Source organism: Methylobacterium sp. WL119, assembly GCF_008039875.1.
Lineage (GTDB): Bacteria > Pseudomonadota > Alphaproteobacteria > Rhizobiales > Beijerinckiaceae > Methylobacterium.
Genome location: NZ_VRUU01000037.1, coordinates 1 through 44,376 on the forward strand (window position 1 = coordinate 1; position 44,376 = coordinate 44,376).

43 protein-coding genes and 2 pseudogenes are annotated in these 44,376 nt (G+C 62.4%); 26 read left to right on the forward strand and 19 right to left on the reverse strand.

Annotated elements, in window-relative coordinates:
* Nucleotides 1–306: 306 nt before the first annotated feature.
* Nucleotides 307–1,773, forward strand: a complete 1,467-nt coding sequence (locus FV227_RS14625; protein ID WP_147859292.1) for a PLP-dependent aminotransferase family protein — start codon at nt 307–309, stop codon at nt 1,771–1,773.
* A gap of 557 nt (nt 1,774–2,330) precedes the next feature.
* Nucleotides 2,331–2,744 carry a hypothetical protein gene (locus tag FV227_RS14630; RefSeq protein WP_147859293.1) on the forward strand — a complete coding sequence of 138 codons (414 nt, stop codon included), beginning with the start codon at nt 2,331–2,333 and terminating at the stop codon, nt 2,742–2,744.
* 497 nt (nt 2,745–3,241) lie between these two features.
* Here the strand turns inward: FV227_RS14630 and FV227_RS14635 are convergent, their stop codons facing one another.
* The 6 genes and pseudogenes from FV227_RS14635 to FV227_RS14655 form a co-directional block, all read right to left on the reverse strand.
* Entirely contained in the window at nt 3,242–3,856 is a 615-nt protein-coding gene (locus FV227_RS14635) for a DUF892 family protein (RefSeq protein WP_147859294.1), read from the reverse strand.
* A gap of 57 nt (nt 3,857–3,913) precedes the next feature.
* Nucleotides 3,914–4,111: a hypothetical protein gene (locus FV227_RS14640; RefSeq protein WP_147859295.1), complete on the reverse strand. Its 198-nt coding sequence runs from the start codon at nt 4,109–4,111 to the stop codon at nt 3,914–3,916.
* Between the two features lie 89 nt (nt 4,112–4,200).
* Entirely contained in the window at nt 4,201–4,989 is a 789-nt protein-coding gene (locus tag FV227_RS14645; RefSeq protein WP_147859296.1) for an alpha/beta fold hydrolase, read from the reverse strand.
* Between the two features lie 526 nt (nt 4,990–5,515).
* Nucleotides 5,516–6,598, reverse strand: a complete 1,083-nt coding sequence (locus FV227_RS14650) for a catalase family protein (protein WP_210246720.1) — start codon at nt 6,596–6,598, stop codon at nt 5,516–5,518.
* A 24-nt stretch (nt 6,599–6,622) separates the two neighbouring features.
* Nucleotides 6,623–6,853: pseudogene (locus FV227_RS29515) on the reverse strand (cytochrome b/b6 domain-containing protein); the annotation flags it as partial.
* A 140-nt stretch (nt 6,854–6,993) separates the two neighbouring features.
* Nucleotides 6,994–7,272 (reverse strand): hypothetical protein, encoded by a 279-nt coding sequence (locus tag FV227_RS14655; protein WP_246686628.1) that lies wholly within the window; start codon nt 7,270–7,272, stop codon nt 6,994–6,996.
* A 795-nt stretch (nt 7,273–8,067) separates the two neighbouring features.
* Between FV227_RS14655 and FV227_RS14660 the strand changes: the two genes are divergently transcribed.
* From FV227_RS14660 to FV227_RS14685, 6 genes are all read left to right on the forward strand, one after another.
* A complete protein-coding gene (locus tag FV227_RS14660) occupies nt 8,068–8,832 on the forward strand; it encodes a bacteriorhodopsin (protein WP_147859298.1) in 765 nt (254 codons plus the stop codon).
* A 44-nt stretch (nt 8,833–8,876) separates the two neighbouring features.
* Entirely contained in the window at nt 8,877–9,779 is a 903-nt protein-coding gene (locus tag FV227_RS14665) for a Brp/Blh family beta-carotene 15,15'-dioxygenase (RefSeq protein WP_187274813.1), read from the forward strand.
* A gap of 39 nt (nt 9,780–9,818) precedes the next feature.
* Complete coding sequence (locus tag FV227_RS14670) at nt 9,819–10,922, forward strand: hypothetical protein (RefSeq protein WP_210246719.1); 1,104 nt, start codon at nt 9,819–9,821, stop codon at nt 10,920–10,922.
* Nucleotides 10,923–10,937: 15 nt separating this feature from the next.
* Nucleotides 10,938–11,336 carry a DUF1622 domain-containing protein gene (locus tag FV227_RS14675; RefSeq protein WP_147859300.1) on the forward strand — a complete coding sequence of 133 codons (399 nt, stop codon included), beginning with the start codon at nt 10,938–10,940 and terminating at the stop codon, nt 11,334–11,336.
* The gene (locus tag FV227_RS14680) at nt 11,333–11,689 is read left to right on the forward strand and encodes a DUF1622 domain-containing protein (protein WP_187274814.1); all 357 of its coding nucleotides are present in this window, start codon (nt 11,333–11,335) and stop codon (nt 11,687–11,689) included. Before FV227_RS14675 ends, FV227_RS14680 begins: the two co-directional genes overlap by 4 nt.
* A 388-nt stretch (nt 11,690–12,077) precedes the next feature.
* Nucleotides 12,078–12,554, forward strand: a complete 477-nt coding sequence (locus FV227_RS14685; protein ID WP_147859302.1) for a DUF892 family protein — start codon at nt 12,078–12,080, stop codon at nt 12,552–12,554.
* Nucleotides 12,555–13,033: 479 nt separating this feature from the next.
* On the opposite strand, the gene FV227_RS14690 is transcribed toward FV227_RS14685, so the two are convergent.
* Both FV227_RS14690 and FV227_RS14695 read right to left on the reverse strand, forming a co-directional pair.
* The gene (locus tag FV227_RS14690; protein WP_147859303.1) at nt 13,034–14,005 is read right to left on the reverse strand and encodes a BLUF domain-containing protein; all 972 of its coding nucleotides are present in this window, start codon (nt 14,003–14,005) and stop codon (nt 13,034–13,036) included.
* A gap of 28 nt (nt 14,006–14,033) precedes the next feature.
* A complete protein-coding gene (locus FV227_RS14695; protein ID WP_147859304.1) occupies nt 14,034–15,734 on the reverse strand; it encodes an EAL domain-containing protein in 1,701 nt (566 codons plus the stop codon).
* A 743-nt stretch (nt 15,735–16,477) separates the two neighbouring features.
* On the opposite strand from FV227_RS14695, the gene FV227_RS14700 reads away from it, so the two are divergent.
* Nucleotides 16,478–18,025 (forward strand): FAD-dependent oxidoreductase, encoded by a 1,548-nt coding sequence (locus tag FV227_RS14700; protein ID WP_147859305.1) that lies wholly within the window; start codon nt 16,478–16,480, stop codon nt 18,023–18,025.
* Nucleotides 18,026–18,327: 302 nt separating this feature from the next.
* On the opposite strand, the gene repC is transcribed toward FV227_RS14700, so the two are convergent.
* From repC to FV227_RS14720, 4 genes are all read right to left on the reverse strand, one after another.
* Complete coding sequence (repC, locus tag FV227_RS14705) at nt 18,328–19,542, reverse strand: plasmid replication protein RepC (RefSeq protein ID WP_147859306.1); 1,215 nt, start codon at nt 19,540–19,542, stop codon at nt 18,328–18,330.
* A gap of 187 nt (nt 19,543–19,729) precedes the next feature.
* On the reverse strand, nt 19,730–20,755 hold the full coding sequence (repB, locus tag FV227_RS14710) for a plasmid partitioning protein RepB (RefSeq protein ID WP_147859307.1): 1,026 nt from the start codon (nt 20,753–20,755) through the stop codon (nt 19,730–19,732).
* Nucleotides 20,752–21,972, reverse strand: coding sequence for a plasmid partitioning protein RepA (gene repA, locus FV227_RS14715; RefSeq protein ID WP_147859308.1), 1,221 nt, complete (start codon nt 21,970–21,972; stop codon nt 20,752–20,754). Before repA ends, repB begins: the two co-directional genes overlap by 4 nt.
* 891 nt (nt 21,973–22,863) lie before the next feature.
* Nucleotides 22,864–23,145 (reverse strand): zincin-like metallopeptidase domain-containing protein, encoded by a 282-nt coding sequence (locus FV227_RS14720; protein ID WP_147859309.1) that lies wholly within the window; start codon nt 23,143–23,145, stop codon nt 22,864–22,866.
* A 443-nt stretch (nt 23,146–23,588) separates the two neighbouring features.
* Here FV227_RS14720 and FV227_RS29035 point away from each other — a divergent pair, with 443 nt between their 5' ends.
* From FV227_RS29035 to FV227_RS14760, 10 genes are all read left to right on the forward strand, one after another.
* On the forward strand, nt 23,589–23,759 hold the full coding sequence (locus FV227_RS29035) for a hypothetical protein (protein ID WP_187274817.1): 171 nt from the start codon (nt 23,589–23,591) through the stop codon (nt 23,757–23,759).
* A gap of 205 nt (nt 23,760–23,964) precedes the next feature.
* Complete coding sequence (locus FV227_RS14725) at nt 23,965–24,171, forward strand: hypothetical protein (protein ID WP_246686617.1); 207 nt, start codon at nt 23,965–23,967, stop codon at nt 24,169–24,171.
* Between the two features lie 1,865 nt (nt 24,172–26,036).
* Nucleotides 26,037–26,174: a hypothetical protein gene (locus FV227_RS29040; RefSeq protein ID WP_187274815.1), complete on the forward strand. Its 138-nt coding sequence runs from the start codon at nt 26,037–26,039 to the stop codon at nt 26,172–26,174.
* A 145-nt stretch (nt 26,175–26,319) separates the two neighbouring features.
* On the forward strand, nt 26,320–27,300 hold the full coding sequence (locus FV227_RS14735) for a hypothetical protein (protein ID WP_147859311.1): 981 nt from the start codon (nt 26,320–26,322) through the stop codon (nt 27,298–27,300).
* Between the two features lie 119 nt (nt 27,301–27,419).
* Nucleotides 27,420–27,923, forward strand: coding sequence for a hypothetical protein (locus tag FV227_RS29045; protein WP_187274816.1), 504 nt, complete (start codon nt 27,420–27,422; stop codon nt 27,921–27,923).
* Nucleotides 27,924–27,936: 13 nt separating this feature from the next.
* Nucleotides 27,937–29,763, forward strand: a complete 1,827-nt coding sequence (locus FV227_RS29865; protein WP_246686616.1) for an AAA family ATPase — start codon at nt 27,937–27,939, stop codon at nt 29,761–29,763.
* Between the two features lie 33 nt (nt 29,764–29,796).
* Nucleotides 29,797–30,030, forward strand: coding sequence for a hypothetical protein (locus FV227_RS14750; RefSeq protein ID WP_147859313.1), 234 nt, complete (start codon nt 29,797–29,799; stop codon nt 30,028–30,030).
* Nucleotides 30,031–30,887: 857 nt separating this feature from the next.
* Nucleotides 30,888–31,244: a hypothetical protein gene (locus FV227_RS29050; RefSeq protein WP_147863046.1), complete on the forward strand. Its 357-nt coding sequence runs from the start codon at nt 30,888–30,890 to the stop codon at nt 31,242–31,244.
* Nucleotides 31,241–32,836 carry a hypothetical protein gene (locus FV227_RS14755; RefSeq protein WP_147859314.1) on the forward strand — a complete coding sequence of 532 codons (1,596 nt, stop codon included), beginning with the start codon at nt 31,241–31,243 and terminating at the stop codon, nt 32,834–32,836. The genes FV227_RS29050 and FV227_RS14755 overlap by 4 nt, the downstream gene beginning before the upstream one ends.
* Entirely contained in the window at nt 32,833–33,114 is a 282-nt protein-coding gene (locus FV227_RS14760) for a type II toxin-antitoxin system VapC family toxin (RefSeq protein ID WP_246686641.1), read from the forward strand. Before FV227_RS14755 ends, FV227_RS14760 begins: the two co-directional genes overlap by 4 nt.
* 56 nt (nt 33,115–33,170) lie before the next feature.
* Here the strand turns inward: FV227_RS14760 and FV227_RS14765 are convergent, their stop codons facing one another.
* Nucleotides 33,171–33,872: a response regulator transcription factor CtrA gene (locus FV227_RS14765; protein WP_147859316.1), complete on the reverse strand. Its 702-nt coding sequence runs from the start codon at nt 33,870–33,872 to the stop codon at nt 33,171–33,173.
* A 166-nt stretch (nt 33,873–34,038) separates the two neighbouring features.
* Between FV227_RS14765 and FV227_RS14770 the strand changes: the two genes are divergently transcribed.
* From FV227_RS14770 to FV227_RS14780, 3 genes are all read left to right on the forward strand, one after another.
* On the forward strand, nt 34,039–34,485 hold the full coding sequence (locus FV227_RS14770; protein ID WP_147859317.1) for a MucR family transcriptional regulator: 447 nt from the start codon (nt 34,039–34,041) through the stop codon (nt 34,483–34,485).
* A 178-nt stretch (nt 34,486–34,663) separates the two neighbouring features.
* On the forward strand, nt 34,664–35,122 hold the full coding sequence (locus FV227_RS14775; protein ID WP_147859318.1) for a hypothetical protein: 459 nt from the start codon (nt 34,664–34,666) through the stop codon (nt 35,120–35,122).
* 307 nt (nt 35,123–35,429) lie between these two features.
* Nucleotides 35,430–35,882: a hypothetical protein gene (locus FV227_RS14780; RefSeq protein WP_147859319.1), complete on the forward strand. Its 453-nt coding sequence runs from the start codon at nt 35,430–35,432 to the stop codon at nt 35,880–35,882.
* Here FV227_RS14780 and FV227_RS14785 read toward each other — a convergent pair.
* From FV227_RS14785 to FV227_RS14795, 3 genes are read right to left on the reverse strand one after another with little or no spacing between them, the layout of a single operon-like run.
* Nucleotides 35,855–36,298 (reverse strand): hypothetical protein, encoded by a 444-nt coding sequence (locus FV227_RS14785; protein ID WP_147725766.1) that lies wholly within the window; start codon nt 36,296–36,298, stop codon nt 35,855–35,857. The two genes, FV227_RS14780 and FV227_RS14785, sit on opposite strands and share 28 nt — an antisense overlap.
* Nucleotides 36,299–36,324: 26 nt before the next feature.
* On the reverse strand, nt 36,325–36,717 hold the full coding sequence (locus FV227_RS14790; protein WP_147725767.1) for a type II toxin-antitoxin system VapC family toxin: 393 nt from the start codon (nt 36,715–36,717) through the stop codon (nt 36,325–36,327).
* Nucleotides 36,710–36,970 carry an AbrB/MazE/SpoVT family DNA-binding domain-containing protein gene (locus FV227_RS14795; RefSeq protein WP_147843462.1) on the reverse strand — a complete coding sequence of 87 codons (261 nt, stop codon included), beginning with the start codon at nt 36,968–36,970 and terminating at the stop codon, nt 36,710–36,712. The genes FV227_RS14790 and FV227_RS14795 overlap by 8 nt, the downstream gene beginning before the upstream one ends.
* 419 nt (nt 36,971–37,389) lie before the next feature.
* Here FV227_RS14795 and FV227_RS14800 point away from each other — a divergent pair, with 419 nt between their 5' ends.
* A complete protein-coding gene (locus FV227_RS14800; RefSeq protein WP_147859320.1) occupies nt 37,390–38,010 on the forward strand; it encodes a recombinase family protein in 621 nt (206 codons plus the stop codon).
* Between the two features lie 231 nt (nt 38,011–38,241).
* Here the strand turns inward: FV227_RS14800 and FV227_RS14810 are convergent.
* Both FV227_RS14810 and FV227_RS14815 read right to left on the reverse strand, forming a co-directional pair.
* Nucleotides 38,242–38,594 (reverse strand): annotated as a pseudogene (locus FV227_RS14810) (DUF3140 domain-containing protein).
* Between the two features lie 406 nt (nt 38,595–39,000).
* The gene (locus tag FV227_RS14815; protein ID WP_147859322.1) at nt 39,001–40,092 is read right to left on the reverse strand and encodes a TadE/TadG family type IV pilus assembly protein; all 1,092 of its coding nucleotides are present in this window, start codon (nt 40,090–40,092) and stop codon (nt 39,001–39,003) included.
* A 376-nt stretch (nt 40,093–40,468) separates the two neighbouring features.
* On the opposite strand from FV227_RS14815, the gene FV227_RS14820 reads away from it, so the two are divergent.
* From FV227_RS14820 to FV227_RS14830, 3 genes are all read left to right on the forward strand, one after another.
* Nucleotides 40,469–41,851, forward strand: coding sequence for a pilus assembly protein TadG-related protein (locus FV227_RS14820; RefSeq protein WP_147859328.1), 1,383 nt, complete (start codon nt 40,469–40,471; stop codon nt 41,849–41,851).
* Nucleotides 41,852–42,298: 447 nt separating this feature from the next.
* Nucleotides 42,299–42,580, forward strand: a complete 282-nt coding sequence (locus tag FV227_RS14825) for a DUF1963 domain-containing protein (protein ID WP_147859323.1) — start codon at nt 42,299–42,301, stop codon at nt 42,578–42,580.
* Complete coding sequence (locus FV227_RS14830; protein ID WP_147859324.1) at nt 42,581–43,321, forward strand: DUF1963 domain-containing protein; 741 nt, start codon at nt 42,581–42,583, stop codon at nt 43,319–43,321.
* A gap of 316 nt (nt 43,322–43,637) precedes the next feature.
* Here FV227_RS14830 and FV227_RS14835 read toward each other — a convergent pair whose 3' ends face one another.
* On the reverse strand, nt 43,638–44,243 hold the full coding sequence (locus FV227_RS14835) for a chemotaxis protein CheB (protein ID WP_147859325.1): 606 nt from the start codon (nt 44,241–44,243) through the stop codon (nt 43,638–43,640).
* Nucleotides 44,244–44,376: the final 133 nt, after the last annotated feature.

Genomic DNA, 44,376 nt, shown 5'->3' on the forward strand with positions numbered 1-44,376 from the left:
GGCAGCCGCCGAAGAAGGTCTCGGTCAGGCTCTCGGCCTCCGCGACGATCAGGGAGTCCGGCTTGACGATTTCGTTCATGTTTCCTCCACCGTCGGGCGTCCGGCCTTCTTGGCGTTCCGGATGGCGAGCCCGACCCGTTCCTTAGGGGCACTAAAACGCAAACAATTCCAAATTTTGGTCAGGCGAAAGTGCCAAAGCAGGCACGGTCCATGGTACCAACCGTTTTGTCGCGCCTTGGCGGCCCGATGGCAGTCCGGGCCGGGTCGACCTCCCGGCTCCCGGAGCCGCAACGTGCGGAGTGACGTGTGGAACTGACACTCACCCTCGACCCTATCTCCGGCAAGCCGCTCCAGGTTCAGGTGTTCGATCAGGTCCGGGAGATCATCCTAGAAGGAAAGTTGAAGGCCGGCATGGCGCTACCGGCGAGCCGACTGCTGGCCGAGCGCCTCGGCATCTCTCGCAACACGGTGAACACGGCCTACGAGCGGCTCGCGGCCGAGGGCTACATCAAGGCGCGTGGCACGGCGGGCGTGTTCGTGGAACCCATCCCGCCTGACAGCCTTCTGTTGATCCAGCGTGGCGTCCAGCCCCTTACCAACGGGCCGGTCCCGGATAAGGGGAGCGAGCCCCTTCTCTGCTTCGCCGGCTCGCCCGGGGGCGGCGGTGACCGCCCCGCCCTAGACTTCTGGGTCGGGCGCTCGGACCCCGCTGGGTTCCCCCTCCGCATCTGGCGGCGGATCGTCAACCGGCTCCTTTCACATGAGACCGCCTATCTAACCGACTACTGCGATCCGGCCGGTCTCCCGGAACTTCGCGCGGCCATCGCCACGCACCTGAGGCGGGCACGCGCCGTCGCCGTGACGGAGGACCAGGTCGTCGTGACCACGGGCGGGCAGGACGCGCTCAACCTCGTGTTCAACCTGCTCAAGGGGCACACCCAGCAGCTCTGCATCGAGAACCCCTGCTACCTCGGGGCATCCCTGATCTTCAGGAGCGCCGGCATGGCCATCCATCCGGTCCCGGTCGACGGCGACGGCCTGCGCACGGACCTTCTGCCCAGGGACCGGGGCAGCCTGCTGTACGTCACACCCTCGCACCAGTTCCCGACCGGAGCGATGATGCCGGTGACCCGGCGACTAGAACTCCTTCGCTGGGCCGAGGAGACCGACAGCTACATCGTCGAGGACGACTACGACAGCGACTTCCGCTACGACGGCCCGCCGCTGACCGCCCTGGCCGGCCTCGATGGGGGACGGCGCGTCTTCTACGTCGGCACCTTCTCCAAGTCGGTGGGGGCGGGCCTGCGCATCGGCTACGCTACGGTCCCGCGCATGTCATGGAACGACGCGCGGATGCTGAAGGCCCGGATGAGCAACGGACAGGCTTGGCTTGAGCAGGCCGCGCTAGCTGCCTTCATCGACGAGGGGCATTTCGACCGACACCTGCGCCGCCTGAGGCAGGTCTACAAGTCGCGCCGCGACTGCCTCGTCCGGGCGCTTCGAGAGACGTTCGAGGAGCCCGTCATCCTCGGCGCCGAGAGCGGCCTGCACTTGGTCTGGCGACTTCCAGAAGGCTTCCCGCCGGCTAGGAGGATCCAGGTTGCGGCGCGGGAGCAAGGTATCGGCGTCTATGCGCTGTCCAGCGGGGCCGCTTATCACTTCGACCCCGAAGCGCGGGACGACATGCTTGTGTTTGGCTACTCATCGCTGACCGAAGCTCAGATCGAAAGTGCGGTACGTGAGCTGAGAGCGATTTCGGAGAATACCAGCTGAGGACAACGCTTCGCGCAGCGCAAGTCCGCTTTCAGGATTTCGCGATGCGGCTGCAAGCGACCGGGTTGGGTCGAAAGCGGACCCCAAGCCGCTCCATACTGGAGCTTATGCGAATGGATCTGTGTCATAGGAACGGAGGTTTGCGTGACGCCTATCACCACCCCCTTTTTAAAGGCGGTTTGGCGATTTATACAACCATTGATAATCTGCCTCCAATTGGTGAAGCAGCTTATTATTAAGCTCGAAATATAAGGTTGAATATGCCCCTTCCAGACGGGACAATGACAGACGAAGAATTTGCCAGGGCTGTTTCTAAACTATTTGATCTCTGGAATAAAAACGGAGGTCGGAAACTATGTAGCTCTTGTGGAAGCAGCGGATTTTTGGTTCATCCCGCCCTGTTAGAAAACAAATCAGATAGAGCAAATCCTGCAGCCCCCTTTACTCGATTTCCATCTGTTGCTGTATATTGCAGTAATTGCGGTTTAACCGAGCACTATGTTGCGCGGCTCCTGGGGATAGAGGCTCTTTCTATTTCCTCTTTGGGGGAAAAATAGATGGATCAACCCCAAAAAGGTCCCAACTCTTTAGTTGGCGTTCCAGCCCCCAAAGGCCGCATCTCTGTAGCTGAATTTGTTGATTACCACATGATACTAGACAACGAGCTGTCTCAATTAAGTAGACCTGAGACCGGTATTGTTGGCTCGTTTGGGTTCGCTGGATTTGGGGGCGCACTAGGTTTGGCCCCGGCATTCTATGAGGCTTGGTCTAAGCTACCCAAAGACGGGCAGCCGGTCATGTTCAAGCAAGGAGAAATAATAACCGTTTCTTTATTTGTTGGATCATTTGTGATTTGTATAGTTTGCTTGATTATATTTGGAATAAACGTATTCAGAAATCGTGGACTAGCAAAATTAATAAGAAATAGGCAGCGGAACTCAATGGCCGATACTCAAACGCCGCATGAGTGAGGTCTTAAAAGCGAGCGTCATATAGTGGTGCTATTCGGTTTCTAGGGGGTTATTTAGTGTCAGCTAAATGACCGTTTTTCCGACGCGTACGACTACATGCAGCAAAGTCCGCTATGGGTGGGGAGCAGACCCAGACCCTTCGTCCGGAAGCGGACGTTCCGTCTCCGACCCAACCCAGCCGCCCGGACCGCCATCGGCATTTCTCCAAAGCAGCCGTTCGTCAGGCCTCCGGCAACTTCGGCTCGGGGTGGCGAACGGAAGTTGATCGGCGGCCATAAAGCGGACGTTCGACCTTGCGCGGCTAGGGGTGAACCCGGTCGGCAGCAGGTGCGTGTCACCGATCAAGTCGACGGCCAGGGCCGCGAGGGTGGCCGCGACGCTTAGGCCCACCGTCACGGTCGAGGCCAGGCACTGGAGGGGACGGCGACGCGCACGCTGGGGCGGACCTTGGTTGCCGGCAGGCCCGCCGTGGGAGCCGCGCCTCGTCCACCCGTCCTTCAGCGTCGCTTGGATCGCCCCGCTTTCACGAGCGCGGCCGCGGCCAAGACACCGCCAAGCGCCAACCCGACCGTGAGGCCGGGGTGCATGGCCGCCGTGGTCGCGAGCGCAGTCTCGCCCGGGTAGCGTGACGAAGTGCGGCGTGACAACAGGTGATCGTAAAGCTGCGTGAAGGCGCAATCGATCGCGCGGGTCTCGACGAGCGTGCGATCCAAGAGCTTGACGGCTTTGGCATGTCCGAGCGCGTGTGCGGTCCTCCGCAGCGTGCCATACCTGGCGATGTAGAAATGCGCCGCGACTTGACCGTACTCGATGTTGATGAGGTCGCGGTCGGCGGCGTCCCCATGCTTGGCTATTTCCGCTTCGTTGAGATCGCAGATGCCCTGCATGGCGGGATCGTTTCTGGGGTCGGGCTTGACGCCGATCGAGTCGAAAACCTCGTCCAACCGCTCTAGCTGAACGATGTTCTGTTTCGATCCGGCCTCCAGCATCTGTTTCAGCTTCGGCAGCGTCGCCGTCTTGTTGTTGCGCGTCGCCTGCGCCGCCCCCTGCCGATGCGCTCCGTAGAGAAGGTCTAACCCTTCCTCGAAAAGTCGCCGGTTCCCTAACATCATTCCTCACCTCGTGTTCGCCGTCTTGAACTCAGAGTCTGTCTGGCAACTCTGGCCGCCCTAGTCGTTCGGTTGATGCGATCGACTGCGGTATCCAACGCAGTAAGCGCCCGGGTCGGCCTCAAGATCCGTCTCGGCCTTCTGCAGGCGGCAGGTATCTACGGGCGCCGACTGGAACTGGGGCGCCGACACAATGCCGCGCTCTAGGTTGGCTTTGAAGCGCTGCTTCATTTCCGCGGCGATGAAAGAGCGGACCATGGACCGGATCCCGAGCGGATGCGGCAAGCTCGGCCGATATGCTTGACGATCCGGGGATGACCGCAGGCTCTGGGGTGCAAGAAGCCCTTTCAAGGCGCATCCTCCCCGACCGTTTCAAGGATCACGCGCGCCGTCTCGGCAGGCTGATCCCAATGCGGGAAGTGGCTGCAGCGTTCGAACCAGTGCAGCCGGGCCGACGGGAAGGCTACCTGGGCGCGTGCAGCCTGGCGTGGCAGCAGCAGGTGGTCCTGGCGGCCCCAGCCTATGGTGATAAGGCCAGGGGTCTGCGCCGAGCCCTGCTGCAACGGCCCGCGTGCCAGCTCACGCAGCATCGCATCGAACACCGGTGTGGCCGCCAGGCTTTGCAGCTCCTCTTCGACAAGCTGCGGTGGTAGCACCCACGGACGGGCCGACAGTTGGGCCAGCAACACCGTACGGGTGACGGCATGGCGCGACAGGCCAGGATGGAAGGGCCGCAGCAGCCGCACCAGGCGTATCGATGCCGCGAGCGTCCAGTGTAACCAGCGCGTTTCCCACCCGCGCCAGAAACCGCCGGGATCGAGCGCCACGCAGTGCCGACCGATGCCCCGCCGCGCCAGCTCCAACACCAGCCGGCCCCCCACCGAACTGCCGACAAGGTCCGCCGTCGTCAGGCCATGGGACTGCACGAAGCCGGCTAGGGCATCCGCATAAGCCTCCACCGTCTGCCGGCCCGCGAGCGGGGCCGATCTGCCATGTCCCGGCAGGTCGACCAAGATCAGTTCGCGCGAGCCGCGCAATGCGCTCAAGAGCGGATCCCAGGTGCGGAGATTGGCCCCCAGCCCATGGACCATCAGGAGCGGCCGGCCCGTGCCGAGGCGTTCAAGATGTAGGAACATGACGGCATTGTCCTTCAATGTTCGCGCTGCAGTCCGAACATTGGTCCGTCGCAGATTTCGTCAGGCCGGGCGTGCCAGTCAGGTCCGCGGGTCGCTCATATCGGACGCATCGAGGTCGAGTGACCCGCCGCGGCATTCGGTGAACCCGCACAGGCGATCAGAACATGAACCCATGGCCGGGTTGGCGCTTGCCGAGCCAGCATCGTCGTGCGCGGTCCGTGCGATCACGCCGGCTCCAAACGGTCGATGGACGGAGACTTGACGGCACGGAGCCATCCAGCCCCCGGGAACGTCTCACCATCGTCTTCAGTTCTTTGCGATCGGCTCCTTGATCCGGAACCTGAGGGCTTCGATCACGACCGTCTACGTCAGGATGGCGCCGCCGCGGTCGATGTGCGTGTTGCACACCACCGCATCGTCGGTTCAATGGGAGACGGAGGGGCCCTCGAACTCAAAGGCGTGCGCCCGGGCGACATCAACCAGCCTGTCGGCCCCCCCTGGCTGTCCGATGTCGGTCATGTCGCGCCTAGGCCGGAACGTGATCAATGCTCGCGGTATCCTCGGACGCCACGCCATTCTTGCTGTGGCGGAAATCGCTCAGCGCCTGGTAAACCCGAAGCCGTGCGCGCATCACGGAACCAAGCGGCCGGTGAGCCGCGAGACTATGGGCAGGACGGAAGGTCATCACCTCGTCGAAGTAGCGCACACGGTCCGCGCCGTAGGCATCCTGCCGGGGCAGGCGCAGCGTCGCGACCGTACGGTAGGGGCTGATGGAGACCGGCCAGTCGACCGAGGCATCCTCGATGGGTTGGCTATCGGCGTCGGCCCAGATCTGGGCCCTCAACTCGAACACCACCTCGTGGTCGCGGAAGAAGGCGACCGTGGCATGGCGGAAGCCGTCCTCGTCCTGATGCGGATCGAGCCGCCACTCGGATAGGGCACGCTGGCTTTCCGTCGCCGGAACGACCCCGAGCTTGGCCACGTAATCGCCGTAGCGGACCGGCGCCTGGCTGAAGTAGCTGTCGGCGAGGGGGTGGCTGTAGGGATGGCCGAAGAAGTCGGCCAGCGCGCTCTCCGTCCCGAAGGCGTGCAGCGCGCGATTGAGGTTGCGCATCGTCGACGAGACCGCGCTCTTCACCCCTTCCGGCAACCCCGTGGACTTCCCGATGACGGTGCCGTCCCGCAGGAAGCCGGCCGCCGTCCCCGAGGGAAACGTGGTGCCCGTCGCGAGTACGAAGTCCTGGGTGTCGACGGCGTGGCCGGGCAGCTTCTCGCCCGGCACGTCGAACACCTTGATGGACATGCCGCGGTGGGTCGAGACCCGGTCGCCCAGGGTCTCGCCCGGGCCCTGTGCAAAACGAACCGCCACGGGGTGGGTGCCGGGCGTGGCGAACAGCCCTTGGGCCAGTTCGGGCGGCAGGCCGGCGGCGATCGTCAACTCGCCGGTGACGCACGCAGAGCTCTTCGCGTGGCTGGCACGCACGGCATGGTGCTCGCGTGCCTCGACGGTCTGCGATTGCTGCGTCATGCCGTTGATGATGCCGTCAATCGTCTTCTGCTCGTCCGGATCGGGCTTCTCGACGTCGGGTGCGTATCGAAGGTAGGTCATGTTCTTCCTCACGGGGATCGGGGAGCCGAGCCAGCCCGTCGTGTCGAAGCCGTGACCGAATACCGTCGTCACGCCCTTGGGCGGGTCGGCCTCGGTCGAGGACATCGCCATCAGCGGCGTGTCGAAGGTCGAGACGCTGCCCCAGTAAAGGGCCGGGTGGGCGTTGAAGATTTGCAGGCCACTCATCACCAGGACCAGGAGGCAGACCGCGTTCACCCAGTGCGTGATGCGGATGACGACGGGATGCCGGAACATCCATCGGCGACGCTCGACCTAATCAGTCTCTGGCGCTGATCGGGTGAGATAGGTTCGGGCCAAGCGGTCTTCCTTGAAATCGTGGCCTGCAGGGCGGAGATCCCTTCATCGGGAGCTCCGGGACTGTCAGGCGCTTGAAATCACATACCGCGGTTCATCATCCGCTTCTTCATCATGCGGCGCTTCATCATTTGCTTCCGCATCATGCGCTTCTTCATCATCATCCGGTCGCTCTGCATCATGCGGACCTGGGTGACGCCGCTCTCGGACTGGAGGCCGTTGACGGACATCGGGGCGGCGCTGGCCGAACCGGTCACGAATGCGATGCCGCCAAGGGCGGTCAATGCGGTGAGGGCGAGTGTGAACTTCTTCATGCAAGATCTCCTGTAGTGCTGAATGCCATATTCAACCTTCGTCACAACAGAAATTTTCCGGCATTGTTCCGATATATAAAATCTCGTCAATTGATGGTTATTTGCCTTTCGGCCAAGCGGTAGCGTGTACCTAAGCAGAGCCTTCGGCACGAACGTTCTTGGGTCGTCTGTAAGCGGTACGACATCCGCTGATTTTGAGTTTCAGATTTTCACACCGGCGGTCAGGATGCCGCGCATTCTCACCCGCCCCGGCCATCGGGGAATGCCATACCAAGTAGCTGCAAGCGGACCTTCCGACCTTCCGCATTGGGTCGGGAGCACGCGGCGCGAGGACTTCCGCTTCTTACGACCGCCGTCCAGAAGCGGACCGGCGGGAAACCACCCGACCCGGTCGTTGAGCGGACTGGCGGGACCCGACCCGACTCTGTCGTTCCAGATCCCCAACGCGATGCCTGAGAGCGGACGTTGAGCCAAACAGTGTTGTTCGACCAAAAATGACCAGAGAGCGACCCCACCGCGCGGGAGGGCGCGCGCGAGGCGGAGCCCAGCGTGAGATTGCTCGCAGCGGTCGGCGCCTCATCAGGTGATGAAGCTGGGCAGGCATTCGAGCTTCAGCGCCCGGTCAGATACAGGAACAACAAACAATTGTTATGAGATCACAAATAATTATGGCCGTATTATCTTTTGATCGGTTTTACGAAAATATCTCGATCTTTTATGCCAATTGATCAAGGTCCGCGTCCGATCGTTTTTATTTATTAGAGCCCGGCTATCTTTATCTTCGTCGTAGGATAAATCCCGGCGCATGGTGCGGCACACGCCGCACGCTGCGAGGGCGATATGAGTTCAAATCCCATTCTATGGGCCACCGCCTTGGTTATGCTGGCTGGTGGTCTGCTCATCCTTGCGACCGGCAAGCGCCGTACCTCGTCCGAGGGGCTCCACACCGTTCTTCACGGCATCGTCCCGATCATTGCAGCCTGCTCCTACCTCGCTATGGCAACTGGCCAAGGCTTGGTGATGCTGCCTACTAATGAAGCCGTCGCTGTGGGTGCGGCCACTCCGACACGGGTGTTCTACTTCGCCCGCTACATCGATTGGGCCTTCACGACGCCCCTATTGCTCGTCTCGCTGGGCTTCACCGCCATGCGGCATCTGCCTAAGCGCCATGGCGCGATTGTCGGCGCGGTGCTGGCCGACGTGATGATGATCGTCACGGCCTTCGCCTTCGGTGCCTCGGAGCTGGGCTGGACCAAGTGGACGTGGTTCATCGTCTCCTGCGTCGCCTTCCTCGGCGTGTACTACGCGATCTGGAAGCCGCAGATGGAGGCCAACACCCTTGAGCGCGATGACGTGCAGGCAACCTACAAGCGCAACGCCACGATCTTGTCCGTCGTTTGGTTGGTCTACCCAGTCATCCTCGCAGTCGCGCCTGACGGCCTCAACATCGTCAGCGATGCCGTCAGCGTGCTGGTTATCGCGATCCTCGATGTCATCGCCAAAGTGATCTACGGCTACATGTCGGTGATGTCGGACACCAAGGCCACGGAGCGGGATCTGGCAGAGGATCGCCCAGACGCCGTCGCCATGCGTAGAACCGCTTGATGCCGTCGACGGGCGGGACGACGCCTCTCCTCCCGCCCGTCGCGGTGGCACCGCTGCTGTTTGCCCTACCCGTTCTCGCCATGAGCCTTACGTTCCCGTGGCAGGGGCAATGGGTCTGCGCGGTCGCCCTGATCATCGTGTTCGGCGTGCCGCACGGTGCGCTCGACGTCGAGATCGGCCGCACCTTGCTGCGGCATCGCGTGGGTTGGGCGTGGTTCCCGCTGTTTGCCGTTCCCTATCTCGCCCTGGTTGCCGTCGTGCTCGTGGCGTGGCGGCTCGCCCCTGAGGCCACCCTGGGCGGATTCCTGCTGCTGTCCGTATGGCACTTCGGAGCCGAGGAAACCGGCAGCGGCGGCCTACCGGCTCTAGCCTTGGGCGGATTGCCGGTGGCCCTGCCGGTCCTCTTGCAACCCGCCGCTACGGCTGAGGTGCTGACGGCCATCTCCGGCGTGCTGTTCAAGACCCCACCGCACTGGTTGGTTTGGGCGGGCCTGCTATGGCTGCCAATTGTGATCGCTTGGGCGGCTCGTACTGTGTTCCTCGGGCAGGTGCGCTCCCTGATCGTCCCTTTCGCCGCGGGCATCGGCTTCGCCATGCTGCCGCCCCTCGTAGCTTTCGCTCTCTACTTTGTCGTGGTGCATGCCCCAGCGCACACATCTGCGCTAATTGATCATCCCACGCGCGCGCCCCGGGTGCGAGGCCCAGCTTCCGCATGGTGGAGGGCGCTGCCGACTACGATCCTCACGGTGTTGATTGGGGCAGCACTCTGGTTCGTTACGCCCGGTGAGCCAACGGTACGTCTGGTCTGCGTCACGCTCCAGCTTCTCGCGGCCTTGACCCTGCCGCACATGCTGTTTGATGCGTGGCTCACCCGGCATGAGCGGGCCAAAGCCACCGGACAGCATTGGGCAATTTTGGACGCAGCGCCGAACCCGTCCGGGTCGTGACGACACGAGGCACACGAGCGGCCTGAAGGGCGACTCGGAGTGACCCACACCAAGGACGCCACGATGCTTTCTTCCTGGTCGCTGCCGATGCTGGTTGCGTTCTTTGCGGGTGCGGCGAGCATCATCTGGTATGCCGGCATCAAGCTCTCCGACACCACAGACGTGCTCGCCACTCGCCTCGGGCTCGGAGAGGCGCTTGGCGGACTGATCCTGCTCGCCATCGCCACCAACCTGCCCGAGATCGCCATTACGATAAGTGCTGCCTGGCGCGGCAATCTAAGCATCGCTATCGGCAACCTACTCGGCGGCATCGGCGTGCAAACGTTGGTGCTCGTGGCCCTCGACGCGTTCAGCGGGCGAGGCCGACGACCCCTGACCTACCGAGCCGCAAGCCTCTCGCTGGCACTCGAAGGCACCCTGGTCGTGGCAGTGCTGATCCTGGCCATCATGGCCAGCCGCCTACCCGAGAGCCTGATCGTGGCGCATGTGGCGCCGGGCGGTCTCGCGATTGCACTCGTTTGGATGCTCGGCAGCTGGTTGATCGGGCGGTCGCGCAGCGACCTGCCCTGGCACGTTGGCAGTTCGGCAGCGGAAGCGCAGAGCCGACCGCAGGGCCACAGCCGGACACGTAAGTCGCAGGAGACTGGGGTTAAGGGCGTCACGACGGTGCGCACGGCAACCCTCTTCATGCTCGCAGCCCTGGCCACTCTGGTCTGTGGCGTGGCCCTCGAAGTAAGTGGGGATGCCATCGCCGACCGGATCGGGATGAGCGGCGTCTTGTTCGGCGCGACCGTGCTGGCGGCAGCAACCTCGCTGCCGGAACTCTCGACCGGCCTCGCATCAGTACGGCTCGGCGACGATAAACTCGCGATCAGCGACATCTTTGGCGGCAACGCCTTCCTGCCGGTACTCTTCCTCGTAGCGACGGTGATCTCCGGTCGCCCCGCGTTGCCGCAGGCGCAAGATACCGATGTCTACCTCGCTGGCCTCGGTGTTCTCCTCACCTGTGCCTACATCGCCGGGCTGATCTTTCGCCCGCAGCGACGCGTGCTGGGCATGGGCATCGACTCGCTCGCCGTCCTCATCCTCTACGCGATTGGCATTGCAGGCCTCTTCGCCATCGCGTTGGCACCCAAACCTTGATCAGGAGCGGAGCGTGTGGAAGCGTATATCAAAGCACTGACGCTCTGGCTCGCTACCGGCACGGAAGCCGCGGCCGCACTGATCATCGGTCTCGCTACCGTTGAGGCGACCATAGGCGCCCTGCTCCTGTTCCTGCCAGGCACGGGGCGGCATTCTGATCCGCAGGCTGCCAAGGAAGAGGTACGCCTGAGGCTCGGACGCTGGCTCGCCGTAGCGTTGGAGTTCGAACTTGGCGCCGACATCCTGCGCACGGCCGTGGCGCCGACCTGGTCGGAGATCGGCCAGCTTGCGGCCATAGCGGCGATCCGCACGCTACTGAACTACTTTCTGCAGAAGGAGATCGACAAAGCAGAAGCGCAAAGCGCTTTGGCTGGTGAGCCCAGAGCTACATCCGATCAAGGTACTGCGCCGTGAGCAGCCTTGATCCCTGGATCTTGAGCCTCGCGACTCTGATCGAGTTCGGCGGTGGTCTCCTCGTCGTTGCGGGCTGCACGCGCGGCCTTTGGCACCTCGCGCTCGGGCGCGGAGCCCGGCACAGTATCGTGAGCGCACGCCTGTTCGTGGCCGATGGCATCGTAGCAGGCCTCGGGTTCAAGACGGCCGCGACCTTGCTCAAAACGATTGAGTTGCGCAGTTGGGACGCGATCCTGATGTTTCTTGCGGTGTTCGCCCTGCGCGTTTTCATCAAGCAAGCACTGGCCTGGGAAGCGGCGCAGTTGCGACGCAATCACTCGATCAAATACAGATCTCAATGGGTAAATACCTAATCTAGTAGGCTGGTAGTTCTATCCCATTCGCATCTGAGTAGTAATAGATAATAATCGTGATTAGGCGTGATCGTAACGTCCGTTTGGGCGCATCCATCGCTTGAAAGCGGACAGGCTGAAAACCACCCGACCCGGTCGTTGCCACCTGTTTCAACAGCCGGCAAGCAGACCTTCCGACGGTCCGCAAAGGGTCGTGAACAGGCGCGGCAGCAACGTCTGCTCACGTTCGTAGCCGTCCGAAAGTAAACCAGCAGAGATCCACCCATAGCGGACCCCGCTCGCGCACGAACCAAACCGACCGTGCGCCGTCACCACCGTATCTTGGCCGTGGTTCGGCAGGTTGCTCCCACGATCACGCGTTTCGGTGATGGTTGATGGGAGAACGACGATGAACCAGGATACCCTCAAGCAGCTCGTCGCACAGGGTCTCGCCGCGATGAAGGCGGGCGGCAAGGTGGCGGCAGCGGCCACGGCCGAGATCCAGAACGACGCGCGTCACCCCGACCTCAAGGCAGCTCTGGAGACGGGCAATCAGGTCTCGCAGCAGTGGACGAAGCGCATCGATCAGGCGCTCCAGGAGGCTGGCGGCAGCGGTGAGCAGAAGAACCCCGTGATGGAGGGCCTCTACGAGGTCAGCCGGATGATCCGACAGCAGGCACCGGACGATACCTCCCGCGACCTCGGCATCATCGCCAACGGCCAGCTCGCGTTGCACTACTGGATCGCTGCCTTCGGAACGATGCACGCATACGCGGAGAAGGTCGGCATGACGGAAACAGCTCAGTCGATGAAGGCATCGCTCGACGAGGCCAAACAGGGCGACGAAGCTCACAACAAGATCGCTGGGCAGATCATGAACGCCTAGAGCGGTCTCGCTCCTAGACAGCGGTTCGGCCCCGCCCCGATCTGCTCACGGGACGGGGGAACCCCGGATCTCACCAGCCTGGGCCGATACGCAACATGGCCTGGGTTTCGGGTGGCGATGCAGCGCTAGGGGTACATCACCGCGATAGGCGCTGGCATGCTCCGGAACGGAGCGCTGAGTAGCCTCAAAACACCTTGGCGACCTTCTCGATCAGTCTCGGCCGTCTCCCGGCCCTTTGGCCTTCTGTGCCGCCTTCGAGGCTTCAGCGGCCGTAGCCTTGCCGCCGCGAGACTTTGGTGCCTTGAAGAAGCGAGCAGATGCCAAACATCATCGACCTCTACGCCTAATTACTGCAGGGCTCGATCCCGCTGCTGCCGCTCGCTACATCAGACTGGATCAGGACGCCTTCAGGAACCTCTTGGGTGCCGTGGCTGAACGACACGCCGACGCAGGCGCGGTCGCCGATGTCCGAGATACCCTCAGGCAACAACTCTTATCGAGGCACTTTGGCCGTGAGCCATGGAATCCCCAACTACTGTCGGATCCAAATTGCTCTCTAGTTCACCAGCTTCCCGGTCGATCGCTTTTGCCAGCAGTCGCGCACGCCAAGCCCAAAGATCTCTTTCGCGACGGATCTCGTCCGACTGCTTCTGCTCGAGGGCGAGGGCGATGTGCAAGTCATCGAGGTCATTGCGCAGGTCGGTCGTGCGCTGACGTTCTTGGGCGAGAGCATCCCGCAGGAGGGCTAGGACCGCATCGAGCTTGCTGGGATCCGCCTTCAAGGCTTCAGATCTGGCGAGTTCGGGTTTCGCCGGCGCGCGCTTGAGCGACGGGGCCGCTTCGTCCGGATAGCGCGAGTGGATGACCGGCTCCGCCTCAGTCGAAGCTTGGAAGGCGCGGCCAGGTTCCAGCAGCTCCGCGCGAACGCGCTCGACGTCCAATCCTATGCAGGGTGTTTCGGCCGTCTTGGAGATGTCGACTGTCTTAAGCGGCCCGGCAGGAACGGGCGCGGCGGCCGGGAGGCTTTCCTCATCCAGCACCAAGCCATGCAGCATGGCGAAAACTGCGTCGCCGTCGAGCCGGGTCAGATCGAAGCCGCTCGCGGCGGCGATCCCCTCCCAACGGGTGCGGCCGGTCGCTGACTGGCCCACGAAGGCCATCGACCAGTTCGTGAAGCTGCGGCTCTGGGCCGGGCCGCATTGCAGAACCGTCACGTCGCCGTGGCGCGGGTCGCACTGGATGCGCTCGAAGGTGCTCTCAACGCCCTGCTGCGGGCCTTCCAGCACCTGCGCGAACGCGCCTGCGTTGAACATCAGCGCACCGGTGACGTCGACCTTGGCGTTGTTGCGCTGAGACGCGGCCAGGATTTGCGAGACGGCTTCGGCAACCTCGGCGTCCGTTCCCTGCAAGTGGTTCTTGCTGGCATAGACGAGGCGGTAGAGATCACTCACGGCAAAAAACTCCAGGCGGAAAGATCGGTCAGTAAGTGGCGAGGTCAGATGAGAGGAACTTCAGAACCTCGGAGGCGGGAACCGGCTTGCTGATCAGGTAGCCCTGAACATCGGTGCAGCCCTCCGCGCGGATGCGCTCCATCTGGTCAGCCGTCTCGACGCCCTCGGCGACGGTGGTCATGCCGAGGCTCTTGCCGAGACCGGCAATGGCGCGAATGATCGCTTCGCCATCGCGCTTACCCGATAGATCCGCGATGAAAGAGCGGTCGATCTTGATTTTGTCGAAGGGGAAGCTGCGCAGGTAGCTCAGGGACGAGTACCCGGTTCCGAAGTCGTCCATCGACACACGTACGCCGAGTTCGCGCAGGCGGTGCAAGGTCTGTAGGGTTTTCTCGCTATGCTGCAGGAGGACGCCCTCGGTGATCTCCACCTCGAGGCGCGTGGCGGGCAGCCCGGAGGCGGCCAGCGCCGACATGATCATCTCGACGAGACGCTCGCTCTTGAACTGGGCCGGCGAGACGTTGACGGCGACCGAGAGTGGGGCGGGCCAGGTCACCGCATCGCGGCAGGCTTGGCGCATCACCCATTCGCCGATCGGCACGATCAGGCCGATTTCTTCGGCCAAGGGAATGAAGTCGAGGGGCGAGACCATCCCGCGCACCGGGTGCTGCCAGCGGATCAGCGCCTCGCAGCCCACCAGCCGGTTGCCTTCCAATTGAAGCTGCGGCTGGTAGTGCAGCTGGAACTCACGACGTGCCAGCGCTTGGCGCATGTCGAGTTCGAGCTGCCGGCGCGCCTGCATGCGCGCATCCATCTCCGGCTCGAAGAAGCGGTAGGTGGCTCGCCCGTCGAGCTTGGCCCGGTAGAGCGCAAGGTCGGCGTTCTTCAGGAGGGTGTCGGCATCGCTGCCGTCGCCCGGCGCGAGCGCAACGCCAACGCTGGCCCCGATGGTGAGCAGGTGGCCGTCGACCATGTAGGTCCGTCCGATCAGGTCCACGAGGCGGCGGGCCAGCGCCTGCGTGTTGGCGGCCTCCTGAATGTCGGTCTGCAGGATAACGAACTCATCGCCGCCGATCCGTGCTACGGTATCGGTCGGCCGCACGGTGGAGCGCAGTCGATCGGCGACCTTCTTCAGCAGGGCATCGCCCATCGGATGACCCAACGTGTCGTTGACGGGCTTGAACCGGTCTAGGTCGATCAGCAGGACGGCACACGCCTCGCCAGTGCGCTGCAGGCGCCCGATTGATTCCTTGAGGCGCTCACGCAGGAGAAGCCGGTTCGGCAGGCCTGTGAGCGGATCGTGCCGAGCCATTTCGTCGGCCTGAACTTCGGCAGCCCGACGCGCGGTGACGTCCTCGAACGTGATTGCCCATCCTTGATCGGCGACGGGGTATAGGCCGATGCCCAGGAGGTGTTCATGAAGCGTAATCTCGAAGGTAGAGCTTTCGGCTTGTGCAAAGGAACGACGCAGCTGCGCTCGCACCTGCTTCCAATGATCTCCCGCGCTGTTGCGAACGATACGAAGGATGTGTCGGACAGAAGAGCCTTCCGAAATCACTGCGTTGTGACTGCTGAGAAGGGTTAGCGACTGACCAGAGACGAGGATAACGCGCCCATGCTCGTCGATCAGCAGCAAGCCATGCCGAACAGAATTCAGGTAGGGCAGCAACAACGGCAATGCCGTGGCAACGCTCCGGAGGCTGGATTGCTCAGGAGCTTCGTCGTGCATAGATTTGGACACAACGCGTAAGGACGAAAGCATGGCAAGAGGCCTTCAGGTCGCACCCGACCTGCGCACAAGCGCGTACGAGCGATCAGGCCGATCTTAGCGATAGACAGCTAAGTCTTTCTTAAGTCGCTATTTCGACTTTTGAGAAAGATCGTTTCTGCACCTTACTGCGTCAATTAATCTCATCCATTGACTAGGCAATAATATCCCTCGTATCAAAGAAGAATCTCGAGATTTTTACAGAAACAAAAGAATTTTTTGAATGCTACAATAATCTACTGAATTTACTAACTTGTAATTGATTGAGACAGACCAAAAAAGTCCGCCTAAATAAGACAGCTATTACATCTTCTTTTTGTGTTGGTTATTCAACCGTTTTTTCGACGTATGTAGCTACATACGGCAGGGTCCGAGACGGGGGGCGGAATTTCGGCGTGCACACGACGAACGTCCTAATTAGAGGCTCAAGCCGACGCCCCCGCGAGCCAGGGAGCCTGTATTCTCAGCGTTGTACGCTCGCCCAACATGCGCTACCTTGGCCGTGTCGAAAAAGGTGGACCGGCGTGGTGAGCCCCGGTCAACTGCCCATCCAGGCAGTTCAGTTCCAGCCCCCTACGGGCCGCGGACCACGACGATGCGGACGCGTGTCCGCTCGTTGTGGGGCGCATCGATCAGCGGCATCACCGCCGTATCGCTCCCCTTCGGGTTTCTACACGCGTCCTTGATCCAACAAGGGCGAACCCATGCACGACACCCCTGTTCTCATCGTCGGCGGCAGCCTCGTCGGTCTGTCTGCTGCCCTGTTCCTTGCTTGGCGTGGCGTGCCGGTCACGTTGGTGGATAAGCACACCGGTAGCTCCCCACATCCTCGGGCAATGGGCTTCACCGAACGCACGCTTGAGTACTTCCGTGCGGTCGGCATCGACGGCCAAATCCCGCAGTGGGACCCGAAGGCCAAGCTGCGCCGCGCTCGCTTCGACAGCCTGAGCGGCGAACCCCTCTCGGAGGCGCCCTGGACGCCCGGCAAAGCCCCGGAGGAGAAGGCTCACCTCTCCCCCGTGACCGGCGCGGCGATCCCGCAGGACAAGCTCGAACCCATCCTGCGCGAGGCCGCCCGCGAACGCGGTGCCGACCTCCGGTTGGGCGTCGAGATGCTCTCCTTCCACCAGGATGCTGGCGGCATCACCGCCGAGGTGCGCGAGCGGACCACGGGCCGGACGGCCATGATCCGCGCGGACTACATGATCGCCGCCGATGGCGCGGACAGTCCGATCCGCGAACAGCTCGGCATCCCCCGCCACGGTGTCGGCCACCTGCGCACCCTACGCAGCGTGCTGTTTCGCTGCCCCGGGGCGGACGAGGCCCTGCGCCACGGCATCCAGCAGTTCGAGATCGAGCAGCCGGGGTTCAAGGCGTTCGTGACTACCTACGGCGACGGACGTTGGGTGCTGATGTTCGACGATGACCAGGTGCGTAGCAGCGAGGAGCTGCGAGCGGCTGTGCTGCGAGCCCTGGGTCGACACTTGCCGTTCGAGATCATCACCACCGGCCGATGGGAAATGGCCGGGCGCATCGCTGAGCGCTACCAGGACGGCCGGGTGTTCCTCGTGGGAGATGCCGCCCACCAACTGCCGCCGACACGCGGCGGGTTCGGAGCCAACACCGGCATCGACGACGCCTACAACCTCGCCTGGAAGCTGCAACGGGTGCTGAACGGCCGCTCCGATCCGATCCTGCTCGACAGCTACACCCCCGAGCGCCAGCCGGTCGGCTGGCTGCGCCACCAGCAGACCTTCGCCCGGCCGGACTTCACGCATTGGGTCGGTGACATCCTCAAGGACGAACACCTCTACGGCGACGCCGCGATGGAACTGGGTCAGCTGATCCGCTCGACCGTGATCGTCGGTGCAGGGTCGGAGCTGCCACCAGCGGTGCATCCGGACGTGTGGAAGGGCCAGCCCGGAAGTCGCGCTCCGCACATCTGGGTCGAGCTGGCCGGACGGCAGGTGTCGACGATCGACCTGTTCACGCACGGGTTCGTGCTTCTGTCGGCCGACCCACGCTGGTGTGCAGCAGCGGAGCACCTTGTTGACGTTCGGGCCTATCGTGTCGGCCGGGACGTCGTGTTCCCCGAGGCCGAACCGTTCACCGGAAGATTTGGTGTCTCACCCAAGGGGGCGACGTTAGTCCGTCCGGATGGTGTGGTGTGTTGGCGAGCGCAGGAAATGGCCGCCGATCCCACGGCCGTTCTCACCGCAGCGATGCACGAAGTGGCTGCCGTACCAGCCTGAGCTCGGGCCAAAGGATGGGTGGCTACCGCAGCGAATGCGCTGGCCACCCGCTCACATGCTGAGCCGATGGTCCGCTATCTGGCAGATCCGGACCTTGCAGGGCATCCCCGTGGGGTCCGAGTTGGGTCGATAGCAACCTGAACGATTTGTCGGGTATCCAACCGTTTCCCTAACAAGAACTGCTAAGTTAGGATCGAACAGAAGCAAGTGCACCTGTTTCTGTCGGGAAAATATGACCAGCTTTCTACTGTCCGATAAACCACTATGTTTACTATCCTGACATCCAGTGTAGACATTGGCGATCAAGACGGTCGGCATTGTGCGAGATGTGCACGGTTCAGGGCCATGAGGACTGGTCCCAAGCTGTAACGCCCTGCCCTTTTGCGTTCCACAAGCTTCCGCAGATAGCCTCTAGGGCTCTTGATGTGTTCGGCTCGCTGCAGGATTGCCGCGACCGTTGCGGCAGCAGTTTCTGCTCCCATCGTCGCCTGCGCCTCCCGCCATACTGCTGGGCTGATGCCGAGGATTGTACTTACTAGGTCGGAGGCTGCGACAAGATCGTGCCAGGAGCGGATCTCCGCGCCGGCGCGGGTGTAGTCCCGGATATCTGGGCAGGCATCGAGCACCATAGCGAGAGGGTAACTTTGTTTGGGCGAGCGTGCCTTTGCAGGACGTGGCTTATCAGCATCCTCAGCGCGACTCCCGGATGCCGGCTCAGCATCAAGAGTATTTATTTTAGAATTCTGTATGTGCCGCTCAGAATGGCTGTCACTGCCGTCCAAAATATAAGATTCTGATCGCGGAATGAGGACGTTGCCCACATCAGCAACAAGCATGGCTAGACTTCGCCGTATGGCTTTCAGATCGGTTGGGCTTGGTGTCCGGGGTATCGCCATCACGATGGACGCGTAGCGGGCTCGCAGCGCTGTCCAGTCCCCCTCGTGGCCGCCCTCTACGCCCGCGGTGATCATCTTGGCTGCGTCGCGACGCAGGATCGTGACCTGTTCACGCGCGAGCTGCAGTTCCCGGCGTTCGGCCTCGACGATCTCGGCCTGTTGCTTGAACTCGCACGCTCTGGAGACGATCGGCGTGAGATCAAATCCAAAGGCATACGTGATCTCACCGCCTTGTCCTTTCCGGGCGTAGCGCTTGCCGTTCGGGCTGTCTCGGCGGATTACGAGGCCAGCCTCGACCAATGCACCCAGATGGCGCCTGAGCGTTGTCTCGGCCATGCCGTGGGCGCGCAGACGAAGCTGCTCGTTTGATGGGAAGACGACAAGATCGCCCCCCTGCCCCGCGACCAGCGCCGTTTCAGGATGGAAACTGAGAAGCGCGTTAAGGACGGCAAGAGCCCTATCGGACACACCGATAGCGCCCTTGGCCTGGGCGATATGCCGGAACACTGCCCATTTGTTGACAGTGGTTTCAGGTGAGCACGCAGCGGCGGCCGCCTGCGCCTGTAGATGGGCAGCCGTTAGCGGCCGGCGCCCGAAGGGCGTCGTGATGTGAAGGTTCATATTCTCTGCCGGGCACTGGGCAAAGACAGGGCGTCCGCCGAATCGGCGCGAAATCGTTTGACGATGTGCCGGGAGATGTGCTTCTCTGCGCTTGCTTAGGGACTACAGAGAGGGCCTTCCGGACGCGGTTCGGGGGGCCTTGTCTTTTTCGAGTGCGTCGTCTCCCTGGTTTGTGTTGTGGATCGGGTTACGCCTCGCCAGCCCGAACAGCGGCGAGGATCTCGGGAAGCCGATCTAGGAGAGCGGTACCGAGTTTCGGCTCCAGCTTCTCATCGATCGACAGAATGAAGCGACCGCTGCTGCGCTCAATGCGCGCGACCTTGCGTCCCTGCTGGTCTTTCCACACTTCTGACTTCGCCTTCGGCGCAACCTTCGGACCGAACGCCTCCAGTGTAGCAGCAAAGCGCTCATCAGTTGGCTTAGCGATAAAGCCCGGATCACTGATCAGCTTGCCGATTTCAGAAGCGTCCGTCGACTTCAGTCGCTCCGCCAAAAGCAGCCAACGCGGACGACCAGCCGCCGGGGCGGGGCCGATCGCGCACAGGACCTCCTGGGGTACCGTTTTTGCGACCGCAATCAGGGTCGAGAGATCCCCCTTCCCCACTCCCATGGCGGACATAATTGTATCGCGGCGAAACCCGTGGGCTTCGAGTCGCAGCGCGAAGAAAGCTCGCTCGATGTAGCTGAGATCGCGTCGCTCCAGGTTCTCCTTACCCTGCGCAACGACGAGTTCTTCATCTGAGAGCGGTCGGACAACAGCTCGTATAGGGCGCCCCAGGATCAGTGCAGCGCGAGTCCGCCGTCGTCCATAGGCGATCTGAAAGCGTCCGGCTGTCTCCGGATGTGGTCTCACAAGCACGGGGACCTGCTGCCCACTTTCTCGGATGCTTTCTACCAGGCCAGGTAGGGTGGGATCATTGGCATCAGAGACACGATCGGCAATGAAGGAGTCATCGACAAGTCCGGGATCCAGATCCACTATGAGCGACCCAGCCTCGATCTCGGCCGCTACATCGGCTCTGGCTGCCAGATTGCGCAGGGTTGAACCCATCGTGCGCACGGCGCCGGTTCTACGGCTTTCAAGTACGGGGGAGGGAGAGTTTGCACCTGCAAACTCTGCTTCTCCAGGGACAAGGTTTGCAGGTGCAAACCCCTCTGGCTTTGCTCCCTGCTTCGAACCAAACAAGGCATCTAGGTTCGTCTTGCGGTTCATGCGCGTCCCCACGCCTTCCGTATAAGGCCCTCGATCTCGGCGTTTACTGCATCCAAGGCCTCAAGCGCCCTGTCGTAGGTCGAGCGTGTAATGGCGTCCCGGCCAATCTCGTAGAGGGTCTGTTTCGACAAGCCGGCATCCGAGACTGCAGATGACTTCAGCATCGGTGCTGTAAGAACGGCGTCATCGAACAGGGTCCGGAGCATCCCAACGATCCGCGTTTGTGGCGCGTCCTGCTGCTCGTAGCGCGTCACAAGATAGCGAAGCCAATCGTACTGGAGATTGCCGCCGGCCTCCGACACAACGCCGAGAAGATCCTCGGTCATCGCCAGGAACTGGCTCATGGACGCCACATCCAACATCTGGGGGTGAACGGTGATAAGCAGCGCAGTCGACGCACATAGAGCGGAGAGGGTCAGGTATCCGAGCTGCGGCGGACAATCGATCACGACAACGTCGTAGCTGGCTTCTACGGACTCTATCGCTTGTGCCACTCGGTCGAAAAACAGAGGCTCGCCTGCACGGCGCTTGTTCAGAGCACGCGGCGTCTCGTGCTCGAACTCCATCAACTCAAGGTTCGCAGGGACTAGGTCCAGACCTGTGAAGTAGGTGTGCCGAATGACGTCGCCCAACGGGCGGCGAGAATCATCGTACCGGATCGCCCCATATAGAGTTTCATCGGTATCGACATCCAATTCTGGCTGAACACCAAGGAGAGCCGATAAGCTCGCCTGCGGATCGAGGTCGATCGCCAGAACGCGATAGCCCCTTAGCGTCAGAGATTGGGCAAGATGGGCGGTTGTCGTTGTCTTGCCCGAGCCACCCTTAAAGTTAGCTACGGCGATGATCTGGAGGTGGTCACCTTCCTGACGATGCGGCTGGTAACGTCTTCCGCTGCGCGTATTCTCGTCGAGATAAGCGCGAATGCCATGGATGTCCGAGAGAGTGTAAGAACGTCGCCCGTTTGGCGAGACGTCAGGCTGCGGCCCTAAACCTTCCGCGGCGAGTTGCTGGAGCCGAGACACAGTGACACCAATAATTCGAGCAGCTTCTGAGGAGGAAAATCGGCGCAGGGTCTTGGCTGATGTAGGAGGAAACAGCCCAGACGAGATCGCCTGAAGCTGCTCGCGCAACACGGCTGCATGGTCACCGATCATCGCCGCCGGCGAAACCGTTGGCTGCTGCGGAGGCGATTTGATTACCGCGTGCTGGTTCATCCTTATGGGCCTTGCTTGCAGAAAATTCCCCAAATTGACGTAGCAGCTACAACTCGACCGAATCAAGGATGATTCGCAAGCCCGATAAATGCGGAAAGTGTAGCTTTTCACGAACCCGTCGCGGGTCGCCTGTTCACCAGCTCAGGCGGTCATCACCCCAACCGCGTACGTCAGCGGCGATTAGGTTGGTGACATCCCCGACCACGCTGCCGAGGCTGTGCCAGGGCTCCGGTACGTTACGCGTGTCGTCGAGCCCATAGACGGCGGGCAGGGCGATGAGCTTGAGACGAAGGGCATGTAAGCCTGGAGTCGGCTGCGCTACCAGCAGACCGCCGACGACTCGGATAGCGCGGGCTGTGCTGTCCTCGTGGCACTGAGAAGCGTCGAGACCGCACACTCCGGCCGCCCTTGCCAAGCCCGCTGTCGCCTTCAGACCTGGTGCTTGAGGGCACGTGTGCAGGGTCCAGGCCGCAGATGCCGACCGATTGTGTCGGTGTCCGTCGCGTAGAGCGGAGGTGAGTCGGGCGATGTCGGAAAACGCACTTGCGGAAATCCTTGCCGCACGACGAGCGTTGCTTCCAGCCTTTCGATACGCGCCTGCGCGCGCTTGCGAGCGGCCATGATCTGTTGGAATTGCGCGAACGGCCGTGGATCGGATCATAGCCAGCGTCCCCAGTGAGCAACTTCGGAGTGTTCGCCGATACCGAGAAAGGGGCCGTGGCAAGCATCACTAGCAGTCGATGGCGCGTCGGCTTCGCGATACCTGACCACCCGCGGTGCCCGGGCGTGCAGTGCCCTCAAGGGAAGGGTCATCGCTCACGCGGCACCTCCAACGATTGATGCGGGAACAGACAGGTGTCCGAGCTTTGGCACGTTCTGGGCGGAACCCGCCTAAGTCGAGGACGCAGGCGGCGCGAGGAACTGCGCGGCCTTAGAGGCAAGGGAGGCTGCGGTGACGAGTGCACGGGGATCGTCACGCACGAGCGGCAGCCAGCCGGCCATATAGGCGGCGTGGTTGGTGTGTGACTCAGGAGCTAGGCCGAAGCCAGCAAGGATGAAGGTTGCCTCAAATTCGGCAACGAGTTCTTCGGCGGCGTAGGCACGGTTGGCGAATGGGGTATTAAGCTGCCGGTCGAGGCAGTAAGGACGCTCGCGTCCAGTGTGCGAGTTCATGCACCAGCGTTGCGCAGAAGCCCTCCACTGAACGAAACAAGATACGACCCGGCGTCTGGATCTCGTCACGGGCAGGAAGTTAGCAGTTGGTCTTACCTGTCCGGATAACTGTGATCAATCTACCGACCACCGCCGACATTCGTCGATGGGCCAATCGCTGATCGGCCATCATCACAGCGACAAGTACTGTTGGCGACATTTTGTTCGGATCTAGAATATCTAATACCCTCGCTCATTGAACGTTATGGAACGCCCCTGATAATGGTATGCCGCAACCTGTAGTGCGGTTCGGAACGCATCGTCGAAGCCGTCACCGAGTTAACAGGCTCGCCTCATGGCAACCTGTAGCAGAATGGCCCGCGACCTAAGGCTGTTACGGACCTATGGGTGCACCATTTATGGCGGGATTCCATCTCGCCGCGCCTACCCCTCTGACGTCAGCGATGAAGCGTGAACGCTGGCTTTGGGCGGGCTGCTTCGGGGTCTTGGTGCACGACCTGCGCGTCGTGCTGCGCCTGGCCGCGGGCCGTGCGGAGGCGCCCACGGCCGCGGTGCTCGACAGCCGTACCCTGCAGCTCGCCCCTGAGAGCAGCGCCCGCTCGGCCAGGTGCTGAGGCTGCATGTCATACCCGCCAACGCCAACGACCGCGCGCTGGTGGACGCCGTGCAGGAGGCGACCGGCAACAGCGTGGATCTAGCCTATGTCGACAGGGCTACACGGGGGACCGGGCGGCGAAGGCGGCCGATCACGGCATCGCCCTGGAGGTAGTGCGGGTGCCCGAGGCCAAGCGCACCTTCGTCCTGTTGCCACGCAGATGGGTGGTCGAGCGCGCTTTAGCCTGGATGGCCCGCTTCCGTCGCCTCGCCCGCGATTACGAGCGCCTGCCCGCCACCCTGGCAGGCTTTCACCTCGTCGCCGTCAGCGTCCTACTCCTACGCAGAGCCGCCAACTTCGCAGCAGCCCGTAACAGCCTCTGGGCAGATCGAGGAGGCCGGGTGCGCTATGAACAACGCCGAGGTGTTTGAGGGCTTCAGGCGATGGCCCCGCACCGAGGCGGCATGCAATGGCGCCCAGAACCTCAACGCGAGCTGTTGAGGTGTTCGCCAGGTCGGGCGAAAACCTCCCCCAGTCGAAACTGTGGTGATCGTTCAGACTCACGGCGGAAGCGGGGTGGTTGGCCTCGACCATCGGCCGGTGCCCGATCGTGCAGGACGATAGCGACCATGAAGGTGTCGTCTGTGTCCCCAAAAATGGGGACTTTACACGTAGGGCCAGCGCAGCGTGAAATAGCGCAGCCGCATGGTGCGGAGAGTCGAGGTCCAGAAACACGAAACCCGCCACGAGGGCGGGTCACATGCCGGCGGAAAACCGGGGGAAGATCTGCTTTGTGGCGAAGCGATCCTCCCCCAATCCGCTTCGTCTGACAAGAGGAAAAACACTGTTTTTCCTCACCGGCGGAGCTTTGCCCGCATGCGTCCGCGTCTGCCGAGGCTGGTCTCGTGACCAGAGGTGCGGAGCTATGTTCGCTGAGGAAATACGGCGCGCCGTCGAGGCTGCGTCGCGGGAGGGGCTGCCTGTAGTGGCGGCGCTGATGTGGGGCGCGTTCGAACAAGGACAGGTGTCCGAGGCCGAGGCTGAGGCCTTATCGGGGTTGATCGAGGCGCGGCAGCTCTCTGGGACCATATGCTCCTCCGGACAGAACTCCGACGCTGCTGAGACCAACGACGAGGCCGCCAGACCTTCGGAGCGGAGGGCCAGGCCGAAGAGCCGCCGCGGCTCTCGTCCTCGCACGGACGCCTCGATGGGGCGGCGTCGCCGCTGGGCGGCGTCCGGGCGGCTCCCACCGGCCCTCGCGGCTCAGTTTACACTCGCGGAACAGGCTGTTCTCGCTCTCGTTGCGGCCGAAACCGTCCAGCACAAGGATTGCCGCCTCGCTATCGGTCATCTAGCGGCAATTGCCGGCGTCGCCGAGACAACGGTGCGCAATGCGATCCGAGAGGCTCGCAAGCTCGGGATGGTGACGGTGGAGGAACGGCGGGTAACGCACTTCCGCAACCAGACAAACGTGGTTCGCATCATCTCGACCGAGTGGACGAGTTGGCTGCGACTGGCACGCAAGAGCGCTTCGCCCTCTGCTGCACGGGATGCCGACCGCTCATCTGCCAGGGGAGGTGGGTGCAAATCCGCGAAGTGCACGAATACACATGTTTTACATCCTGTGAATTCTGCGCCTTTGAAGCCTCGAAAGGGCTGCCGAAAAAGGGCGAACGACCCTGTCGATACGACCTCTCGGGGAACCCCTCAGCTGGGTAGAACGGGTCGAGCGATGCGATAGGCACGCCTATGTCCGCTGCTCGGCCAAGCTCCTCCAGTAAGGCGCTCGCAATCCCGCCCTCGTCTCGACAGCAGGGCCACGTCCACGTTGGCTAGCGCTCTTGCATGCTGCGAGACCCTTGGCAGGCATCCACGGCTCCAGGGCTGGATCCCGTCGATCGGGTCGCTCGCTCGATGACCGCGACCCGGAGCTTACTTCCTGGGCTGTCCCGCGGCAGGCGTGCTAGCCTCGGATAGCGGGAGCGGGGGTCGTCGGCCAGGAAGAGGCCGACGTAGGTCCGGATGGTCCTGGGGCGGCCTCGTCATCGACCCTAACTCACTCGATGACTTCACGGTCGTTCGGGTTGTGCAGGACTGCCAGATCCGCCGTTAACGATGTCGGTGGATCAGCCCGACCGCGTGCACGAATTCGCTTTGCGAGAGCGCCGGACCAGGCCAGGTTCGACCCCGGCAGTCCCCGTACGTGCGCCGCCGCCTTTACCAGAGGCGGCCGGCGCCGGTGTTACCAGCACCAGCGCGCGGCCTGACCACAGTCGTATCGGATAAGGATGCAACCATGGCTGAGCGCCACCTTAGCGGCCCCGCGCCGCGCTTCAAACCGTTCCTGCACACCCATCTCCGCCCCTACGGCAGCGAGATCGTGCCCGTTCGCTCCCCGTCCGTGATCGCGTTGCGCCGCACTGACCTCGCCTGAGGTCCGTCGACGTCCTCAAACCCGATCCGAGCAACCCCGACGCGTCGCCCCGCCCGGCGGCCTGCTGCAGCTTGCGCGCAGGCCGCCCATCCCCGGACCCAGCTGTGGCCGGTGGCGGACACGCGTCACGGACAGGAGCCCTTCCGTGCAGTACTTCCTCACCAACCCCGCGGCCGTGCGCGCCGCGTGCCTCGTCGAGCATCTCGACGCCGATCCACTCGGCGTGCGGATGGCCACCCCCGCCGGCTCGCCGGTGGTGGTGCTTGCCGCCCCGTGGATCCGTCGCCGCGAGCTTGCCGCCGGCGTCCACGGTTTGACGGTCGCCGCCTACATTCTGGCCGGACCGGTCGATCTCGAGGGGGTGTCCTGGCAGGTCTACGCCGGCGAGAGCGGCGACTTCCCCGAGCGCCTGGCCCGCCACGCCCGTGATCCGGCCAAAGGGTTCGTGAACATGGTGTTTCTGATCACGAGCCGCGATCCGGAGTTCGGTAAGCAGACCGTTCAGGCGCTGCAGTTCCTGATCGATCGGACGATCGAACGCACCGGGCGGGCCAGCATCCTGCGCGGGGTACGTCCAAGCGAGCCGCGGCTCCATCCCGATGACTGGTGCCGCCTCGAGAGCTTGCTTGCAGCGGCCAACATCGGGCTGCTTGCCCTTGGCTGCCGCCTGCTCGAGCCCGCTCGCCCGGCCCATGGTCCGGTGCTCGAAGCCCCCGAAGCGGAGGAGAACACTCCCAGCGCGACGCCGCCGCGGGGTAAGGGAGCCGGCGCGACCGCCGCCGAGGCCGACCATGGCCGGAGCGGTCAGACCACGTTGGCGGGGCCGATCGAGCCCCGCCGTCTGGTGCTGCAGCACAACGACGTCTGGGCACATGCGCTGGCCCTCGACGGAAGCGTCACGATCCGGGCTGGCTCGGAGATCCGCAAGACGGCTTACGCGACCATGAGCCCGGGTATCGTGCAGGCCCGTCAGACCTGCTGCGACGAGCACGCGCTCGTCGACATGCCGGGCGATACGACCCGCTGGCGCCTGGTGCGCGACGTGGTGGTGCCGTCCGCGACCTTCGCGGTCCGCTTCGTCACGGGTTGTCACCTCGACGGACGCGCCTGGCAGCCGCTGGCCTGAACCGAACCCAGGCGGGCGCGCGTCGCCCGCCCAGGGGTTCCGATCCGTCGCTTCTTCCATCCCCTCATCCCGATCCCCAGCGTCGGCGTCGCGCCGATGCGATCGCCAGGCTTGTCCGCATGCCCCTCCCGCGTATCCGCGTTCCCGTCCCCCTTGCCGTCGACCCGGTCGATCCGGCCTTGTCTCACCTGCCGCCCGATCCGTTGACCTGGTGGCGGCAGGTGCCGCCGTCGACATTCGACCTCGCGGCCCAGCGCATCCTTCTCGAGGCACTGCGCGAGCGTGTATCCGCGACGCGCTCGATCGACATCGCTGCTTGCCTCAGCGACCCGGCCGCCGCCGTCCGCGCCGCACTGACGGCGTTGTCACCCCACCCCACCCGGGGTGATCGCGTGGCATCGCCCGACGATGCCAGCCGGGACCGCGTCCTCGACTTGGCGCTGTCGGCGGCGGCGCTCTGCGCCGCGCAGGGTGATCCCGCCTGTGCCGCCGTGCTCGTCCACGCCCTCGGTCGCCGCGCCCGTCGTCGCGCCGACCTCGCCGTCCTGTGCCTCGCCCACGCCTGGCGCCGCCCCGTGACCGATCCGGCCGGCATCCCCGTCGCGCCGACCGCACGCCGCTGAGGGAGCAAACATCGTGGGATTTTCCTCCATCATCAGCGCCCCTTCGATCGAACCTGCGCTCGCCCGAACTCTACTGCTGGCGCATGTCCCGCGGCGTCTACGCCTCTCCCTCATGCCGGCTTTGCGCCTCAACGTCGCCCAACTCGGGATCGCCGCGGAGGTGACGACGCTCGCCCCCGATGCAGCCGGCCTCGCCGCAGCCTGGGTCGAGGCGGCCGACGTCTCCGCCGGCGCGCTGTGGCTCGACCCCCGGTTCGCCAACGCAGCAGCGGCGCTGACTGGACACCTCGACGCCCTCGCGGTCGCCCGGGACCTGCCGGCGCTGGCTTCGCTCGCTGATGCCGTGGTGCTGCTGTCCCGCCCCGGTGAGGATCGTGCAGCTGCAGCGCGTCTTGCTCCTTCGGTATGGATGGAGAACCACCTCCTCGCCGAGCTTCATCTCCTGGTCGAGCCGACCGCCATGAGCCGCGCCCGGATGGCCGTGGGGTTGCCCGAGGATGAGGTGGGCGACCGGAACACGCCGGACACCGCGTCGGCGGCCGCGGCGATGGCGGAGGACGACGACGAGGACGGCGAGATCTCCGGTCGGCGCCGCGATGCTGAGGCGGCGCTGGAGCGTGCCTGGAGCACGTCCCTGGACACCGCGCTGCTCGACCTGCGCGCGGATGCGACGGCCGTCGTCGCCGGGCTGGCGACGCTGGCCGGCGGGGCCGGCGACGACCATCTGAACGGCGTCGCTCTGGTGCTGGCCGCGATCGAGGTCGGACGCCGCCTCGTCGTCCCGGTCGAGGAGCGGGTCCGCCGGGCGGAGAGCGCACGTCGCCAGACCCTGACCCGGCGGCTCGATCGGATGGAAACCGAACTGCGCCAGGCGCAGGCGGCTGCAGCTTCCGACCGGCCATCCAGCGCGGGACGGGCCACCGCCGACCACGAGCCGCACGTGACAGGGGCGAGCAAGCCCGCGGGCACGGCCGTCCAGGAGGGCTACCTGCTGGCCGTACCCCCGGTGGCGGAGAGCCCGGCGGACAAATCGCGCAACCTGGTCCGCGGCTACGAGGCGATCATAGGCAAGGCACTCCCCCTGGTCGCAACCCCCGACCTCACGGCACTGCGCGCCGAACTGATCGCCGAGTTTCCCTATGCCCATGCAGCGATCGAGGCGCTGCTGTCGGACCTCGGAGGGCGTTACGTGCACTTGCACCCCACGATACTCGTGGGTTTGCCCGGGTGCGGGAAATCCCGTCTGGCGCACCGGGTCGCCGAACGGCTCGGCCTGGGACCGTGGCGGGTCGACGGATCGCATGACGGCGCAAGTTTCCTGGGCGGAACGGACAGGCGGTGGACAAGTGCCGAACCCGCACACGCACTCATGGCGATGAACAGGTTCGGCATCGCAAACCCGATGATCTTGATCGACGAGATCGAAAAAGCCGCGACCCGGACCGATCACGGTAGGCTTTGGGATACTTTGCTGGTCATGCTCGAGCCTGAGACCGCGCGCCACTACATGGACCCGGCGTTCCAGGTCGAGGTCGACCTCAGTCAGGTATCCTGGATCGCCACCGCGAACACGACCAAAAACTTGCCCGGTCCACTGCTCGACCGCATGAGGGTGATCGGAGTCTCGTCGCCCGGACCGGCGGACTTGCCGGCACTGTTGCCGGGTGTGCTCGCTGGGATCGCGCAGGCCCGAGGGCACGATCCCCGGTTTCTTGAACCGCTGGATGGTGAGGAGCGTGGGGCGGTGGAAACCGCATGGCGGGGCGGATCCGTGCGCCGGCTGACGCGGGTGGTTGAGGCGATCGTCGCCGTACGCGGCAAGGTAGCCCCCCGGCACTGAGAGCGCCTCAGGCCACGGCCAAGATCGGAGTCTGTGCGCATCACCCAGGCTTGCGATCCACGGCAGGACCTCATCGAGCGAGCCGGCGTCGTCGAACGGACCGGCGACGATCTCGAACAACAGCGGGGAGGGCTTCTCGTCCGGCGTCGGATCGGCAGCGGAAGCAGGGCCAGGTGGATGGAAGGTGGGCAAGCTGCCGTTGGCGATGTTGCACGTCGCACCGGCCATTGCCGCCTCGACATCGACGATCGGATTGCGGTCGCTTGAACCCAGATCGTCCTCCCCGAGGGTGGTGATGGGGGCCGAAGTCGGATCCGGGCCGCTGGCCGCGCCGTCGAGCAGGGAAGGCGGTTCGGCGACGAGGGGGGGCGCGACGAGATCGACGACGACGAGGGTGGGCGCCTTCGGAGCGCTCGGCGCCCGCGGGGGCGAGCGGCTGGTTTTACCGGCGCGCGAAGTCGTTTTCTTGGTTGGACGCGAATTGGTCAGGAAGCTCCAACGCGCATGCATGCCCGCATCGGGTGGAACCAGCAGGACGTCGATGGTCAGACGACCGGCGATCCGGCGCACCGTCACGAGCCAGACTGCCGTCCCCCACCGCTGCCGTGCGCCTGCGGACGCCGCGCCCGCCCATGCTCCATCATCGACGCAGTCGAGGGGTGCCTCCGCCCTGGCCATCGCCACGACGTGATGGGTGGAAGCCAGTCTGCGTCCGTCCGGCAGTCCCTTGACGGTCAGACGGGCATCCTCGACCCGCTGGTCGAGACTGCCGAACACGGTGTCACGATCCCCGTACAGCGTCGCGTACGAGGAACTCTCCGTGTTCCAACTGACGATGTCCTCCAGCTTTGCCGGAAGTGCGGCTCGAGCGACGCTCGAGAGTGCGAAAACCGCCGTGCGCTTCGGTGAATGGGCCATAGGGAACCTCCGTTTTCGAAGATCCAGGCTTTGTTCGAAAATCACAACAAGAGTTCGCTAGAATATTTTTGTAGGCCTATAACGTTTATCCCCCTACAGAAAAAATTTGTAGACCACATCCGGAATGTGAAGCTATTAGTCAGGAGCTTAGCAGAGGCCAGCACTGGCGCGGTACTACCGCAAGCCGGATCTCACGGGAACTCACCATGGCTGGATCCGAAACGCGGCGGGCTATTCACTGTGCAAGCGTACGACTCACCCCCGGGGAACGTACGACGATTGCGAAGGCCGCGGCCCGTGCTGGCCTTGCGCCGAGCGGGTTTTTGCGACGCGCCGGGCTGGCGGCGGCGCGAGGCACACCCGGCAAAGGAAGTGCTGCGGCGCGGCCGGGACTGGATCTGGCCCGCTGGACCGCGGCAGTGGGAGAGGTCGCTGATGTCCTAGCCGATGTGATGGCGCGGTCTGAGGTGGATGGGCCGGTCACGGCAGAGATCGTTGCGCTTCGTCAGTCGATCCGCGACCTCGACGCGATGGTGGTTTGGGCGATCGAGCACGACGGGTGATCATCAACATCCACCCTCACGGCCGAACGCCGAGCGCACGGTCCGCACTTGCTGCGCATCTCACCGCAACGACCGGGGGGCAGGGTGTACGGCTTGTGCGGGTTCGGGGGACGATCGCGGACGCCGTCGAGGGAGCGATCGCCTGTTTTGCCCGCCTCCGCGCTCTGTCGGAACGCGCTCGCATCGCGTTCTGGCATTTGAACCTGAATCCGATCCGTTTCTGGAACGCGACTCAGCGTGACGAGGCGGTGAGGCGGATCCTGAAGGCGCTATCGGCCGAGCGCCATGCGTACGTATTGATCGAGCATACGGCCAAGCCGCGGGCGCGGGGGGAGGGGGCACCGACGCACTACCATCTGCTGATCGCGAATGTCGGCCGGGATGGGCGCGCACTCAACCCATCATTTGCCTACGTCCGCCTCGAGGCAGTGCGGGCGACGCTGGAGGTTGATTTTGGTGAGGCGGTCACCCCGAGCCGCCGGACGGACGCAGTGGTTCGCCGACTCCACCGTGACGGACGTCCTGATGTTGCAAGTGCCGTCGAGGCGGTCCGCCCCGCCTCCGACGCCCAACCGAAATCTGGCCTGAGCACTGCGACGCGGGCTCGATTGGCACGGGTTGGGCTCTCTGCCCCCGGACTGCGGGCGCAGGTCATCGATATCTATAGGCGCGGCGAGGAAGGAACCTCGCTGTGCCCGGCGCTCGCGGATATCGGCCTGACCCTGATGGAGGGTAAGCGGACCGGCATTTGGATCGTGAAAGCCGGCGATCACCTCGTGGGGTCCCTCGACCGGCTGGTTGCCCGGCCGCGTGCCGAGATTGCGACACGCATGACCGTGCCCCCTCGAGCCGTTAGCCCCGAGACCGGACCAAAGCGCGCGGATGCGACAATCGAGATCGGCTCGGTTGATGATGTGTCGCTTGCGACCCAGGAGCAGACAGGATCGCAGAAGATCAGTGTGGCTGCAGCCTCTTGGACCCGGCATATCCAGGGCCTGATCGATGCCAGCCAGACCGCACTCGAGGAGGCAGAACGTCGAACCGAAAGGCCTGAGCGAACCAGGCTGATCGCTATGGTCGAGCGTCGGGTCGTGGCGGCTAGGGCTGCGAGGGAGGCTGCCGAGCTTGTCCTTGTTGAACAGATGCGGAAAATGGCGCCGAGTGGGTGGTTCAACAGGATCCTTGGACGGACGGCGCTCCATGAATCGCTGATGAGGACCGTGCGAGCGGACGTTGCGCGGGCGATGCACTGCCTCGAGACTGTGAAGGAACGCAAAGCCCACATCGGAGGTCGGGTGGCAGCGGAGTTGCGCCACTGGCAGGAAACTGTCGCGCGTGAGGACCGGGAGCAGGCGCGTGAAGAGCATCGGCTCAAAGGGCAGATCGAGCTCTGGCGGGAAGCCTTGGCTGTTATTGAGGCAGACCCCCAAGTGGCGGTAGGTGGAAGCGCAGCGATTAAGGAAGCCGTATTGACCAAGCGTGCTGAGTTGAGAAAAATTCAGCCGTGGTCGCGTGGGTCGCGTCCCAGCCCCGCTCATGGCTCTACACCACCAATCTCGACCGTGCCGAGATCTTCTACGGCGTCACCATGATACCGCCAGGCCGCCGGCGGGACGGGTTCGCTCTGGTCGCCTCGGCGATCTTTGCCGAGGCGTTTACTGGGCGCGTCCTGCCATTCGACGGCTTGGCCGCTGATCACGATGCGCGGATCATACGGACGCGTCGCGACGCCGGGATGCCGATCGAAGGCTTTGACGCCTTGATAGCAGCCACGACCGCGGCTGCGGGCTACAGCATCGCCACCCGCGCTGTCGGCGGTTTCGAAGCGTGCGGTCTGACGGTCATCAATCCCTGGCAAGCAGCAGGGTGATAACGAAGTCGCTCCCAAAACACATAAGCTCGATCCTACCTGAGCATCTTGCCGCGTCAGCTTGCGATGGCTTGCATTTGACTGACGCCTTCGCGCAGCACGTAGCCACGACCCCAGACTGTCTCAATGTAGTTCTTGCCCTGGCTGGCGTTGGCGAGCTTCTTCCGCAGCTTGCAGATGAACACGTCGATGATCTTCAGCTCGGGCTCGTCCATGCCGCCGTAGAGATGGTTGAGGAACATCTCCTTGGTCAGCGTCGTGCCCTTCCGCAGGGCAAGGAGTTCCAGCATCTGGTACTCCTTGCCAGTGAGCGGAACCCGGTTCCCACCGATCGCGACAAGCTTCTGATCGAGGTTGACGACCATGTCGTCGATCGTCACGGCCGCCTCGGCATGCCCTTGCGAGCGGCGGACGATCGCCTGAATGCGGGCGACGAGCTCATCCCGGTGGAACGGCTTGGTGAGGTAGTCGTCGGCGCCAAAGCCGAGACCCTTCACCTTGTCCTCGATGCTGGCCATCCCTGAGAGGATCAGGATCGGGGTCTTCACCTTGGCCACGCGAAGGCTGCGCAGCACCTCGTAGCCGGATATGTCAGGGAGCGTCAGGTCGAGGAGGATGATGTCGTAGTCGTAGAGCTTGCCTAGATCGATCCCCTCCTCACCGAGATCGGTGACGAAGGGATTGAACCCGGCCGTCTTCAACATCAGCTCGATGCTCTGCGCCACCGCCGCATCGTCCTCGATCAGCAGAACCCGCATCGTCCGTCCCCGTAAGTGTTAAGATCCACTAATGCGTGATCCTTAACAAATCCCTGTTTTGCAGTAGGGTCCGTATCAGCGCCTTATCGGCCTATATTCGACTTGTTGTTCTGCCAGAAACTAATTAAGATAGGCCATATCAGTTGATTATAGGGCAGTATATTTCATGTTGGACGAAGCAGTGGCAGACACAAGCAGCAACGTTTTGGCGATGGCAGCCGATATCGTCTCAGCCTATGTCTCGAACAATCACGTTCAAGCTGGCGAGTTGCCGAACTTGATTGCCAGCGTCCATGCATCCTTGAGCCGCCTTGGCGGTGAGGAGCCGACGGCCGCGTCCGAACCTGAGAAGCTGACGCCCGCTCAGATCCGCAAGTCGATCACCCCAGATGCGATCATCAGCTTCGAGGACGGCAAGGGCTACAAGACGATGCGGCGTCATCTTACCCTACGCGGCCTGACACCGGAGGCCTACCGCGCCAAGTGGGGCCTGCCTGCCGACTACCCGATGGTGACCACGAGCTACTCGGCAAAGCGCTCCGCACTCGCCAAGAGCCTGGGTTTGGGTCAGCAGCGGCGCAAGTTGGCACCGGACGCGGCCGATGGATCGTGAGGGGACTGGGCCTGGAGCGCCTAGGCCACAGGGTTAATGAAGCGTTTCCGTTCATGCCTTGTTCCCGTTGTGGAAAACTCCCGAAGCGGTCAGTTTGGCCCTTGTAGCGGGGCATAGCATGCACATTCGAGCCGGGGAGCGGCTGCGCCTTACACTGTGGGGCGCGGGGAGCCGCGCTATGGTCAGTCTCAACACCTACGCGGTGACCCAGCCCGCGCTGGAGGGGTTTGATCCGACGGAGGATGGCTTCCACCACGACGTCACGTCGTGGCTGCATGACGGCTTCAACACCTTGACGGTCGTGCTGATCGGGCCGCCGGGCGAGGTGCCGTTCCGCATGATGGTCCGGCATGGCGATCATTCCGAGCACGTCCTCGACGAAGCCGACTTTCTGCCGCTGGCGACGCCATGGCGGCTCTGGACGCTTCGCATCGAACGGGCATCGGTGCTGAACCAGCATCTTTCCGGTCTTGGTCACGCCCAGCCGAGGCGGGTGGCCAGCGATCAGATCATGCCAGGTGCTGTCGGCGGCGGCATGTCTTTGCGCGTCGACCAGATCAGGGCGCCGGCCTCGTTGGTGAGCATGGCCACACCGGACCAGCCCTCGAGGATCGCTTCAGCGAGAAACCTCCCTTGAGCGATCGCCTGATCCCCCGAGCTCGCCTCGATGTGGATGTGCCGCGTCTCGATACGCCCACCACCATCACAAGGACGGCGCAGGATCCGAAGTTCGAACCCGGAGGTAAGCACGCCTGCAAGCTGTGGCATGGCATCAATTCGTAAAACGATTTGTTTCACAATGACATAGCCAAACAGGCGTGGTCAGACCTCTTTTTGGATGTTTAGGGCCTGCTTTTTCCAGAAAGGCGCCAAACCGGAATCGATCGTACCTTTGGCGTGGCTTGGGCCGATCTCAGTTCGTGACGATATGAGGATGTGATCGCGTGCCTATCCCCCAGCGCCAACTCGGCGCATCGATCCGGACCGCGCTGCATATCGCTGATCGCGATGCGATCGCTGCTTTCGTCCTGGACGAGAGCACAGTGTTTGCGCCCAATAATCCGTTCGCGCGAACCAGTGTCGGTGCACAGAGACAGGTTTGGACCGGCTATCAGCGCGAATTCTACTTCTCGAACATCGCTTCTCTTGGGCTGGCGTGTTTGATGAATGCCTTATGCGCACGTCCCGATGACGAGGCGATTGTTCAGGAGATCCTCCAGGCCGATGGCTGCCGTGCTTACGTGTATCACCCGGGCGACGGCTGCCAGATTGTCGGGGCCGTGCTGCATGCCAAGGGGACCGGAGCCCTGCCAGTGATCAAGCCACTTCCACGAGGCGGCCGGCGGGGCAGGGGGCAGAGATCGGCGCTTCAGCTCGATTTGTTTGCGGTCGGGTAGAGCCCCCGAAACAGGTCCCCCATCGCCCGACACTGAAACAGGGTGCGCCAGCGTCGACGCCGATGCTCGGGGCGATCGTGGTTGATGTGACAGCGTTGGCAGAAGGCTGCGAGGTTGCGGTCGAGATTGTTGGTGGTGTCGTGATCGCGGTGTGCGGCAGCCAGCACAACGCGGGTCGTACGGATGCGGCCGAGATCTTCGATCGTCGGCAGGCTGCGCAGCGTACGGCCCTGTCCATCGCGCCAGGCTCCGATGCTGGCATCCCACCAGCGCCCATCACCGAGATGATACACGGTCAGCCCATGGGGCCGACCGCAGCCCTCGCAGGCGCCACCCGCCCGCCCGAAGCGGATCGCCGCTGAGAGTTGCGGCCAGTCGATGGGATAGAAGAAGCGATGCTCGCGCCGGATCGGCATTGTTCAGGAGATCCTCCAGTGACGTCTCATGGGAGGATTTCGATGGTGATCCTGAGGCTTTTGGGGAGGTCGGCCCAGGCTTTCTGAGTGGTGAGCGCGACAGCATTTCGCTGTTGTGCGAGGGCCAGGCAGGCATGATCGCTGAGGGAGAGATCGAACGCCTTGAGAAGCGGTCTCAGCATGCCTGTGGCTTGAGCTTGAGCGTCGTCGAAGGGATCGACCCGTAGGTGAAGCCCCCCGACAGCTTGGGCGATGCGGTTTTGGGAGCCGCCGGCTTCAGCGAGGGCAGCATAAACTTCGGACAGAGCGACGGCGCTGATCCAAGCGCGTGGCAGGACCGTGATCACGCGTTGCGTCCCGGCTTCACCCTTGAGCAGGCAGAGCAGGGCTGAGGCATCGAGGACGAACGCCTCAGTCATGCTCGGTCTCCTGGTGCGGATCGTTTGCGCTATCCTGGCTCAACGCATTTTCACCTGGCGCATCGTCGGGTCGGAAGGTGCCGACAATCGTCTGAGCCAGGCGTACGGCTGAGGTAAGCGATCGGACATGAAGTCCGTCCTCATCCAGTTCGATGATGACGGTATCGCCGACCTCGATCCCGAGCTTGCGCCGAAACGCAGCTGGAATGATCAGCTTACCCCCATCGATAATTTTAACCGCCTGCGACGCCATGACGACCTGTCAGATGGTACCTGAACGTCATTTCGTACCAAACCACGCATGTCGTATCAAGATGGCCGGGTTCAGATAAGGGAACCATGGTCGTGGCCTTGCGCATATGGCTCGACCTTCGGCTCTGATTGCCATCCAGGTTTGAGATGAAACATCAGTGAGTGACCAAAATCGCATCACTACCGTATCCGGTGTCACTTAATGATAATTTTCTGTCGATGACAGAGCGTAGAATTTATGACGGCTTGTAGTACGGTAGCTCGGCCGTTTGGGGGCCGTCGCTGTATCTGTCACGCAATCGCTCGTTTGCGTGACAGGCACGAACGGGGGAGCACCGCAGATCGGCGGCCCCCGGCCCCTTGATCGTCATACCGCCTCACGACGCGTGGCCCGTCACGCCCGCCCAGGATCACCACCCCATGCTGCTCGGCTACATGCGCGTGTCCAAGACCGATGGCTCGCAAACCACCGACCTGCAGCGCGACGCCCTCCTCGCCGCCGGCGTCGAACCCGAGCGCTTCTACGAGGATCATGCCTCCGGCAAACGCGACAGCCGCCCTGGGCTCGACGCCTGCCTCAAAGCGCTTCGCGAGGGCGACACCCTCGCGATCTGGAAACTCGACCGCCTCGGCCGCGACCTGCGCCACCTCGTCAACACCGTCCACGATCTGACTAAGCGTGGGGTTGGGCTCAAGGTGCTCACAGGCCAGGGGGCCAACATCGACACCACCACCGCCAATGGCCGGCTGGTGTTTGGGATCTTCGCAGCGTTGGCGGAATTTGAGCGCGAGCTCATCATCGAGCGCACCAAGGCTGGCCTTGCCTCAGCGCGTGCCAGAGGCCGCAATGGCGGGCGCAAACCAAAGATGACCCCAGCCAAGCTGCGACTGGCGCAAGCCGCAATGGGGCAGCCCGAGACTAAGGTCGCCGACCTCTGCCTCGAACTTGGGATTACACGCCAAACCCTCTACCGACATGTCGATCCCAAAGGCGCCTTGAGGCCCGATGCCCTCAAGATCCTTGGACAAAAGGCCGTCTGATCACCGTGTTGGTAGGGATTGAGCAACTCTATACTCGGCCCTCTAAATAGCAGCGCCAAAGGCTGACAAAGCGGCGCGGCCTGCTTCGCTGGCGTTTTCGCGCGTCGGATACGCTTCTGGCGAGACCCGGACGGAAACGCCATTCGCGTCCGTCAGATGCCACCGGAAATCCTTACTACTCTCTTGGCAAGGCTCTACGGTAACAGCGAGAGGTGTAGGGTCATCCATAGTTTATGCACCCTCGAGCAGATCGTGACCCCAGTTCATCAGAGAAAGCCGCCACGGCGAATCTTGCACAGCGTCTTTATCTTTCGGGCCGCCTTGCTTCAGATGCCGATGTACATAGCCGACGACTTTGCGCATATGCCTATAATCCTCATCTGAAAGTTGAGAATTCTTTTTATGCAAAATCTCGACAATGCGACGACCTTCCTGGTGACCAGTCGCCTCGGTGGCACCATCCTTCTTCTGGCCGACCGATTGACTTGCGTCACTCTTCAGGAATTTCTCAGGGCAAAAGCCGTCATAATCACGACTGACTTATACTCCTTATTGATCATCTCGTGGTCGTCATTCTTAGCCATCGCATACCTCCAATCCAGCCATCAACGTGAGGCCACTACCTGTGTTCCGGAATTGTCCTGTGACGGAAGCGCTGTGCTTTGTGCGCCGAGTGCTACTCTCTATGCCGCGCTTTCCGCCATACCACTGTGTAATCTCCTCCAACGGTAGAAGTGTAAGGACCCTTGCGCCGTATTCCCGACGTTAGATTTCCCGCCACGCTACCCCGACAAGTTTCAACCGATTTGTTCCTCAGCTGTTCCACACCGTGATGGCCGCCGGGAAAACGGTCGAATAACGCCTTCCTGGACGTCAGCCAGGCGACGAGCAGGAGGTACCCAAATATGCAACAGGCGAGCCGGCCTCCATGAGATAAAGATCATAAGAGGCGGCCGCACAAGCAACGTGACCAATCAACATATATTCAAGCTATTCAACGATTCGTAATTTCTTGTCAGAGACCTTTACCAATGTCGGACAGGATACGATGACTCGAATATCGTCATAGTCCATGTCGCTACCAGCGTTCGGCGGCCGATCTTCCCAGCCGTAATACATGTACTTGTTATCGCTACAACTCGCGGTCGCCGTGGCGGGATTGTGGGTCGTATGACTATTCGGCAAGATGCCCCCGTCCGACTTACTCTTGCATTGGCTCAGGGTGTCGCAGACAATCGTCTCCAAAATCGGATTTGAGACCATGTTAATCGGAGACAGAGTGGTTCCGTTGTACACGCGATAACCCTTCATACTCACCGACTGTACGCGTGTTCCCGTATCAATGGTCATATCGGTATAATACTCGTAAGTTTCTTGATTCGTATCGTTCCATGCGGATTTGTTGCTGCGTGCGTTTCGAACGTTATGCAGCATATAGCTTGGCGCTTCGTTGGCGCCACAGGTGGGCAACGTGGCCTTAGAGTAATCTGTCGAAGGCGTGCCATTGTCGGCAATGGCGACTATGCCTCGGCGACCCTTGTCGGCCTGGGCTTGTCGCTTTGGATCGGACGAGTAGCAGTACATGTAGATACGGTTGTAGTCAGCAGCCTCAGGTGACAGCTGGCTAAACGTTGGCGGGCTGGTCTGGTAGACAGGGGCAACTCGATTGACGGTCGTGGCAGTCCCGACTGTAATCTGCCTTGGCATGCCGGGTAGAAGGTGCAAGAGGCTCGTCTTCACCGTCGTCGAGATTGTCACCCGGTAGTTCGCGCCATCAACCCACGTACCATTAACTTGGAAGCCGTTGGTCGTCTTGACCGAACCCAGTTGCGAGGTGAGCTGAGCACTGGCCAGGCGCAAGCCCTCGGTGGCAGCGGCGACGGTGTCAGCGTTCGCAACCAACAGGGCGGTCGCATCGGCCACGCTGGCTTCGACAGCGCGGATACGCACAGCATTGCCGTAGTCAATCGCGAGGCCGCTCGCACCGACGAGGAGGGGCAGGGTGAGCCCAAAAATCACTATGACATTGCCGCTTTCGGATCTGACAAAGGAAGCCAATCGACGCTGCCTACCCCGCTGCATGGGCACCTCCCAACGTAGCCGCCGCTTAAAACCGGACAAACCGTGCAGCATACGAGGCATGCATATACAACCAGCCTTAATAATAAGTTATATTCATCAAACACAGAAATTTATATTGAGACGTTCTATTGCGAATAAATAATCTCTATTATTTTTTAAAAATCAATTTTTGCTTAATAGGGTTAAGGCGCCTCGTCACAACACGCTTCTTATCCGACAATCGCTTGACGCATTCATCAGTCTCTGCGCGTCTTTAAGACTATTTTGATTTTCTTCAGTCATTCAAAGTGCCATGCGATCCCTCTTTCATCCACCAAAGGTGAAGGTTGTCCCTCTGGCAAAGGTGATCGGTGAGCCGTGCTTCGAAGTGCCTAGTATGCTAAGTCGCCGAGATGGCTTCTGGGTTGATTGCCGCGGCGGTGTCGCAATCATTTTCGGTCTAAGTGCAACTTTACTGCTTGGCCTCGTCGGCGGCGGCGTCGACTATGCCCGCCTCTCGTACCGCCGCACCCAACTTCAGAGTGCTGTCGATGCGGGAACCCTTGCTGGCGGTAATACCCTCAAGCTCGCATCGTCGACCGTTGAGTCAGTCAAAGGCGTGACCGAACAGACGGTTCGAGACAGCGCCCATTTGCTACCGGATCGCCCATTCACGCTCACCGTCACTGTAGCTAGCGATAAGACAAGTGTGTTCGCTCGGGCTGAGGAAACGGTAAGGCTGGCTTTCGGCGCGTTCGTAGGCATTCGTACGACGGTGGTGGCGGTACAAGCGCGAGCCAACGTCGTTGGCAAAATGCGCCTGTGCATGCTCACCCTCGACCAGAGCGCACCCGGCGCCTTCAACCTGCAAAAGAGGGCCGAGGTCACCGCAGATGGGTGCTCGCTTTATTCAAATTCATCCAACGTCAAAGGCATGGTTGGCGGCGACAGCGCCATGGCCAAAGCTCAGACCATCTGCTCGGCGGGCGGCTACAGTGGAGCGCGAGCTAACTTCGCACCCCCACCGCAAACGGGCTGTCCGACGCTGGGCGATCCGCTCAAGGATCGCTCTCTACCCGTACCGGGCAGTTGCATGCCGATCCCGGCTTCGGCCAACAGCAAGGGTGATACCAGTCAGAACCTTGTCGACCAGAGCATCACCCTTGATCCCGGCACTTACTGCGGCGGCTTGCACATCACGAAGAAGGCGAACGTCACTCTTCGATCTGGCATCTACGTTATGAAGGATGGGCCGCTCGTGGTGGATCAGAAGGGCTCGCTGACAGGTACGGATGTCGGCCTGTTTTTTGCCGGAGATCAGGCTGGTTTGCTGTTCGACAAAAAGTCTACAATCAGCTTAGCGGCTCCAACCACGGGTATCATGGCCGGCCTGTTGATGGCCGAAGATCGAACTGTCAGCAGTCCTGTCGACCCGACGACCGCAATCATCAGCTTCGTAGGCGCTTTGCTCTCTCCTCTTTCCCCGGCCCCGTCGCCGACACCTCAGCCCCTAGGTGTGACGCGCCCTCTGCGTACCTACCGCATCATCAGTGACGACGCGCGGACCATGCTGGGGACGATCTACCTACCGGTTGGCCGGCTGGTGATCGACGCGGACAAGCCTGTGGCTGATCAGTCCGCCTACACCGTAATCGTTGCCGCACAAGTCAACCTCTATGAGGGACCGAACCTGTACCTGAACGCAAACTACGACGCTACCAGCGTGCCGGTGCCTAAAGGCGTTGGTCCGATTTCAGGCAAGCTCCTACTCACCCAGTGATAATTCCAGAAACGAAATATAATGTTTGGTTAATAAGCGAAATTTGATGTCCACCATCGGACGTCGCCCGCGCTTCGGCCTATTCCCCGAGTCGAAGTCGCTGGACAGTCGATGAATGGCCGCTTGTTGGAAGCGCCTGTGGCGAACCAAGCGACGGGGTTCGGTCGAGAACCACCGACTGCCTATGTGCGGAAAATGGTCGTTTTACCGACATAAGTGGAAGTCTGCTATCGACCCAACTCGGTTGTGCAGACCGTTGTTAGCACTGCCCAAAGCGGGCATTTGTCAGCCGCCCAGCGGCTTCGGCCCGAGGTAAATCACGGAAATTGTCTCGCTGCTCGCGAGCGGACGCTATGCACTACCAGCACAAATAGCGACACCCAACTTATGTGTCGTAGAACTTCGTGATGCAGGATACGGTGAACGCCGAACTCATCGGAGTTGCCCGTGCCGACATTTTCAAGCCTCGACGAGATCAGCCAATCGTTAAAAGAGATGCAGGTGCCCCTCTACGTTCAGGAGGTGCAGGCAACCGTCCGGCCGGTCGTGCTTTTCACACGCCGGCAGATGCCCGACGATCCGTTGCCCACTTGCACGAGCAAGGTTGGTGGCTTCCCCGACCTGCCCATAGATTTCCCTTGGCCCGAGCGTCCTGCCTTTCCAGATGCCGAGCGGAGGGCTGAGCAGTTTCGCCGCGAGGCTGAGCGCACGCGTGCACTGTTCGAGTAGATGGTGCTGGAGCCGCTGTTTCCCGATGAACCGCCAACGGCACCTGTTGATCTTGATAGGATCACCGCCGAAGCCGAGGGTCGCTGCGCCCCACTCTTCATGTCAATGCCGCTTGCCTTCGTCGCACAACTCGATCTCGCTATGTTGAGCCGCGAGGCCGGGTTCGATCCTGATCTACCACGCACCGGGCTCATTAGCATTTTCAACGACGTGTTATGTGAGGGAGTGACCGGCACACATTGGGTGTTCTGGCACGACCGGCCCGCCACCGACTTCGCACGTACCCCACCGCCTGCGCGGCTTGTTGATTATTGCGACGCTATGATGAGTGGTGGTGGCATGGAGGCATTCGGCGACCGGACGATGGCAGAGACCCTGCACCCGTTCTCAGCGGTGAGCATGCCGCGACACTGGCGGTCCGTGTATGCCCTTGGGACCGATGAGGCCGACGCGGTTTACGATTTCCTGGATTGCCAACCGGGAGCTCAGCCTAGCACGGCGAATGCGGGAGAAGATGAGAATATTAGCAACTTCGGCGACCGGCTCGGTGGTTGGCCAGAAGATATACAGGGTCACCCGGAAGACGAGATCGTAGCTGATTACGTCGGTGCCGAGCCGATCACAGCGCCGGGGCAAACGCCATGGCAGCAACTATTCTCGTATGGAGCCGAGCATTGGGGCGACACGCGTCTAATGCCTTCTCCGAGGAATGGGGACGGCAACACATACATTTTTGCATAAAGATGACCTACGTGCCCGGCGTTTTCATAGAGCGCAGACGATATATCAGCAGACATAGATGTTTTCTTCCTATGATCCTCGAAGGTCAGACAGTATAGATAATCTTTGTGAGGTGGATTCACCTAACGTCTAAGTTGGGCTTCATGCAAGATCATCCATGCCGGTCCACTTTACCCCATTGCTACCCAAAAACGGACCGGCACAAACCTACCCCAAGCAGACGGGGTATGATCCAGGTATTATGCACAGACAGGTCGTACTCATCGAAACGGAGCGAGTCCTTACGCTTTACACACATGTGACCCCGTTTCACCGTTTAGGTAACGGGGAGTTGATCGCCCCCTGCGACGGCCTTCGCGATCGCGGTGGCGATGGTCCGGGGGGTGCCGATCGTATCGATCGGGCCGTCGTAGGCGATCGCGTTCTCCGGCATGCCCTGGCGCGGCGACATCTCGGGAGTGAGGACCATGGTGAGGCCACCGGCGTGGTGGATCGCGGCCAACCCGCGGGCGCCGTCGTCGAGGGAGCCCGACAGCACGACGCCGATCATCCGGCCCTTCCCGTGCCGCGCAACGGAGTGAAAGAGCAGGTCAATCGTGCGGTTGCCGTAGCACCGCTGTGGGTCGTCGACGATCTGGCCGAAGCTGCGTGTGGCGAGTGTCAGGTGCTGGGCCGGCTCGCCGATGTAGACGCTGCCGGGCTCGAACCGCTTGCCCTCGTCCGCGATCAGGACCGGGTGGGGGCAGGCCTGCGCCAGGATCGCCCGCAGGTGGCTCGGCCGGTCCCAGGGCCGGTGCAGCACCACGAGGACGACGGCTTGGAGTGGCCGCGCGAGGGCGGCGAGAAGGGCGCGGATGTCGAGCAGCCCCTCTCCCCCGGAGGCACCCACAGCCACGAACCAGGGCGGGTCTTCTGCCAACATGCCTTTAGAGCGCCTAACAGAACGGCACCCTGAGCGTTGATGTGCGTTGGTGTTTCATGGCCCGCGCACTTCTTCCCGACGATCTCTGGGACGAGATCGCCCCGCTGCTTCCGCCTCCCCGACCCCGTCCGAA

Bases quoted from the DNA above. Each gene is read 5' to 3' on its own strand.
- FV227_RS14630 (WP_147859293.1), top strand. From the start codon at position 2,331: ATGGATCAACCCCAAAAAGGTCCCAACTCTTTAGTTGGCGTTCCAGCC.
- FV227_RS14635 (WP_147859294.1), bottom strand. From the start codon at position 3,856: ATGATGTTAGGGAACCGGCGACTTTTCGAGGAAGGGTTAGACCTTCTC.
- FV227_RS14640 (WP_147859295.1), bottom strand. From the start codon at position 4,111: ATGGTCCGCTCTTTCATCGCCGCGGAAATGAAGCAGCGCTTCAAAGCC.
- FV227_RS14645 (WP_147859296.1), bottom strand. From the start codon at position 4,989: ATGTTCCTACATCTTGAACGCCTCGGCACGGGCCGGCCGCTCCTGATG.
- FV227_RS14650 (WP_210246720.1), bottom strand. From the start codon at position 6,598: ATGACCTACCTTCGATACGCACCCGACGTCGAGAAGCCCGATCCGGAC.
- FV227_RS14660 (WP_147859298.1), top strand. From the start codon at position 8,068: ATGAGTTCAAATCCCATTCTATGGGCCACCGCCTTGGTTATGCTGGCT.
- FV227_RS14685 (WP_147859302.1), top strand. From the start codon at position 12,078: ATGAACCAGGATACCCTCAAGCAGCTCGTCGCACAGGGTCTCGCCGCG.
- FV227_RS14695 (WP_147859304.1), bottom strand. From the start codon at position 15,734: ATGCACGACGAAGCTCCTGAGCAATCCAGCCTCCGGAGCGTTGCCACG.
- FV227_RS14700 (WP_147859305.1), top strand. From the start codon at position 16,478: ATGCACGACACCCCTGTTCTCATCGTCGGCGGCAGCCTCGTCGGTCTG.
- repC (WP_147859306.1), bottom strand. From the start codon at position 19,542: ATGAACCTTCACATCACGACGCCCTTCGGGCGCCGGCCGCTAACGGCT.
- repB (WP_147859307.1), bottom strand. From the start codon at position 20,755: ATGAACCGCAAGACGAACCTAGATGCCTTGTTTGGTTCGAAGCAGGGA.
- repA (WP_147859308.1), bottom strand. From the start codon at position 21,972: ATGAACCAGCACGCGGTAATCAAATCGCCTCCGCAGCAGCCAACGGTT.
- FV227_RS14720 (WP_147859309.1), bottom strand. From the start codon at position 23,145: ATGAACTCGCACACTGGACGCGAGCGTCCTTACTGCCTCGACCGGCAG.
- FV227_RS29035 (WP_187274817.1), top strand. From the start codon at position 23,589: ATGAAGCGTGAACGCTGGCTTTGGGCGGGCTGCTTCGGGGTCTTGGTG.
- FV227_RS29040 (WP_187274815.1), top strand. From the start codon at position 26,037: ATGGCTGAGCGCCACCTTAGCGGCCCCGCGCCGCGCTTCAAACCGTTC.
- FV227_RS29045 (WP_187274816.1), top strand. From the start codon at position 27,420: ATGCCCCTCCCGCGTATCCGCGTTCCCGTCCCCCTTGCCGTCGACCCG.
- FV227_RS29050 (WP_147863046.1), top strand. From the start codon at position 30,888: ATGGCTGGATCCGAAACGCGGCGGGCTATTCACTGTGCAAGCGTACGA.
- FV227_RS14760 (WP_246686641.1), top strand. From the start codon at position 32,833: ATGATACCGCCAGGCCGCCGGCGGGACGGGTTCGCTCTGGTCGCCTCG.
- FV227_RS14765 (WP_147859316.1), bottom strand. From the start codon at position 33,872: ATGCGGGTTCTGCTGATCGAGGACGATGCGGCGGTGGCGCAGAGCATC.
- FV227_RS14770 (WP_147859317.1), top strand. From the start codon at position 34,039: ATGTTGGACGAAGCAGTGGCAGACACAAGCAGCAACGTTTTGGCGATG.
- FV227_RS14775 (WP_147859318.1), top strand. From the start codon at position 34,664: ATGGTCAGTCTCAACACCTACGCGGTGACCCAGCCCGCGCTGGAGGGG.
- FV227_RS14785 (WP_147725766.1), bottom strand. From the start codon at position 36,298: ATGCCGATCCGGCGCGAGCATCGCTTCTTCTATCCCATCGACTGGCCG.
- FV227_RS14790 (WP_147725767.1), bottom strand. From the start codon at position 36,717: ATGACTGAGGCGTTCGTCCTCGATGCCTCAGCCCTGCTCTGCCTGCTC.
- FV227_RS14795 (WP_147843462.1), bottom strand. From the start codon at position 36,970: ATGGCGTCGCAGGCGGTTAAAATTATCGATGGGGGTAAGCTGATCATT.
- FV227_RS14800 (WP_147859320.1), top strand. From the start codon at position 37,390: ATGCTGCTCGGCTACATGCGCGTGTCCAAGACCGATGGCTCGCAAACC.
- FV227_RS14815 (WP_147859322.1), bottom strand. From the start codon at position 40,092: ATGCAGCGGGGTAGGCAGCGTCGATTGGCTTCCTTTGTCAGATCCGAA.
- FV227_RS14820 (WP_147859328.1), top strand. From the start codon at position 40,469: ATGCTAAGTCGCCGAGATGGCTTCTGGGTTGATTGCCGCGGCGGTGTC.
- FV227_RS14830 (WP_147859324.1), top strand. From the start codon at position 42,581: ATGGTGCTGGAGCCGCTGTTTCCCGATGAACCGCCAACGGCACCTGTT.
- FV227_RS14835 (WP_147859325.1), bottom strand. From the start codon at position 44,243: ATGTTGGCAGAAGACCCGCCCTGGTTCGTGGCTGTGGGTGCCTCCGGG.